Source organism: Pedococcus sp. P2_D9 (genome assembly GCF_056404275.1).
Window position 1 is genome coordinate 1 of record NZ_JBFUEI010000016.1, and the last position, 57,671, is coordinate 57,671.

The following is a 57,671-nucleotide window of genomic DNA, read 5'->3' on the forward strand; positions in this document are numbered from 1 at the left end:
GCCGAGCAGCCGAGCAGGCCAAGGACGTCGACATCGTCATCACCACCGCCCTCATCCCCGGCAAGCCGGCACCACGGCTCATCACCGAGGAGATGGTCGCGACGATGAAGCCCGGCTCGGTCGTCGTCGACATGGCGGCGTCCAACGGCGGCAACGTCGCTGGCTCCGTGGCCGACCAGATCGTCACCAGCGCCAACGGCGTCAAGCTGATCGGCTACACCGACCTGCCCGGCCGGCTGCCCACCCAGGCCAGCCAGCTGTTCGGCACCAACCTCGTCAACCTGCTCAAGCTGCTCACGCCGGGCAAGGACGGGCGCGTCGTGCTCGACCTGGACGACGTGGTCCAGCGCGGCATGACCGTATGCCGTGACGGCCAGACCCTGTGGCCCCCACCTGCCGTCCAGGTGAGCGCCGCCCCGGCTGCAGCCGCACCCGTGGCCGCGGTCCCGAAGGCAGCACCCAAGCCGCGCGACCCGCGCCGCAAGTACGTGGCGATGGCGCTCGGTGCGGTGCTCTTCGGCCTCGTCGCCGTGAGCTCTCCGGCGGTCTTCCTCAGCCACTTCACGGTGTTTGCGCTGGCGGTGATCGTCGGGTTCTACGTGATCTCCAACGTCGCCCACGCCCTGCACACCCCGCTGATGGCCGAGACCAACGCGATCAGCGGCATCATCCTCGTCGGTGGCGTGCTCCAGCTCGGCAGCTCCAACGCGCTGATCCAGGTGCTCGCCTTCGCGGCCACCCTGGTCGCCAGCATCAACATCTTCGGAGGGTTCGCCGTGACCGGCCGGATGCTCCAGATGTTCAGGAAGGACTGAACCGGTATGAGCGGCAACGTCATCACACCCAACTGGTCCCGCTCCTCGTCCTTCCGGGCCTCGCTCGTACCTCACTCGTGTCCTCCGGAGGTCGTCGCGTGACCACCAACCTCGTCCAAGCGGCATACATCATCGCCGCGGTCCTGTTCGTCCTCTCGCTCGCGGGCCTCTCGAAGCACGAGAAGGCCAAGGAGGGCAACGCTTTCGGCGTCGCCGGCATGGTCCTGGCGCTCGTGGCCACCATCTGGCTCTCGGTCGACAGGGCGGAGCACCCGGTCCTCACGTTCGCGCTCATCGCGGCGGCCATGGCGGTCGGCGCGGCGATCGGGCTGTGGCGCGCCCGGGTCGTCGAGATGACCCAGATGCCCGAGCTCGTCGCGATGCTGCACAGCTTCGTCGGCCTGGCCGCGGTGCTGGTGGGCTACAGCTCCTTCCTGGAGTCCCGGGATGCCGGGACCGACGACAAGCTGCACCTCGTCGAGGTGTTTCTCGGCGTCTTCATCGGTGCCGTGACGTTCACCGGGTCGATCGTGGCGTTCCTCAAGCTGAGCGCCCGGATCAAGTCCTCGCCGCTGATGTTGCCCGCGCGGCACTGGCTCAACCTCGCGGCCCTCGTCGTCTCGGCCGCCCTGCTCTTCTGGTTCGTCCAGTCCCACTCGGTGCTGCCGCTGCTCCTCATGACGGTCGTGTCGCTGGCGTTCGGCTGGCACCTCGTCGCCTCCATCGGCGGTGGCGACATGCCAGTCGTCGTGTCGATGCTCAACAGCTACAGCGGATGGGCGGCAGCGGCGGCCGGCTTCATGCTCGGCAACGACCTGCTCATCGTGACCGGCGCCCTCGTCGGCTCCTCCGGTGCGATCCTGTCCTACATCATGTGCAAGGCCATGAACCGGTCCTTCTTCTCAGTGATTGCAGGCGGATTCGGTCAGGAGGTGTCGGTCGGCGACGACAAGGACTACGGCGAGCACCGCGAGACCATCGCGGCCGACGTCGCCGAGCTGTTGCGTGACGCCTCGACCGTCGTCATCACACCCGGTTACGGCATGGCCGTCGCGCAGGCCCAGTACCCAGTGGCGGAGCTGACCAGCCAGCTGCGCAAGAAGGGTGTCAACGTCAGGTTCGGGATCCACCCCGTCGCCGGCCGCCTGCCCGGACACATGAACGTGCTGCTCGCCGAGGCCAAGGTCCCCTACGACATCGTGCTCGAGATGGACGAGATCAACGGCGACCTCGCCGACACCGACGTCGTCCTCGTCATCGGCGCCAACGACACGGTGAACCCGTCAGCCGCCGATGACCCCACCAGCCCGATCGCCGGGATGCCGGTGCTCGAGGTCTGGAAGGCACGCAACGTCGTCGTCTTCAAGCGGTCCATGGCCACCGGCTACGCCGGCGTGCAGAACCCGCTCTTCTTCAAGGACAACAGCCAGATGCTGTTCGGCGACGCCAAGGAACGCGTCGAGGACATCATCGAGGCGCTGTGACCTCGGGCGCAGGGTGACCACCGTCGGCGACCCACTGCCGTTGAGGTTGCTGGCGTGGGTTGGGTTGAGCACGTAGCCTTCACCAGCCGCCGGCAGCAGATAACATCCACTCCAGATCGCGTCTAAAGCGTCGAAGGAATCCCCATATGACACGAGCCACGCCGCCCACAGGGAGTGTCCGTGCAAATGTCAAGGGGCGACAGACGCGCGAGCGGCTCCTAGAGGCGGCACTTAGATCTTTCGCAACCGCGGGGTTCCACGGCACTAGCACCCGCGACCTGGCCAGTGCCGCTGGAATGAGCCCTGCAGCTGTCTATGCCTACTACGGAACCAAAGAAGAGCTCTTGTTTGAGATCTCACTCTCGGGACACACCGAGGTGCTGGAGCTAGTGTCCACCACGATTGACGCGGCCCATTCGTCTGTCGACGGCATCGCCGCGGTCGTCCGGGAATTCGTTGCTTGGCATGCGCGCTTCCGCACGCAGGCACGGGTCGTCCAGTACGAGATGGCGGCCCTCACCAACGATCACCGAGAGGCGATCACCGGCATCCGCCGAGAGACTCAGCGCCTGGTCCGAGACCTCATAGCCGAGGGTGTCGCGTCCGGCGACTTCCATGTCGACAACGCGAACCTCACCGCGCTGGCCCTGCTCTCTCTTGGCATCGATGTCGCTCGTTGGTACCGACCCGACGGGGCGTGGTCGCCGGAAGATGTTGGCGAGAACTACTCAGCGATCGCACTGCGGATGGTGGGCTGGGGGCAAGTCACACCCCAGGGCTGACGTGGTGTGAGGGCCCATGCCGCGCCGTTGCCAGGACGCGCACGTGGAGGCGATCACAAGTAAGCCTTCGGAGGAGGTTTGGGCCCGTGATGTGCCAGGGCGTTGCGGGCCCTGCGGTTGGTAGCCGAGCGTTCACAGGCTCAGCGCAGTGCCGCGGCCAGCGCCCTGGCATGACGCAGGAGGTCCGCCGCCAGGCCCTCCAAGCGGTCGGGACCCAACCACTCGGCTCGCAGCCGGCGCCGCAGCGCCAGGTCCGCACCGGCACCTGGACGAACTATCCAGCGGCCAACCCGGTCCGGACGGCGAGCTCGGTCCGGACGGCGAGCTCGGACAGCACGGCAGGCCCGACGCCCAATGCGACGCTGACCCGCACCGCCTCGTTGCTGCTGAGCTCGAGCGCGGACGGCGCCTGGCCGCTCACGAGGCCGGCCATGGACGGGGCCCGCTCCAGCGTGGTGCGGGTGCCCGACCCGGGTTCGCGAATCAGGAGCGGCATCGCTGCGAGCTCGGCGGTGGTGATCCCCTTGGTGCGCCGTGCCCACGGGCGGGGGACGCCCGTGCTGGAGAGGGTCGGACGCAAGGTCCAACTGACGCCTGCCGGAACGGTGCTGATTGAGCACGCCGCGCGTCTGTTGGAGGCTGTTGAGGCCGACGTCGCCAGTGTGGCGGACGGGCGTCTGGCTGGCACAGTGCGTGCGGCCGCATCCCAGTCGGCGCTCTTGCATCTAGTTTGCCCCCACCGTTCAGGCACTCCGGTTGACGCATCCCGATATTCGGATCGAAGCCACCGAGGTGGAGATAGAGCAATCGGTGGGCGCATTTGGCGCTTAGCGGCTTCGATCTCGTGATTGGCGACCAGTACTCGGGCACCCCGCACCCACTTCACGCAGACCTTTCCCGCCAGCGCCTAATCCTGGAACACATGAACCTCGTGTTGCCGGCCGACCACGCTGAAGCCGGCCGGCGACCGGCCCGGCTTGACCAGCTCTCGGGCATGGCTTGGGCGGTCTGTCACTCAGGAATTGGACGTTACGAAATGCACCTACGACTATGCCGTCAACACGGCGGGTTCGAACCCGACATCCGTTACACCTCGGACGACTTCGCCACCTTGGTAGAGCTCATGCGAAGGACCGGGGCGGCCACGCTTCTTCCGGACCTCCCTCTCAGACAGGGCATGCCCGGCGCCCTTGTCAGTCGCCTGGCCCAGCCCGACACTGGCCGAGAAATGTACGTCCTGACGCGACGAAACCGCACACGAGTGGTCGATGCTGTGGTCACCGCTCTGGGCGGAACGGCGCAGGGCCTCCTACTGACTGACCACCACGCGTTGGGGCGCGCGAAAGGACAGTAGGTTCAGCAACGGGGGCTCTCGTTCTGCCAGTTGGAGATCAGTCAGTCTCGCAGCAGCCGCCCCGATCACGACCCGGGTTTCGAGATGGGCCAAGCCCGCCCCGAGGCAGCGGTGGCTCCCCACGCCGAAAGCCAAGTCGCAGGTCCCGTCCGTCCCGGTGAGACGCAGCAGGACTGGCGCCCCCGCTGGGAGGCTTACCTCCCCGACTGAGGACTTCCCCGACGCCCCACGCCGCCATGTCGTCACGGAGGACTCGCGCCGGAGGATCTCGTCCACTGCTGCCCCAGCCAGGGTGCGGTCTGCCCCAATGAGTCGCCAACGAACCGGATCGCCGATCAGCCTTAGCAAGGCTGTCGCGATGAGCTGGGATGTGGTCTCATGCCCAGCGATCAGCAGGAAGTAGGCGGCGGCACAGACTTCTCGCGTCGAAAGACCCGACGCGGTCAGGCGCCCGAACAAGTCGTGGCCCCCAACGCGTCTCGCTCGAGCATCCTGTTTACGCAGCCATGAGTAGAACTCGGCGGCGCTGGCGGCCAGCTCCTGCTGCCGGTCCGGAGATGGCCACCCCCAGAACAGCTCGAGGGAGTCACGGCTCCAGCGCTTGAGAGCGCTGAGCTCCAGCCCGCGGTCGTGCAGGCCCAACATCTCCAGTAGCACCGTGGCGGGGACCACGTCGGCCAGCAGCGAGACCAGGTCGGCGGACCCGTCACGGTCCAGCCGCTCCGCGACGACGGCGAGCCGTGCCGCGGCGAGGGCCTGGATCCTCGGCTCGGCGCCGGTGACACGGGCCGGGCTGAAGAATCCGGCGACGAGGCGACGGATCGGCCGGTGACTCGGCCCGGCGTTGTTGGCCAGCGCAGGAGGCAGACTGAAGCCCACTGATGTCAGGGTCCGCATCGCCACCGGGCTGATGGGCGTGTGCGCCGACAGGGCGTTGTCCGGCGGGAACGCCACCGGGTCGAGGAGCACCGCCCGGACCTCGGCCGGGTCCTCGACGACCCACGACCCCAGCGACGGATCGTAGCGAGCGGGGCAGCTCATGCGCGCCGTCCGATGGGCGAGTCGAAGCAAGACCGCGCCACAGCGCGGAAGTCGTCAGGGGTCATGGCGCCAGCCAGGTCCGGGACCCGCCCGAACACCGGCACGCCGGTCACGGTCGGCAGATCTTCCAGGTTGCAGCGCTCGGCGAGACCGGGATCGGCGGGCCAGGCCCCGATCACCAGACCGAGGCAGCGCAGCCGCCGGCTCGCCAGCGCTTCCACCGTCAGCCTGCTGTGGTTGAGGGTGCCCAGCCCGGGGCGCACCACGACCACGAACGCGTACTCGAGGTCCAGGCTGGCGGCCAGCTCCGCGAGGCCGTCGCCGTGGTCGTCGAGTCCCACCAGCAGGCCGCCCGCGCCCTCCACGAGGACGGTGTCGTGCGAGCGGGCGAGGTCGTGGACTGTCGCCGCGTGGTCGGCCACGCTCGGGAGCGGTATGCCGGCTCGCCGGCCTGCCGTCGTGGGTGCCAGTGGGTCCTCGAGCCTGGCTCCTTCGTGCACCGACGGGATGCCCGCGAGCCTGGTGACCTCGGCGGCGTCACCGTCCTCGCCTGGCGTGATCCCGGTCTGGACCGGCTTGAGGACGGCGACCGAGCCGTGACGACCCAGGCAGGCAGCGAGGGCTGCGGTCACGACGGTCTTGCCGACGCCGGTGTCCGTCCCCGTGACGAGCAGAACCCTTGGCAGGACGGCTGGCAGGTTCATGACCGGGCCGCCTGGGCGACCACCGCGCACGCCAGCTCGACCTGCTCTTCGTCAAGTCCGGCGCTGGCGGTCAGGCGCAGCCGGCTGATGCCGTCCGGGACGGACGGGGGACGGAAGCTGCCGACCAGGACTCCCTGCTCCGCGCAGGTGGCCGCAGCGGCAACCGCCTGGCGCGGACCGGGCATCGGCACGGAGAGCACGGCCCCGGCCACCGGCGGCACGCCGCACACCTCGGAGAGCCGGCCCGCGAAGGCTTCGACGGCAGCCACTCGCCATGGCTCCGCCTCGATGACGTCCAGGGCGGCCAGCGCGGCGCCGGTCGAGGCCGGGGCCAGGCCGGTGTCGAAGATGAACGGGCGAGCGCGGTTGACGAGATGCTCCTTGAGCCGGGCGGAGCCGAGGACCGCCCCGCCCTGGCTGCCGAGGGCCTTGGAGAGCGTAACGGTCACGACGACGTGCTCGTGACCGGCCAGGCCCAGTCCCGTCACCGAGCCCCGCCCCCCACCGGTCACCCCGAGCCCGTGGGCCTCGTCGACCAGCAGCACGGCGTCGTGGGCCCGGCACACCGCTGCCAGTCGGGTCAGCGGCGCTGCGTCTCCGAGCACACTGAACACGGATTCGGTCAGGACGATGGCGCGCGGCTCGGCGCGCTCCGCCAGCAGTCGTTCCACCGCGTCGACGTCGTTGTGTGGCGCCACCACGACCCGCGACCGGGAGAGGCGGGCGGCGTCGACCAGGGACGCGTGGATGTGGGCGTCGGAGACCACCAGCGTTCCGGGGTCCGTGAGCGCTGTCACCACCCCGAGGTTGGCGAGGTAGCCGGATGAGAAGACCAGCGCGGCCTCCTGACGGCAGTGGCGCGCCAGCGCGGTCTCGAGCCGGGTGTGGAGCTCGGTGGTGCCGGTGACCAGGCGCGAGCCGGTCGCGCCGGTCCCCCACGTGCGGACGGCGTCCACCGCTGCATCGATGACCGCCGGGTGCTGAGCCAAACCCAGGTAGTCGTTGCCCGCCAGGTCGATGAGCGGCTCCCCTGCCGACCCACCCGCGGGCGGGCGGGGGCGCAGGCGGCGGGTCAGTCCGAGGGACTCCAGCGCCGCAGCCTTGCCGGACAACCACTCCTCCAGGCCCTTGGTCACGTCACCACCTCGTCGATCGCCCCGACCATCGCCGCACCGATCGCGGCGATGTCAGCCTCGGTGCAGACGTACGGCGGCATCGTGTAGACGAGGTCGAGGAACGGGCGCAGCCAGACACCGCGGCGCAGCGCGGCCTCCGTGATGGCGGGTACGTCGGCGGGGGCCTCGAGCTGCACGACCCCGACGGCTCCGAGCACCCGGACATCCTTGACCCCCGGAAGGTCCTGCGCTGGGGCGAGCCCGATGTCGAGTCCCGCCGAGATGCCGGCGACAGTCGCTGCCCAGTCCTGCGCCAAAAGCAGGTCCACGCTCGCCAGGGCCACCGCGCACGCGAGTGGGTTGGCCATGAACGTGGGCCCGTGCATGAGGGCGCGGCCGGGTCCGGACGACACGGCATACGCCACCTCGGGGGTGCACAGGACGGCGGCGAGGGACAGGTAGCCACCCGTCAGCGCCTTGCCGAGGCACATGATGTCGGGAACCACTTCGGCGTGCTCCGTGGCGAACAGGGTGCCGGTGCGCCCGAACCCCGTGGCGATCTCGTCCAGGACAAGCAGGAACCCGTGCCGGTCGGCAAGCTCGCGCAGAAAGCGAAGGCAGACGGGGCTGTAGGGGTACATGCCGCCGGCACCCTGCAGGATCGGCTCGACGACGATCGCAGCGACCTCACCCGCATGCAGCTCCGCCAGCTCCTGAGTCGCGGTCATCCACGCGACCAGCTCGGGGTCATCGGCCCGCCGGTCGAACCCGGCTGGCGGGCGCGGTGCGAACACCTGCTCGCGCATGGCACCGGCGAACAACGAGTGCATCCCGGTGACCGGGTCGCACACGCTCATCGGGGTGAACGTGTCGCCGTGGTACCCACCACGGACCGTCAGCAGCCGAGTACGCGAGCCGTGGCCGCGAGCAGCCTGGCACTGCAGCGCGAGCTTGACCGCGACCTCGATCGACACCGACCCCGAGTCGCAGAAGAACACGTGCTGGAGCGCCCCCGGGGTGATCGACACCAGCCGGTCGGCCAGCGCGATCGCGGGCTCGTGCGTCAAACCCCCGAACATCACGTGGGCCATCCGGTCCAGCTGGTCGCGGACCGCAGCGTCAAGGACCAGGTTGCGGTAGCCGTGGATCATGGCCCACCACGAGGACATCGCGTCGATGGCGCTCGATCCGTCGGCGAAGTTGAGGTGCACGCCTTCAGCGCTGTCGACCAGGCGTACCGGCGCCGGGTCCGTCATCGAGGAGTACGGGTGCCACAGCAGGCGCGCGTCGGCGTCGAGCAGCTGCGACCGGTCAGGCTGTTCCATCAGCCGGTCCCCTCAGCGCCTTGTGCTCGCCAAGTTCACCGTGCGCAGAGCACCGCGCCGACCACCCGGTCGGGATCACCTGGACCAGCATCCGGCGTCGGCACCGGCCGCAGAAGCGAGGCGGCTCGAGCTGCAGCGACCGCTCGCACTCCACGTGCGGGTCGGCACCGAGATCCTCGCCGCAGTGGCCGCAGAACCGGACCGACATCACAGGGTCTTCTGGAGTTCCCTGATCGGCATCTTCAGCTCGTCCAGCAGCTCCAGGTCCGCGTCGGGACGCCGTCCCAGCGTCGTCAGGTAGTTGCCGACGATGATCGCGTTGATACCGCCGAGCAGGCCCTCACGGGTGCCCAGGTCCCCGAGCGTGAGCTCACGCCCACCGGCATACCGAAGCACGGTCCGCGGCATCGCGAGCCGGAACGCCGCGATGGCCCGCAAGGCGTCACGACCATCCATCAGCGGCAGGTCACCGAAGGGAGTGCCCGGACGCGGGTTGAGGAAGTTGAGCGGCACCTCGTGCGGGTCCAGCACGGCGAGCTGTGCCGCCAGCTCGGCCCGCTGCTCCAAGGTCTCGCCCATGCCGACCAGTCCCCCGCAACACAGCTCCATGCCGGAGTCCTTGACCATCTCGCACGTCGCCCACCGCTCCTCGTACGAGTGCGTCGTCACCACGTCGCCAAAGTAGGAGCGGGCCGCCTCGAGGTTGTGGTTGTAACGGTGGACGCCCATGTCCCGCAACTGGTCGACCTGTTCCTGGGTGAGCATCCCGAGCGAGCAGGCGATGTTGATGTCGACCTCGGCGTTGATCGCCTCGATGCCCTTGCGCACCTGCGTCATGAGTCGCTCATCGGGGCCACGAACCGCCGCAACGATGCAGAACTCGCTCGCGCCGGTCGCGCGCGTCTCCTTGGCGGCAGCCACCAGCTCGGGGATGTTCAACCACACCGACCGGACCGGCGAGGTAAACTGGCCGGACTGCGAACAGAAATGGCAGTCCTCGGGGCAGCCACCGGTCTTCAGGGAGATTATGCCCTCGACCTCCACCGACTCCCCGCACCACTTCACGCGCACCTCGTGCGCGAGGGCGAGAAGACTCTCGAGGTCCTCGTCAGGCAGCCTCAGAACTTCAACCAGCTGCGCCTCGTCAAGGCCCTGCCCGTCACCCAGGACCTGCTGCCGGGCTCGCTGCATGATGCTATTCATAAGTACTCCTGGATTCGACGGGAGGTTTCGTGACTGGAATGCAACCGGATGTCTGGGTCATTGGACTCCTCCGCTCGACGCTGACCTGATCAGAGTCGGGCCAGCATCTGCGCAGTGACAATCCCTTTCGTCCTATCAGGGGGATAGAGGCGGTTCGATCCGCATCTCCTGAAGCTGCTTCGCCGCGCCTCCGGCCGGTGGCAGTGGTGTCGCAGGGGGCGGTCACAGCGTCGACATCGTCTGGAACGGTGCGTGCACGCGGCGCTTCATTATCGCCGCGATAGCGGCTGACGCGGCGGCTAATCCTTGACACCCCAACTGAGGGCGAGCCACTGTGTGTAAGGCGACTTCGGCCAGAGTTTATCCTGAGTGAACCTTTGGAATTCGACGCCGGAACTCGACGACGGGTGGGCCAACGCCCGCAACCCGACCAGACACTACACGCGAAATCGAGTACGAATATCGTCGCGATGGCCAGGCTTTATCACTAGGAGACCTTGATGACCAAGAACGAGTTGGGCTCACCTGCAAATTTCTGGAAGGCCGCACCGTCGCGCCGCAATTTTCTGGCACTGGCCGGTGGGGTAGCGGCAGCAGTTGGCGGGTCATCACTCATTGCCGGATGCGGATCCAGCGCGCCGCAGACGGGGGTAAAGGCCGATACCAATGGCCGCTTGCCCACCAAGACGCGCTTCGTCGTTGCCACTGGTCCAGGCGACAACTACTTGATTGACCAGGTCAATCAAGCACACAAAGACTATAGTGAATTTAACTTGGATGTTCCCAAGTTCGTCTACCCACAGAGCGGTGTCCAAGCCCTGCAGTTGCTCGTTGCCGGTGCCATCAACGGGATCATGAGCGATGCGTCCATCTCACTGATCAACTTTGCGAATGCCCAGCCCGGCTCCCGCCCCGTAATCATCGGGATGCGTATGCCGGCGACGACGTACGCGATCGTGGTCAAGTCCGGCGTCGACGCAAATGCCACCTTCGAGGACCGGGTCCGATCGCTCAAGGGTAAGCGCATCGGGGTGACTGCGATCGGCGCTGGCGCACATGTGCAGCTCAAGACTGCTCTGAAGGCAGCCGGCATGGCTCCCGGAGATGTTACGGCGGTGGCCGTCGGCCCCTACATCGCGGCGATTCCTCAGATGAAGGCGAACCGCCTGGACGGCTACATGGGTCAGACTGCGGCCTCGGCTCAGATCATTGCCGAAGAAACGGGCGGTACCGTGCTCGCGACGTTTGCGGACGAGGGAACACCGGCGATCCTTCGTGACCAGCCCGTGGGCGCCATCTTGGCCAATGAAGAATATGCCAAGGAAAACGAAGCGGCAATGAAGGCATTTCTGGCAGCCCAGTGGGCCGGCAAGGACTGGATCGTGGAAAACCAAGCGGCTGCGGCCAAGCTCTTGAATGAGACTCAGTTCGCCGGCAAGTACCAGGCTGCCTCCGAGAAGGCAATTGACTTCTTCGCGAAGACCGTGGTTCCGAGAATGAGTCCTATGTTTGCGGTCAAGCGTGAAAACGTTGATTCCCTCAATACGCTGCTTCTCCAGGCTGGCCTTCTGAAGTCCGCAGTCAACTATGAGGACATCGTGCCCTCCTTTGCTCAAGCAAAGTAGCCCGTCGACCCCGCGGTGTCGAGGGCTTTGAGAGATTCGGCTTTGAGGGATTCATTGCCCATGCGGCGTAAAACCCATTCGATTCTTCCAGCGAGTTCTGTGGCTTCTTACCGACACCCTCCGCTCGGCGAAAGCTTCACGAGTAGCATCGAGCCCTGCAGGCCTCCTTCCTAACCAGTCAATCCCCTCACCGACCATGGACCTTCTTTGTCGGAGTCCATTTGGCCGGCCGTCAGCGGCACCAGGCCCGGGCGAGGTCGACATCTATCCTCTGACCCTGGTCGCCAGCGAGGGCGCACGGACGTCAGGTGCGATGACCGCGTTCCGGCGTGGCGTCGAGCCGATTGCCACCCTGGGACTGCCCAGAGCTCAGTTTGCTACAGCGTCAGCGGCGCTGGTCTGGGTGACCGCTGGCGTCCTCGGACAGGAGGCGGAGAAGGGTTTGCACCACGGGACTGCGGATCTCGCCCGCGCGGACCACGGCGGAGAGTGTCGTCCGGGCCCAGGGCTCTTGGATGGGGACAAGCACGATCCCATCGCCGCTGGCCGTCGAAGGTGCCAGCGTGTTTCCGATCGCGATCCCGACGCCCGCCCGCACCATGCTCATGGCCGTCTCGGCCCCCCCGCCCCGAGTCGTGTAGACGACGTTCGCCTCGATTCCCTCGATCAAGTGCTCGAAGGCTCGACGCAACACGCTTCCCTTGCCATAGAACACCAGGGGTGCTCCGTTCAATTGAGCGATGTCAAACGTCTCAATTTCTGCTAGCGGATGAGTGGCAGGAACACACAGCACCAGCCGACCTGTCATGAGATCCATGTTGTAGAGACGATCGCTGTCGGCTTCATCCTCGGGTAGCTCAAGGCGCGTCAGAATGCCCATGTCAAAATGTCCAGAAATCACCCCGTTTCGCACCATGTCAGTGGAACCTTCGGTGATCTCGAAGCGAATATTCGGGTGCTCCTTGTGCAGTCGCTTGACGATGTTGGGGAGCACCACCATCGCGCCGACGGCGACGGTGGCTAATCGCACGCTGCCGATCTTGAGGCCATCGAAGGCGTCGGTCTCCTGACGAAGCATGCGCTCGGCGCGGATCGCATTCAGGACGTGCGGAAGAATCCGTTCGGCTGCGAACGTCGGCCTGACGCCCTGCGCTCCGCGTGTCACCAAGATGACGCCGAGATCCTCCTCGAGTCGCTGCACCTGATTGGTGATCGTGGGTTGCGAGACGCCCAGTTCCTTGGCGGCTTGACGGAACGAACCAGTGCGGATGGCCGCCTCTAAATAGGTCAACTGCTCGAATCTCACGAGACACCTCTCATGCCGGCCACAACCTGATTGCGCGATGCGCCCGCACCCTCGGGGGCCCGAACACCTAGCCCTTCATCCTTCCATGGCGAGCGCGCCCGGTACTGCCGGGGGTGTGTCTCGTCACCAAGGTGCGGACCCTGCACGTGGCACCGGCCGCGGGCAGGGGGCCGGTGCAGGTGATCATGCGGCCTGGTGGATGACGGAGCGGAACGTCAGTGGCGAATGAGGCCACCATCGACGACAAGGGTCTGCCCGGTGACAAAGGCGGCGCCCGCAGAGAGAAAGAACCGCACGGGCTCGACAAAGTCCTGGGTGCTGGCGGCGCGTTTGATCGATCTGCTCCCGACCCTTGCCTCCTCGCCATCAGCAATCGGCTCCGACAGGGGGGTCCGGACCATCCCGGGCGCCACGACGTTCACGGTGATTGACCGGCTCCCGAACTCGGCAGACATGCTGCGCGCAAACCCGATGATGCCAGCCTTGGATGCCGCATATGCTGCCGCCCCCGCGGGACCCAGAAACGCGGTCCCGGAGGAGAACAGCACGACCCTGGAATGTTCGGCAAGCAGGGGGCCGAAGGTCTGTACAGTCGCCAGGGTGCCGTGCAGGTTGGTGACCAAGATGCGCTCCCACTCGCGGCGGGGCATTTCCAAGAAGTCACCGAAGCCGCCAATCGCAGCGCAGTGAACCAGGCCGCCCAGACCTTGCGGAGCGAGCGATGCCACCGTTTCGGCGGCCTGCTTGGACGCCTCTGCGTCAACGAGATCTGCAGCGAGGTACGTTGCCCCGGAGACCGGCGCCGTGGGGACGGCGAGGTCGATGACGATCACCCGCCAGTCACTCGCGAGCTGCTCAACAATGGTCGCGCCGATCCCCGACGCGCCGCCGGTGATCAGCAGGATGCCTTTACTCACGTATGCACGATCCTCAGGTTGGCGTGAAAGGGATGAGTGTTGATGCGCACTCGTGATGAGACCAGGCCTCTGACATGGCCGTTAGCCCCGGCCCGGTTGTGAAGCGACTTCCGTGACGACTCAGTCTGCCGTTATTCGTCTCTCATCGAGTGCGGTTGCGGACCACGCGCTCGAGTCCCGAGATCGCATAGTCGAGGATCATCGACATCGCGCCCATGGCCAGGAGGACGCCGAAGGATGAGGCGACTTGAAAGTTGTTGGTCATGACTACCAACCGCTGCCCCAGACCGGTGTAGGCCCCGACCATCTCCGAGAGAACGGCGCCCAGGACGGAGTAGACGGCACCAAGGCGGAGGCCGCCGATGATGCCGGGCAGGGCGGTGGGCAGCTCGATCTTGAAGAATCGCTGGCGGGCGCTCATCGACAGCGAGCGGGTTAGCAGTTTGACGTCGTGGTCGACGCCACGCAGCGAGGCGGCCGTACTGGTCAGCAGGACGAAGTAGACGACGCTCGCGGCGACGAGGGCCTTGGGACCGAATCCCAGGCCGAACCAGAGGATGAAGATCGGCGCCAGCGCCGGGCGCGGCATGCTGTTGGCAAGGGTCAGGAATGGCTTGGCCGCCCTGTCGAGGACTGTCCACCGGGACAACACGACGCCGCTGAGGATGCCGGAAAGGGCACCAAACAAGAGCCCAGCCATCGCGCCGCTGAACGTGCTCCGGACGTCGATCCAGAACGATCCGTCGCCAAGCTGGGACACGAAGGCGCGGCCCACCTCGAGCGGCGTGGAGATCAGGAGGGGATCGATGATCTTTTCGGCACTGGCGAAATACCAGCAGGCGATCAAGACAGCGGTGACAACGACTCTCAGTACCCAGGTGAGCCATGTTTCGCGGCGCCGAACGTGGGCGCGCTCCGCAAGAATCTCCCGCTCCATGGCGGCCGTCGTCGGACCACGGCCACTCAATTGGGGGGCGTGGCGGTCACTCGATTCGGGGGCGTGGTTCGTGGTGAAGGTGTTCACGAGGTCCCTGACGTGTCGGGCCGGATGCGGCCGGGTGGCGTGTGCGCGGTAGAAGCAGTGGCAGTGCGGATGAGAGCGGAGTCGGCCGGAGTCGCGGTGAGCGGACCGCCCGAGACGATCACAGTCTCACCCGTCATGTAGGCCGCGCCAGCGGAGCAGAGAAACTGCACGACCGACGCTATGTCGTCTGGCTCACCCAGTCGGTTGAGGGCAACGAACTGGGCCACAGCTCGCTCGGTCTCGGCGTCCGTGAACCGTGAAGCCGGCGTCTTCACCGGGCCAGGCTCCAGGCAGTTGACGCGGATGTTGTCGGCAGCCCACTCCCAGGCAAGGGTGCGAGTCAGTGAGGCAAGCCCAGCTTTGGCGACCGCATACGCACCCCGGAGCGGGTGCGCGTAGCTGGCGGAAGCGGACCCGATATTGACTACCACCCCCCCGCCCTGTTGACGGAACACGGGCAAGCACGCCGTTGACAGGTGGAAGGCGCCCGTGAGATTCGCCTCCAGCGTGGCGTTCCATGCATTGGCGGAGAGGTCTTCGATCCTGCTCGCGAAGTTTCCACCTGCGTTGTTGATCAACATGTCTATGCGGCCGAACGTATCGGTTGCGACGTCGACGATGTTCGCAGCCGTCTCAGGAGATCGGATGTTCCCGGAGACTGTGACGGCCTTGCGGCCGTGGGCTTCAACCCGGGCCACCCCGGCAGCGAGACGCTCGGTGTTGCGCCCGTGCAGCAGCACGTCTGCCCCGCTAGCCGCGAACTGCTCCGCGACCGCGGCACCGACGCCACCCGAGGCGCCGGTGACCACGACGACTTGGTCGGTGAAGTCGAAGGTCACGCATCCCGGTTGGTAGGCGGTCACTCGGCTGTGGGTCATCACTTGATCCTCCATTGGGCAGGCTGAGCTTGGATCAGCGTCATGCACCCTGGAGCTAGTGGACAACGCCGCAACCCCTATTGGCGCGATAGGGCTCTTACGACTGTCAGTTCTTGACACGCTTGACGCGATTCACGCAACCTGTCGTGAGAGACGCGACGTCGCAGTGCGGGTCGCAGTCAGGCTCCGCACCCGCCACCATCGTGCGGGGCTTTGACAGACAGCGGCGAAAGTCGGCAGACGCTATGTCGCCCAGCGACACGGAGGCAGAGCACCATGATCGGAACCCCCGGAGACAGGCGCGGAGTCGCCGTCGAGTTCAAGGGTGTAAGCCATTGCTTTCTCCACGGTGATCGTGCCGTCCCGGTCCTTGAGGACTTCGACTTGAGCATCGCACCTTCGGAGTTCGTCAGCTTGGTCGGCCCCTCGGGCTGCGGCAAGACGACTGCCCTGTCGATGGCTGGGGGTCTGGTTCGCCAACTTGCGGGGTCCGTGGAACTCGACGGGGTCCCGGTTACGTCGCCCTCCTCGGACGTTGCGTTTCTGTTCGCCCGTGACGCCTTGCTTCCTTGGCGCCGGGTGCGCAGCAATGTGGAGCTGGGGCTCGAAGTACGCGGTGTGCCCAAGTCGGAACGTCGTGAACGGGCGGAGGCGTGGCTTCGGCGCGTGCGCCTCCAGGAGTTCTCGGACTCGGATGTCCTGCACCTGTCTCAGGGTATGCGTCAGCGAGTGGCGATCGCCCGGACGCTGGTGCAGAGCCCCCGCGTCGTGCTGATGGACGAGCCATTCGCTGCTCTGGATGCGCAGACTCGCGCCACTCAGCAAGAAGAGTTCATCCGACTGTGGGAGGCGGAGCGGCCCACCGTGATCTTTGTCACCCACGACCTAGGTGAAGCGATCCTCCTGAGCGATCGTGTCATCTTGATGGCGAGCAGGCCTGGTCGGATCATCGCCGATATCCGAATAGATCTTCCTCGGCCGCGGACGCAGGAGATGCGGACGTCCTCGCCGGAGTTCAGCCGATACCACGGCGCACTTGCCGGGCAACTTCGCGAAGAGGTGCGGGCCGCCGAGGAGCGGCAGATCGCGGAAGAGAGCAAGCGCTAGCTCGGAACTTTTTGCTATCCGGCCAACCACTTCTGGACACGTCTCTCGGGAGTGCGTCATTAATACTTGCGGAGTTGCTCATGAATCAAACTGACTCGACCGAACTCACTCCGGAGTCGCTGCGCGCTCACCTAGGGGCAGCCAAGAGCCCGGCCCTCCTGATGCTGGTGGCGCACCTCACCGGCGACGCGCAGGTGCTGCGGGAGGATTGGCGACCGAAACCGGAGGCCATGCCGTCCAGCGGGCTTGCGCGATCGGTTGAGGAAGAGATTCTCGAATGGTGCTGCGAGCGCCTGGATCCGTACCTCGCCTCGGCGTACCAGTGGCCGACGCACCCACAGCCGGGAGTGATTGAGGCCATCGGAGAATGGTGCATAGGCGCAGCGGCGGCGGATGCCTCCCAATTGCTTGACGCGGCCTTCGTGCCCGACGGCACCGATCCGAAGGCACCAGGATGGACAGCCGCCGGTATCGCCCCGGAACGCGACATCCGCGTCGGCATTATCGGGGCGGGAATCAGTGGGTTGCTTGCGGGCTATCGGATGAAGCAGGCCGGAGTTCCGTTCACCATCTTCGAGAAGGCACAGAGGGTCGGCGGCACGTGGTCCGAGAACACCTACCCTGATTGCCGAACCGACGTGAACAGCCATATCTACACGTACTCGTTCTTTCCGCACGACTGGCCTTCCCACTACGGTCGGCAGGAGGTGATCCTGGACTATCTCAACAGGTTCGCCAAGGAGAACGAGATCCTCGAGCATGTCCAGCTGGGTACCGAGGTCAGCGGTGCAGTGTGGGACGACCAGAAGGCGGTCTGGCGCCTCGAAGTCGTCGGACCCGACGGCGTCGAAGAGGTCAGCACCGAACTGCTGATCAGTGCCGTAGGTCAGCTCAACCGGCCGATGGTGCCCCCCATCGACGGACTGGAAACCTTTGCGGGTCCGGCGTTCCATTCTGCCGAGTGGGACCACGCGTATGACTTCACGGGCAAGCGGGTCGCGGTCATCGGGACAGGCGCAAGCGCGCTGCAGTTCGCTCCCGCGCTGTCTCGGGTCGCCGACTCTGTGACGATCTTCCAACGCAGCGCACCATGGCTGCTCTCCACCCCCGAATTGCGGGATGATCTCTGTGACGATGCTCGCTGGCTGCTCCGGCACCTGCCGCATTACCGCGCTTACTACCGGTTTTCGATGTTCCTGCCGCGGGTTGTCGGGCAGCTCGCCGCCGGAATCGTCGATCCGGACTATCCGCCCACCGAGCGAGCAGTCTCGGCCATGAATGAGCAACTCAGGGTCGAGATGACCGAGTATTTGGTTGCCGAAGCGGGGGATCGGGAGGATCTGGCCGCCAAGATCATCCCGGACTACCCACCTGGTGCCAAACGGATGATCCGCGATGATGGGACCTGGGTCGCCACGATGAAGCGGGAAAACGTCGAACTTCTCACGGACCCGGTCGACCGCATCGACGAATCTGGTGTTTGGACACGTTCTGGCCGCCACGTAGATGTGGACGCGATCGTCTTCGGTACCGGCTTTCAGGCTGCCGATTACCTCACGCCCATGCGGATTGTCGGGAGCGGGGGCCGCGACCTGCATGGCGTCTGGGGTATTGATGCCTGTGCCTTCATGGGCATGACCGTGCCGGATTTCCCGAACCTGTTCTGCATGTACGGTCCGAACACGAATACGTTGCTGCATGGAAATCTGGTGTTCTACATGGAATGTCAGGCAGGCTACATCACCAGCGCGCTGCGGTTGCTCCTCGAGAGCGGGAGCGCCTCGATGTCCCTGCGCTCCGACGTCTTCGCGGACTACAAGCAGGAAGTCACCGAAGCCAGCGCGATGCGCGTATGGGGGTGGTCGAAGACCCACAGCTGGTACCAGAACGCCGAGGGGCGATCCACGATCATGTGGCCACTACCGGCGGATCGCTACCTGGACGGAACCAAAGAAGCACGAGCCGAAGACTATGAGCTCCGGTGAACGTCGCCGACTCGAACAGAGCTGGCCACGCCGGCATACCTTTGGGGAGGTCTTTGATCCGCGAGAGCACCGTTATCGTCAATGACCTGGAGACCCGTCTGCTGGCCGGCGGTCCAACGGAGGGAACACCCGACGCTCCGACCCTGGTGTTCCTCCACGACGGCGCCTGGGGCGCCAGCGCGGATGTCACCTGGGGCGAACTCCTGCCACTCGCAGCCGAGAGGTGTCGAGTCATCGCCCCCGACCTGCTCGGTTTCGGAGGCTCGGCCAAGGCGATCAGGCTCGATCAGGCACCGCACGCGTTCCGGCTCCGACATGTCTGGGCACTCCTGGACGCGCTGGGAGTCAGTGGCCCGGTGCACCTGATCGGTAACTCGTTCGGTGGTTCGGCTGCCCTGAGAGCCTTGACCGACGCTACTTTGCGTCCTCGAATAGCTTCGGTGGTCTCGATTAGCGGTACCGGGGGCCCATGGCGTTCAGCGAGGAGCGCCGAACTCGGTCCCTTCGACGGAACCGAGAAGGACCTGCTGCGAATCGTCGGCCTGCTTTGTGGTGACTACGCAGGCGCAGCCGCGCAGGCTGCTGCCCGGCTCAAGTGGGCGAGCGTGCCGGGCCACTACGCGAGCGTGATGGCGATTCACCAGCACCCTCCTGAAGGGCTGCAGCAACCGCGCCAGGCCGACCCGTTTCCAGCATCCCTGGCCGGCGTCGAAGTCCCTGTGCTACTCGTCGCTGGCGCGGCGGACCCGCTTCTGGAGCCGTCGTGGACCAGCCACCTGAAGAGCGCCTTGCTGCAGGCGGAGATTGTCGAGCTGCCCTACTGTCACGAGCCGAACATCACTCATCCGAAAGAGACCTGGCGGGTGCTTGAGAACTTCCTCGCCCGTATCCGTGAGGTGGACTCCCGTGCTGCGGACTGACCCCCGGCACCCGCTGGCTGCCACTGAGGTGGATCACACCATGCTGTTTCGGCTGCACGATGATGAGATCGCAGTCATTGGGGCCGGAGCGGGCATTGGTGAACACGTCGCATCCACCCTCACGGGGTTGGGCGCTCGAGTCCTCTGTGTGGACATTGACGAGGAGTCGGTCCGCGCCGTCGCGACGCGTCTCAAGGCTCCGTACTGCGTCGCCGACGCGACCACGGAGAAGGGCGTCGACGATATCGCCCGCGTGGCCGAGTCCGAGTTCGACGGTCTGCGCGGTTACGTCGACGTGATCGGACGAATCCAGCGCAAGGCCCTTGACGAGTTCACCCTCGCGGAGTGGGACGAAGACTTCCGGATGAACCTGAGGCACGCATTCCTCCTCGCTCAGCATCTGGTGCCGCTGGTGGCGCGGTCCGGAGGTGGATCGATCGTGCATCTGTCGAGTGTCATGAGCCGTCACGCTGGCCGGCTGAGTCCGGGCTATGGCCCGGCCAAGGCCGCGCTCGAGACATGGGTGCAGTCCATGGCAGCGCAGCATGGACACCACGGTGTCAGGGTCAATGCGGTCTCCCCGGGGCTCTTTGTTTCCCCACGGTTGCTCGATCGAGCCGGCGGTGCGCTCGAGGTCCTCTCTGCGCGGACGATGCTGGGGCGGCTTGGGCAGCCCTACGAAATAGCCGGGGTGGTGGCCTTCTTGCTCACGCCAGCGGCGGGTTACATCACGGGTACGTCGATCCTCGTCGACGGTGGGGCGTCCCGGGGCGACTCGACAGGGCTTGACGACTTACCGCTTGCCCTCTGAGATCCGCCCGGGGCCACACCTCGTGGGGGCGGGAACGCCGTGGCCGCGACAGGCCTTCGACATCGTGTGGTTGTGGCCCAGTGCATCCTGCCGCAGGAGCAGCGACCAAGTGCGCGGGTACTCCCGCCGCAACGTCCGCAGCGCTGCCCTCACGGAAGCTCGCGGGGCGGCGACCCGGCCGTGGTGTCAGGCTGATTCGGGCCCGTGTCGGCAGCCGGTCGAGCAAGGGTGGCGCACTCGTACCGTCACGAGGTCGAGCGCAAGGCGGCCTGTCGTCGGAGCTCGACCTTGGCCAGCGAATTCTTGTGCACCTCGTCGGGACCGTCGGCGAAGCGCAGCGCGCGGACGCCCGCATACGCCGACGCCAGCATGAAGTCCTGGGACAGGCCGCCCGCGCCGTGGGTCTGGATGGCCTTGTCAAGGACCCATTGCACGGTTGAGGGGGTCGCGATCTTGATTGCCTGGATCTCGCTCTGAGCGGCTTGGTTTCCCACCGTGTCCATCAGCCAGGCGGCCTTGAACACCAGAAGGCGCAACTGGTCGATACGGACCCGCGACTCGGCGATCCAGTCCCGCACCACACCCTGTTCAGCCAGTTGTCGTCCGAAGGCAACGCGTTCTTCTGCTCGTGCGCACATCAACTCCAGGGCCCGCTCAGCGACTCCGATCAAGCGCATGCAGTGGTGAATCCTGCCCGGACCGAGGCGGGCCTGGGCGATGGCGAACCCGTCCCCCTCGCCGGCAATGAGGTTGGCGATGGGCACTCGCACATCGGTGAAGGTCATTTCGGCGTGGCCACCGTGGTCGTGATCGTCATATCCGTAGACCTCCATCGGGCGGATGATGTCGACGCCAGGTGTGTCACGCGGCACCAAGATCATCGACTGCTGCCGGTGCCTGTCCGCTGACGGGTTGGTCTTGCCCATCACGATGAAGACCCGCGAGTTCGGGTTCATCGCTCCGGTGATCCACCACTTACGTCCGTTGATGACGTACTCGTCGCCGGCGCGTTCGATGCCGAGTTCGATGTTGGTCGCATCAGACGAGGCGACCTGAGGCTCGGTCATAGCGAACGAAGATCGGATGCGTCCGTCCAGCAGGGGATCGAGCCACTCCTTCCGCTGGTCTGCGTTCCCGAACTGCTCGAGGACCTCCATATTGCCGGTGTCAGGTGCGGAGCAATTGAGCGCGGCTGACGCGAGTTGCCGGCTCCGGCCAGTGATCTCCGCAAGCGGGGCGTACTGAAGATTCGTCAGTCCCCCACCATGAACCCCGGGCAGAAACAGGTTCCACAGTCCCCGCCTACGTGCCTCTGCGCGCAGGTCGGCCAGGACAGGGACAGAGTCCCACGCCCACCGGTTATCGAGTTGCTCGAGCTGGTCGGCGAAGGTCCTTTCCGCCGGGTAGACCGAGCTGGCCATGAAGTCGAGCAGGCTGTCGCGAAGTTCCGCGGTCCGGGCATCGAAACCGAAATCCATCAGGTGTACTCCTTCATTAGGGTGTGTCCGGACTCCAGGACGGGGACTACGCAGTCGCCGAGGCTCTCGAAACCGGGGCCGACGGTCTGGCCGTTGCGGAATCGGAAGTGGATGCCCTCAGCGATCGCGGCCACTTTGTAGCACGCGAGGCCCAGATGGAGTCCGAAGCCGGCCAGGTTGCTACCGCTCTGGGATGCGTATCGCTCGATGAGCTCACGCTCACTGAGGTAGCCAGGAGCCGACGCAGCATCGATTATCGCCGGTCCGGTGCGCAGTGAGTCGAAGCGACCGTAAACGATCAGAAGAGCCAGGTCGCAGAGCGGTTCCCCACGACTTGCCAGCTCCCAGTCGATGAGTGCGGCCGGCTGGTCGAGGTCATCGATGAGTAGGTTGTCGAGTCGATAGTCCCCGTGCACGAGCCTGCCAGGCGAGGCTGTTCCCCCTCTCTCCGACGCTTCACCGACGCGCGTCGCGAGCGCTGCATACAGGCTCTCCGCCGCCGGGAGCGCGCGGCTCCGGGAGGCCTCCAGCTGTGTTCGCCATCGCTCGAGCTGCCGAGTCAGGAAGCCCTCGGGACGGCCGAAATCGGCCAGACCTACGACCACCGGGTCAACGTCGTGGAGTCTGGCCAGCGTGTCTACCAAGGCACACGAGATGACCCGAACCCGATTCGGGCCGAGCTCAACCAGCTCACGTGCGTATCGGTACGGCGTGCCAACGACCCGCTCCATCAGGTAGAAGGGCCCTCCCAGGATGGACGTGTCGGTGCACAGGGCGATCGTCTGGGGCACAGGAACAGGCGTGTCTCGCAACGAACTCATCACCCGATACTCACGAGCCATGTCATGGGCGGTCGCCAGAAGTCGACCGACCGGAGGTCGTCGCAAGATCCAGCAAGACCGCCCATCGGTAAGCTCGAAGGTGAGGTTCGACTTGCCTCCGGCGATCAGGCTGGCCGACAGCGGACCGTCCAGCTGCTCTGCGAACTCCGGCTGCGCGTGCTGCAACCAGCTGCTGAGGCGAGGTACATCGAGGCCCAACTGCGCTGGCGGCGTCATGGTCGTACCGGGATCGACAGCGCCGCCGTGCACATGGAGAGATGCCTCTCTCGTGTCCTTTGGCGATGGGCCAACTGGTCACCGGGGTACATGTTGATCCACCAGGATTTCCCCTCGGAACGGATTGCGTCTCGGCGCGCTGACTTAGGCAGGCCCTCCGACTTCCTCACGTCGCGCCCGCGTTGACGTCGTCTGATATCGCGCCAGCGCCGGCTCGTAGGGCAGCCGCGTGGGACAACCCCTCATCGAGCAACTGAGCCAGCTCCATCTCGGTGGCTGGGGCCGACCGATGGAGCACTCCGATCATCCCCGCCTTCTCGGCGCCACGGATGTTCAATGGCAGGTCATCGACCATGACCGTCTCGTTCAACGACGTTCCCAAGCGGTCACAGACCCGCGCGAAGGCACGTCGAGAGGGTTTCCGAACTCCGACCTCCCCCGACTTCACGACCGCGTCGAACAGCCCATCAAGGTCGTAGCCGCGGTAGCAGTCGTCACCCAGCGAGTTCGACAACAGGGCGACTGGGACGCCGACGTCACGAAGCCGAGCCACCAGATCGATCATCTGGTGGTCAGGTTCCAACCGCGCCAGTAGTCGCGAAATCCATCCGGCTGCGGGAACGTCGGCGCCACACTCTGACAGTCGGGCGCCCAAGCCTTCCTCGAAGGCCTTCTGGGAAAGCCGTCCTTCTTCGTGTCCACTCAGGAGTCGGGCAACGTCGGGCTCGGCAAAGAGGCGCAACGGCAGGGTCGGATCACCGCACTCGTCTTCCCCGAAGGCCGCGAAGGCCGCGGTCACGCTGCTGGTGAGGACTCCGCCGAAGTCGAAGACCACGGCATGCGCCATCGCTGAACCGCGGGTGTTGCGCTGTAACGAATCGTGTGTGCCCATGGACTCTCTCCGCCTTCGGATGGTCGACAGTGCCGCAGCCCGGGAACCGCAGTCAAGGCAAACTGACGGGTCTTCTATCGCGGCGATAGAGCAGCATCTGTTGCGGGAGGAGCGGATATCCGCCCACGCTGGCAACCACAAAGGCTGCGCCCGGACGAGGTCTGCAGATCTCCCACGACCAACCTGTCGTCGAGACTGCGCCGACAAAGTGCGTCTCGAGGGCGAGACGATGACGGCGAGAGGATGTCGACAAGGTGAGGGTGCTGGTCGCGAACAGGGGAGAGGTCGCCGTCCGCGTTATCCGGGCCGTCCGCGCATCCCGCCACGAATGCGTTGCAGTGCACACGCCTTCGGAGCGGAACAGCCGACACGCTCGGCTCGCCTCGGACCGTTACGAGCTGGCGGACGAGGGTGCGGGTGCATATCTGGACATTGACGCACTGATCTCAGCCGCACGGACCACTGGCTGCACTCATGTGCATCCTGGCTGGGGATTTCTCAGCGAGAGCGCGGCCTTCGCTCAAGCCTGCGCTGACGCCGGCTTGATCTTTGTCGGCCCGGAAGCCGGGATTCTCGAGTTCTTCGGCAACAAGGACAAGGCTCGCGCTCATGCACGGGAGCGTGGGGTTCCGGTGCTCGACGCCACAGACGCGAACGTCGATGTCGACACTGCCCGCGCCTTCTTCGTGGACCATCCAGGTGGTGTGATGGTCAAGGCGGTCACAGGGGGTGGTGGGCGTGGCATGCGTGCAGTGCGCGACATCGACACTCTGGAGGATGCCTTTGCTCGGTGCCACGCTGAGGCCCTGCGCTCCTTCGGGTGCGGAGACTTGTACGTCGAGGAACTGATGTCGTCGGCTCGACACATCGAGGTCCAGGTCATCGCCGATGCCGAGCGAGTCCTCTGTCTCGGTGAGCGCGACTGCACCATCCAGCGCCGGCACCAGAAGCTCATCGAGATCGCTCCCTCACCGGCGCTGCATGACGAGCACAGGCACGTCCTCGCGGCATACGCCGACGACGTCATCCGTGACCTGGGATATCGCGGACTCGCGACCGTCGAGTTTCTGGTGGACGCGCCAGCCCTCGCGCACGGCGACCTCAAGGTCGCATTCATCGAGGTCAATCCCCGACTCCAGGTCGAGCACACTGTGACCGAGGCGGTCCTGGGACTGGACCTTGTCGGAATGCAGCTCGCGCTGGCCGACGGCGCGACCCTGGAATCGATCGGTCTGGCCGGCCCGACCCCGATCCCGCGAGGGTTCGCCATCCAGTGTCGAGTCAACGCCGAGAGCGTGGGACCAGACGGAGCCGTGCGACCAAGCCTGGGCACGCTCGAATCGTTGACGATTCCCTCCGGCCCTGGTGTGCGCGTCGACACTCATGCCGAGACCGGCATGAGTGTCGATGGCCAGTTCGACTCGCTCCTGGCGAAGGTCATCGTGCACCGGCCCGCGGGTGACTTCGAAGAGACCGCTGAGCAAGCCCGCATCGTCCTCGACGAGTGGGAATCGCCGGGCATAGTGAGCAATGCCGATCTGCTCTGCCATGTGCTTGAGCACCCCGTGTTCCGCTCGGGCGACTTCACCACCTCCTTCATGGAGGAGATCATCGCGGCGTTGCCCCCGGCTCGGCAGCAGGTGAGCGCACATCCGGACACGACGGCTGTGGCCAGCGTCGGCGGGACCGTGGTGGAGATCGCAGTCGCTGTGGGAGACGCGGTGAAGACAGGAGCCCCGCTGGTCGTGGTGGAAGCGATGAAGATGCAGCATGTCGTCCTCGCCCCACGGCCGGGCGTCGTGCACGTGCTGCAGACTCAGGTGGGCGACCTGGTCTACGAGGGGACACCGCTGGTCGTCCTTCTTCCCTCCGAAGAGCACGAAGCCGCTGCCGAGGCAGAAGAGCGACCAGAGCTGAGCGCAATCCGCACGGATCTTGCGGAGGTCATCAGCCGGCACACCCAGACATTGGACGGGTCCCGCCCCGCCGCGGTGGCCAAGCGCCACGACACCGGACATCGCACGACTCGGGAGAACCTGGACGACCTCCTTGCCGAGGGCTCGTTCCACGAGTATGGCGGGCTGGCCGTGGCCGCTCAACGAGGCCGCCGCCCGCTCGCGGAGCTGATCGAGGCCACGCCCGCGGACGGGCTGGTTGGCGGTACGGGAAGGGTCCGGGATCAGCAGAGGTCGACGGAGGTGGTCGTAGCCGGATACGACTACACCGTGATGGCTGGGACACAGGGGCACTTCGGCCATCTCAAGCTCGACCGTCTCCTCGAGCTGGCACGCAGGCGACGTCTCCCGTTCGTGCTCTTCGCCGAGGGTGGTGGGGGTCGCCCCGGCGAGGTCGATCTCGAAGACGTTCGCTCGTCGTGGTTGGATACCCAGACATTCCAGGCGATGGGCCACCTGAGCGGCTTGGTCCCGACTGTCGGCGTCCTCACCGGCCGCTGCTTTGCCGGGAACGCTGCCCTTCTGGGGAGCTGTGACGTCATCATCGCGACAGAGGACGCAACGGTCGGTATGGGCGGTCCAGCCATGATAGAAGCCGGTGGGCTCGGTTCCGTCTCGCCAGAAGAGGTCGGGCCCATGTCGGTCCAGGAGCCGAACGGTGTCGTCGATCTGGTCGTGCCCGACGACGCAGCCGCAGTGGACGCAGCTCGCCGGTACCTGAGCTACTTTGGAGGTGCCAACACTGAATGGCGGGCCGCCGATCAGTTGCTGCTACGGCACGCGCTCCCCGAGAACCGGAAGCGGGCGTACGAAGTGCGGTCCGTCATCGAGGTGTTGGCCGACGAGGATTCGGTGCTCGAGCTCCGTCCTGGCTTCGGGCGCAGTGGTGTGACGGCCCTCATCCGTGTCGAGGGCCGCGCCTACGGGTTGATCGCCAACGACCCGAGGCGCCTCGGGGGTGCCATCGACTCCAGCGCAGCCGACAAGTTCGCCCGGTTCCTTCAATTGTGTGACGCACATGGCCTTCCGATCATCTCGTTGTGCGACACGCCAGGCTTCATGGTCGGGCCCGATGCAGAGCGCGCCGCAACGGTGCGGCATGTCAGCCGCCTCTTCGTGATCGGTGCACACTTGCAGGTGCCTCTGACGGCGATCATCCTCCGCAAGGCCTACGGCTTGGGAGCCCAGGCCATGGCAGCAGGGAGTTTTCGCCACCCGCAAGCGACCGTCGCCTGGCCGACGGGCGAGGTCGGTGCCATGGGCCTTGAAGGCGGGGTTCGTCTGGGCTTCGCACGCGAACTCGAACGCATCGTCGAACCCGCGGAGCGGGAGCGACGCTTCGACGAATTCGTGACCGCAGCCTATGAAAAGGGCAAGGCGTTGAACGCGGCGATGATGTTCGAACTCGACAGCGTCATCGATCCAGCAGAGACAAGGAGCTGGATCACCGCGACTTTGGGCAGGTGGAGTCCGTCGAATCGGGTGTCGCGTTACATCGACACCTGGTGAGCCAGGTATTGACGCTCGTGGCAACCGACTCGACCGCATGCCGGCAAACCGATCACAGCCGCCGTCGCCCAGATCCAGTGGACCGATAGAGGCTCGCCATCGCACCTCCAAGGGTAGGAACCTTCCCTGCGCGCAAACCTTCTCGCAGACTCAGCACAAGAAGTGGCCCAAACCGGGTCCATGAGACCGCACCGATGGGAAATCGATGAGAGCCGTGACCTCCAAGTCAGCTCCCGCGTTTCACGAGTCCGCGCAGGCTGTGGCACTGCCGTCTGCCGCCGTGAGCGCCATGGTTCTCGCCGAGGGAGACGCCAAGGAAATCCTGCGCTGCAACGGAATTCGGGTGCCCAGAGGCCACACCGTTGATGACCTCACTCTGGTACCGACTGATCTGGTCGGGCCGTTGGTCCTCAAGGCGGTGTCCCCGACGCTGGTGCACAAGTCCGAAGCCGGCGGGGTCAGGGTGGGCCTGAGCCACTCCGACCTGGTGCAGGCCGGAGAAGAGATGCGGGCAAGCCTCCTGAGCGCTGGCCACGACCTCACCGGCTATTTGGTCGAGGAACAGGTCACCAGTGGCCAGGAACTGGTCCTCGGAGCGGTGCGGACGTCGGGCGTCGGTTGGGTCGTGATGATCGGTCTCGGCGGAATCTTCGTGGAGACCTTCGCAGACGTCTCCTTCGGCGTCGCTCCCCTAGGGCGGGTCGATATCCGCGACATGCTCATCAGGCTCCGCGGGTATTCCCTCCTCGCTGGTCAACGGGGACAGCAGTCCGTCGATGTCGACGCTTTCATCCAACTTGTCCTGCGGATCGCCGGGCCCGACGGTCTCCTGGCATCCCTGCCTGAAAGCATCACCGAAATCGACCTCAATCCGGTGATCGTGAGCACGGACGCGGCTGTGGCAGTTGATGCTCGCTTCGTCTCGGGTGACGTCGTGCCAGGTCCCCGCCCCCCACGGGTGCGACAGGCCGATTTCACCTCGCTGTTCGAGCCGCGAACGATTGCAGTTCTTGGTGCCAAGAGCTCGGGTACAAACGGTGCGAACATCTTCATCCGCAACCTGGTCGACGGCGGCTTCGCCGGTCGGATCGTCCCGGTCCATCCGGAAGCGACCAGCATCGAAGGGTTGCCTGCGGTCGCCTCGCTAGCACAGGTGGACGGCGAGATCGACTACGCCTACGTCGTGCTTCCGAGCGCTCGCGTCGCTGATGCCCTTGCCCTCGGCGAGGGCAGGGTGCGCTTCGCCCAAGTCGTGGCCAGTGGATTCTCCGAGACCGAGGACGGAGTTGAGCTCGAGAGCGAGTTGGTCGCTCGGATGGCCAGGCTTGGAACGCGCGTCATCGGTCCGAACTGTTTGGGCACCCACTCGCCCAAGGCCCGGCTCAGCTTCATCCCCAACGCGCCGTTCGAGGTTGGCAATGTCGCGATCGTCTCGCAGAGTGGCGGCCTGAGCGTCGACATCCTGCGGGCCGGTGCGTCAAGAGGTGTGAACTTCCACAACCTGGTTAGCATCGGCAACGGCGCGGACGTCACCGCTGCTGAGCTTCTCGCGGACCATCTGGCCAACCCCGACGTCAAGGTCGTCGGTCTCTACCTGGAGTCCCTGAGCGAAGCGGCAGCAGTGCTCGACGTGCTACGCGCTGCCGACGGCACCACCCCGATCATCCTGCTAGCCGGTGGTCGGTCACGCGACGGGTCACGAGCGGCGATGAGCCACACGGGGGCACTCTCGGCCAACCACCGGCTGTGGCCGGCGATCGCCCACCAAGGTGGAGCCATCTTGGTGGACTCCGTGCAGGAGCTCATCGATGTACTCCTGGCCTTCGACGCTGCTGACCCCGACGTCGCGACATCGGGGTCAGACGTGGTGCTATTCGGCAACGGCGGCGGTGCGAGCGTGCTCGCGGCCGACGCGCTGGAACGCCGCGGTTTGTTTACCCCGCGGCTCTCCTCGGAGACGGTCGGGCGACTCGAGGCGCTCGGGCTTCCGCCTGGCAATGGTCTGCTCAATCCAATCGATGTTCCCGCGCCCAGCCTGGTGGTCAATGACGGCGCGACCGCAGAACACATTCTGGGCACAGTGCTCGAGGTTAGCACCGCGGCGGTGGTGATTTCGCACCTGAACGTCGGCATCATCCAACGCAACTACCGCGCTAGCCACGGCGATGTGACCGGTCGCATCATCGAGGCTATCGGTCGGGCCCGCGATGGTGCCCGCCACCGATGCAATCACCTCCTCGTTGTGAAGGGGGACGGTAGCCCTGAGATCGAGGAGCAGGCCCGCGCCTATGCAAAGCAGGCCCGGGCCATCGGGCTCGCTGCCTATCCGTCTGTCGACTCCGCCGCGGTCGCTGCAAGTGCGCTGGTGCGTCACCAGCTATGGCGCGCCGGTCGTGGTGCCGAAGAAGGTTCCGCGAGCGACAACCGAACGGAGAGTGCTCGATGACCGCGTCCAATGAAGTGGCGATCCCGCGCGGTGCAGCGGTTGAGCAGAATTCGGCGACGCCACAGACCCCGGAACTGCAGGAGGACAGGCAGGCAGATCACGCTGTTCGTCGCGCTGCTGCTCTGGCCATGGGTGGGCCAACCAAACTCGCTCGGAGGGCATCGACCGGGCAGCTCAATGCCCGCGAACGCGTTGCTCTGCTCTTCGACGAGGGAACCTTTGCCGAGTGGGGTCTCTTCGCGACTTCGCCCCTCGACGCGGACAAGGACGTCACGCCGGCTGACGGAAAGGTGACCGGCACCGGAGACATCGACGGGAGACGCGCCGCAGTCATTGCCTACGACTTCACTGTCAAGGGCGCATCGAGCAGCGCTACCAGCAACAAGAAGATGCATCATCTGAAGGAGTTGTCGTCAAGCCGCGGGGTGCCTCTGGTTTACCTGGCGGAGTCAACGGGTGTACGGATGCCCGACATCATGGGCGGCACCGGAATGGGGAACTCGAACGACCGAACCCGTTTCCTGCGGCGGCGCGATAGCCCCTGGGCATCGGCCGTCTTCGGTTATGCCTTCGGATCGGCGGCTTGGCACACCGTTTCTAGTGACTTCGCGGTGTTCCGCAAGGGTGCGGTCATGGCGGTCTCCAGCCCTGGGTTGGTGAGCCGCGCGACAGGGCAAGAGGTCGATCGAGAGGAGCTCGGCGGCTGGCGCGTGCACAGCCAGGTCACGGGCTTCGCGGATGCTGTCGCGGACACCGACGAAGAGGCCGTTGCGCTGGTCCGGCAGTTCCTCGGGTACCTGCCGGCCCACAACGGGGTGGCGCCGCCTGAGGCGTCGGTGCCTGAGGGCTCCGGGGCCCGTGCTGAAGACCTACGCACGATCGTGCCGAAATCGCGCTCCCAAGTTTATGACGTACGAAAGGTCATCGAGGTCATTGCGGACGTCGGATCCATGTTTCTGATCAAGGATGCCTTCGGTAAGAGTCTGGTCACCTGCTTGGCTCGGGTCGGAGGGCGCAGTGTCGGCGTGATAGCGAACAATCCGAAGTTCAAGGGCGGCGCGATCGACGCGGCAGCGTGCGACAAGGCCACGAGCTTCTTGGTTCTGTGTGACTCCTACAACATCCCGATAATCTTCCTGGTGGATCAGCCAGGCTTCTTGATCGGTCTGGAAGCCGAGCGGAACAAGGTGGCCGGCAAGGTCATCAATTGGATGAATGCGCTCTCGCTGGTGACGGTGCCGAAATTGACGGTGATCCTGCGCAAGGACTACGGGCAGGCTTTCGTCAACATGGGCGGTGGATTCATCGCCGATGCCGCGGCCGCGTGGTGGTCGGCAGAGGTGAGCTTCATGGATCCACGGTCGGCGGTCAGCGTGGTGCACGGAATAGAGCCTGCGGAGGATCCCGAACTATTCGAGGAGAAGCTGACGGAGATGACGCGTGATGCCACTGCCTACGACGTTGCCCGGGTGTACGGCGTGCAGGACGTGATCGACCCGGTGGACACCCGCGCATATCTCATCCGGGCTCTTGCGGATCACCACCTGAACCGAACAGCTGGGGTTGGTGAGCACTTGCTCAGCAACTGGCCTACGAGTTACTGAAACAACCGGCGAGGAGAAACGAATGCCTGCCTTTCCGAAGCGTGTGTTGGTGGCCAATCGTGGGGAGATCGCCAGGCGTGTGATTGCCACGGCCCGCCGGCTAGGAGTGGAAACCGTCGCGGTCCACCACCCCATCGATGCAGATCTGCCGTTTGTCGCCGAGGCGGACCGTGCAGTCGCGATCGAGGCAGAGGTTCCGGTCCGTGCATACCTGGACCGAGACCGGATAGTCGACGTGGCGCTGGAGACCGGCGCGACCGCCATACACCCCGGCTACGGCTTCTTGTCCGAGAATGCCGGATTCGCGCGCCAGGTCGAGGAATCGGGCCTCACGTGGATCGGGCCGCAGCCCGAAGTGATCGCGCTCATGGGGGACAAGATCGCGGCACGAGCTGCTGTCGCGGCTGCTGGGGTTCCCGTCGGCGTGGGAGGGGAGGAAGCGCTCGGCTCGGCCGAGGAGGCTGCAGCGGAAGCCGAGCGGATCGGCTACCCGGTCATGGTGAAGGCTGCCGAGGGCGGGGGCGGCATCGGCATGACGGTGGTAGACAACGCAGGCGAGCTGAGCAAGGCCTTGGACAGCACCCGGTCCATGGCGATGCGCAGCTTCGGCTCGGGACGGGTGTTCCTGGAGCGTTTCGTGTCCAGTGCTCGTCACGTCGAGGTTCAGGTCTTGGGCCTGGCTGACGGCACGGTACTGGCCTTGGGGGAACGTGACTGCTCCGTCCAGCGGCGTCATCAGAAGCTGCTTGAAGAGAGCCCTGCCCCGCATCTGGATCCAGCTATCCGGAACGGGTTGCGCGAGGCGGCCATCCGCGCGGCGGAGTCGGTCGGCTACCGCAACGCCGGAACCGTGGAGTTCTTGGTCGACACCCGCACGGGCGAGTACGTCTTCCTTGAGATGAACACCCGGATCCAGGTGGAGCATCCTGTGACCGAAATGACGTATGGGATCGATCTGGTCGAGCAGCAGTTCAGCATAGCCGCGACGGGCAGCACCTCCGCCAACTTCGCGCCACGGCTGTCAGGCCATGCCGTCGAGCTGAGGGTGTGTGCTGAAGACCCGAAGCGATTCTTGCCGACCCCGGGGCACATCATGACTTGGGTCGAGCCCCAAGGTCCCGGCATCCGGGTCGACTCGGGGTATCGCTCCGGTGACGACGTGACAATGCACTTCGATTCCTTGGTGGCCAAGTTGTGTGTCTTCGGCGACACCCGCGATCAGGCGCTTGCCCGGGCCCGTGAGGCAGCGAAGGCCTTCGAGGTGACAGGGCTGATCACCAACTTGCCATTCCTCCAGAAGCTTCTGGATCTGCCCGAGTTCGTGAGCGGCCGGTATGACACCAATGTCGTTTCCAAGCTTGCCACTCGGTAGTTGCCGCGATACCCAAGAGAAGGAGTAACCGTGCCGGAAACAATGCAGGCCGATATGAGCGCCAACGTGTGGAAGGTCCTCGTTGCCCCAGGCGATGCCGTGGAGGAGGACGCCACTGTGATGATTCTCGAGTCGATGAAGATGGAGATCCCGGTCACCGTCGAATGCGCAGGAGTCGTGACTGCTGTGCATGTCGTCGAAGGGGATACGGTTGGTCCCGGCCAGCCCCTGCTCGATCTGTCGACGGACTGAGTCGGCTGCCTTGGCTACGATGAAGGCATGGCAGGCAAGCGCCCTTGGTGAGCCGGCCGACGTCCTCGAACTGCATGACATTGATCGCCCGACCCCCGGTCCTCACCAAGTCCTGGTGCGGGTGCTGGCGAGTGCGGCCAACTTCCCCGACGTGCTCCTGTGTCGTGGGCTATATCAGGTCCGGCCGCAACTGCCGTTCACGCCGGGATCAGAACTCTGTGGACTAATCATTGCCGTGGGCGAAAAGGTTACACGGGTAGGCCTAGGGGAGCGTGTCATCGGAGTCTGTGCACTACCGCACGGCGGATTTGCCGAATATGCCTTGATGGATGAACAGACCACGTATTCTGCACCTCCTTCTCTCGACCATGCGCAGGCCGCTTCGCTGTTCATCGGCTACCAGACCGGATGGTTCGGCTTGCACCGACTCGCCCGGATCCAACCCGGGGAGACGCTGCTCGTGCATGCCGCGGCCGGCGGAGTCGGCAGCGCCGCGATTCAGCTTGGCAAGGCCGCTGGCGCCAGGGTCATCGGTGTGGTCGGCGGCCCGGAAAAGGCCTCATACGCGCGCACCCTTGGTGCGGACGTCGTCGTCGATCGGCGTGACCAGGATTTCGTCGAAGTGGTGAAGGTCGAGACAGACGGACGCGGTGCCGACGTCATCTACGACCCGGTCGGTGGCGAGGTCTACCAACGTTCCACCAAGTGCATCGCCTTCGAGGGGCGGATCCTCGTAATCGGCTTCGCGGGAGGCGTGATTCAGGAGGTATCTCTGAATCACGCACTGGTCAAGAACTACTCGATCATCGGCGTGCACTGGGGCCTCTACAACAAACAAGACCCGGATGCGGTCGCGAGGTGCCACGCCGAGCTCACGCGCTTGGCAGAGGCCGGCGATATCGCCCCCTTTGTGAGTGAGCGAGTTCCGCTCGGGGAGGTCAGCTCCGCATTGCAGCGACTCGCCGACGGCGATTCAGTCGGCCGGCTGGTGCTTGTGACGGATCCACCGGCCGCGAGCTGAACTGGCCAGCACCTGCGCCGAGCATGGTGAACCCCTTGACGCGCGACTCCGCAGGAGGGAGAACTTGGCCACATGGCTAAGTTCTGCGGCCAGGGCTCGCAGGATGGGCGCACGAGCGGCCCACTCAGGCACTGCCAGGACTGCTACGAGGCTTGACAAGCGCGTCGGAGTTGACGTGCTGAAGGGGAGAGATGAACGTCACCATCGAAAGCGCCGAGTGTTGCGGCGCGGGGCAGTGCGTGATGCTGGCCCCCAGCGTTTTCGACTAGGACGACGAGGGCATCGCGTTTGTGCTGATGGATACTTCGAGTGAGAAGCACTTCGTCGCTGTGCGGGAAGCTGTGGCAACCTGCCCGACGAGCGCGATTATCGTCGCTCCGCCTGTCTAGGACGAGCTGTTCGAGAACCCTTCAGGTCACCTGTTGATGACAGCGGAGCTGGTATGCCGCGTCCAGCGACGTACCTGACTCGTTTCCGGGCGAGGACCTACGCGACCCATCGGTGTAGGTCCTCGCCGGACTCTCGAGACTGCTACTGCAGCACGGCGACGGCGTCAATCTCGACCAAGCACTCAGGGAGGGAGAACCCCGGCACCAGCACACCCGTCGACACGACGAAGACGCCAGCCAACCTGCGACCGAGAACTTCGTATATCGCGGTCCGGTGACTCAGGTCCTGGACATAAACGGTCAGCTTGCAGAGGTCGTCGAGGCTCCCACCTGCTTCAGTGAGCAGCGTCTCGATATTCGACATCGCCTGTTCGGCCTGGGCTCCGGGATCGCCGACGTTCAAGAACTCGAACGTGTCGAGGTCTTGGCTTCCTTGGCCCCGCAAATACACGGTGTTGCCTGCTACGACCGCCTGGCAAAAGTCATTGCTGCGGGTGGGGTCGTGATAGACCTCGCCGGTGTTGAACGGCCGTATCCGCCGGTTTCCCAATTGATGTCGCCCCTCTGAGGAATCGTGATTGGTGGGGGGGGGAAGATCGTTGCTAGATGTCGCTCTGCCCTAGATCGCGCGCATAGAAGTGGGTCATTCGATCGTTGAACCACTCCACGTCTTGCAGTTGCTTGCGGCCCGGGGCCTCCTTGGCAATCTCGAACGCCCTCGACGACAGAGCGGAGAGGCTCGCCAGTTCGTGAATCACCAAGTGACTCCACGCCCGTTCGAAACCGCCAAGGCTGGCAATCCTGAGCCGACGAGTGCGGAGCAGAGCCGGCTCCTGCAGAATCAGCGGGGCGTGCTCGAGCGTGAACCAGTTCTCGAATTGGATCTGAGCGTCATGTGGAATTTCGTACCAGATGGCGACCAGATTTCGCTCGACATCGTCGGCGATCTGCTCTTGGGAGTCGCTGCCGACAACCATGGCTATCGCATGCTGCCTCGGCAGATGATCGGTCACCATCGAGACCTTGTGGTCGCCGATCTCTGCAACCCCGCTAGCGCGGGCATCAGCGAGTCCGATCCAGTGATCGTTGTCCGGCACCCCCGTGAGGGACACGGATCTGAACACGTCCCAGACCCCACCTGTGCGGACTGACTTAGCTTGGTCGTGGGCTTCGTCGCCGACGGCCACGGCCAGCAAGGACCTCATCATGTTCCGCCTTAGCTGGGTAGGGCCCGCGAGACATAGCCAGCATCGCTGCGATGCGGGTCCTGCGGTGCATGTGTAGAGGAGAGTATTGCCTCGGAGAACGGGGTCGCAGGATGGAACGTCTATCACTCCTATAGTCCCCCAGAAATTGGCTGCTTGGGCCCAAGAGGGGCATGCTCAGCGGCAAGGACCACCGACTCGGCACACTCTCCAGAAGCATCACGGAAAGGGCACAATCATGAAACCCAAGGACCCGACGCGCGAGGAGCTCGTGGGCTTGTTGACCCAGCGCAACAACTGGGGTCGCTGGGGTGCTGATGACCAGCGGGGCGTGGCGAATCTAATTGATCCGCAGTCTCGCTTGCGGGCCCTCTCGACTGTGCGGACCGGCGAGGTGCTCTCGTTGAGCCGTCCATTCCCCAAAGCCCCTGGGCCGGACAACTTCTTCCCGGCGCAGCACTACGTGCAGGTAGCCGAGCGAAACGGTGAAGCCTGCGGGATGGTCGACTACTACGGCGTGAACTACCACGGCTTGACCACCACCCACATCGATGCGCTCTGCCACACCTGGGGAGGCAGCAACATCTGGGAGGACGGAAAGGATGGCAAGTCAGGACCGAGGATGTGGAACGGGCGCGACCCTTCCGTCGAGGTGGGCACCGGTGGCTCGCGCTGGGCGGACATCGACGAATGGGGCAACGATGGGTTCCTCGTTCGTGGCGTGCTCCTCGATGTTCCCAGGTTCCGTGGCACGGACTACGTGACCATTGAAGAGCCGGTCACGGGTGCTGAGTTGGCTCAGGTAGCCGACAGCGAAGGACTTGAGATTGCGCCCGGGGACGCGATCGTCGTCTACAGCGGCAGGGATGCTTGGAACCGGGAGAACCGTCTATGGGGAACCGACCCGTCCGGCGCCGGAGGTATCCCCACCGGCAAGGAACCACGACCGGGCCTACACACCTCGTGTCTCGAGTTCATCCGTGACGTCGACTGTTCCCTCATCGTGTGGGACATGATGGACGCAACGCCGAACGAATACGAGTTGTCGTGGTCGGTCCACGCGGCCCTGTGGGCTTTCGGGGTGGCGTTGTTGGACAATGCGCTGCTCGAACCGCTCGCCGAAAAGTGTCGGTCGGATAACCGATCGGACTTCTTCTTGATGGTCGCACCGCTCAGGGTCCCTGGTGGGACCGGGTCTCCGGTCAACCCGCTGGTGATGCTGTAGTTGGCTAACCTCGACCTCGCGGACAATGGAATTTGCCCGAGGTGCCGACTCCTCGGACCCAGACCAGCAGGAAACTGGTCAGGCCGGCCGTGAGCTCAGTCGAGGCGGTCGTGTTCGACTACGGCGGGGTGTTGACCCTACCGGTGCGCCACTCGATCGGGGCCTGGATCGAGGCCGACGGCATCGATCCACGATCATTCTTTGGACGCTGAAGGGCTGGCTTTCGCGCGACGCCGCGAGTATGGGCCGCCGATCCACCGGCTGGAGACCGGCGAGTTCCCGGTGGCCGAGTTCGAGGGGCTGCTCGCGCGGGAACTCAGCACCCTAAACGGTAAGCCTGTCGAGCCGGTCGGCTGCTGTCCAGACTGTTCTCAGGGATGACTCCGAATCCGGACATGTTCGCACTGGTGGCAGACCTGCGTTCGGCCGGTGTCAAGGTCGCCCTACTGTCCAATAGCTGGGGAAACACCTACCCCCGTCCCCGCATCAACGCGCTGTTTGATCCGGTCGTCATCTCCGGCGAGGTGGGCCTGCGCAAGCCGATCGCTGCCATCTACATGCTCACCCTGCAACGGTTGCACGTGGCCGCCGGGCAGGCGGTTTTCGTCGATGACGCCGAAGCCAATCTGAACGGAGCCCGAGCGGTAGGGCTCAGCGCCTGGCAGCACCTGGACGCCACCTCCACCCGAGCCGCACTCGCCGAGCTCATCCCATCGATCACCGTCACACCCACAGGAGTCACCACGTGAACACCACTTCCGACCTGACCACACGCACCGCCATCGTGACCGGCGCCGCCCGCGGGATCGGCGCCGGCGTCGCGAAGCGGATTGCCGCCGACGGGTTCGCCGTCGCCGTTCTTGACCTCGACGAGGCCGCCTGCAAGTGCGTCGTGGACGAAATCGCCACTGCAGGCGGTCGCGCGCTCGCCGTTGGCGTCGACGTCTCCGATGAGGTGGCCGTCAACACCGCGGTAGAGCGGATTGCCGCGGAGCTGGGTGAGCCGACCGTGCTGGTCAACAACGCCGGGATCATCCGCGACAACCTGCTGTTCAAGATGACTGTCGGCGACTGGGACGCCGTGATGAGCGTCCACCTGCGTGGGGCGTTCCTGATGACGCGTGCCGTCCAGGGATACATGATCAGGGCCGGTTGGGGTCGAATCGTGAACTTGTCAAGCACGTCGGCGCTCGGCAACCGTGGCCAGGCGAACTACTCCGCGGCCAAGGCTGGCGTGCAGGGCTTCACCAAGACCCTTGCAATCGAACTGGGCCGGTTCGGCATCACCGCGAACGCGATCGCCCCGGGTTTCATCGAGACCGAGATGACGATGTCTACGGCAGAGCGGATGGGCTACCCGTTCGAGGACTTCAAGGCCGCAATCGTGAAAGAGATCCCAGTGGGACGTAGCGGCCTTCCTGACGACATTGCGCACGCGGTCTCGTTCTTCTCCAGCGAGGGTGCTGGCTTCGTGTCCGGTCAGGTGCTTTATGTCGCAGGAGGGCCGAGGTCGTGAAAACCTTCCACGGCATCGCGGAGCTTGAGCAGGCGGTTGGCAGCCACCTCGGCCATTCCGACTGGCACACGTTAACCCAAGAGCAGATCGACACCTTCGCCGCGGCCACCGGCGATCACCAGTGGATCCACGTCGATCCCGCGAAGGCCGCTGGTGGCCCGTTCGGTAGCACCATTGCACACGGTTACCTGACCCTGAGCCTTGTCCCGATGTTGGTCTGGCAGATCTACAGGGTCGAGCAGATCAAGATGGGCGTCAATTACGGTGCGAACAAGCTCAGGTTCCCCGCGCCCGTGACGGTCGGATCGCGTGTGCGCGCCGGCGCCGACCTGGTTTCAGTGACCCCTACAAGTGCCGGCTACCAGGTGGTCGGGCAGGTGACCGTCGAGATCGAGGGCAGTGACAAGCCTGCCTGCGTGGTCGAGACCGTCAGCGTGCTCGTGCCGTGACGAGTACTCAACAGCAGAGTCCACCGGGACTGGACCTGCAGCGGCTCGGATTCTGGCTGCCGAGGCCGGTGCCCGGCGCAGGAAGCGCGATGTCGGCAACGCTGATTGCCGGCGGCAAGTCCAACCTCACCTACGAGGTCAACGACGGCGACGGCACCTCGATCGTTTGGCGCCCCCCGCCTGGGCACGTGCGCGCCAGCGCGCACGACATGGCCAAGGAGTATCGGGTCATGGCCGCCCTTCAGGCGACCGGCGTGCCGGGGCCGCGCAAGTTGGGGTTCTGCGAGGGTACCCAGGCGCGCTGGGTGCGCCCTTCTATGTGATGGAGGGGTGGAAGGCCGGACGTACTGGCACGTCGCTGACATCGCCCCACTCGGTCCGGAGCGTACGCGCTCTCAGCGACTCTGGTGGACACGCTGGCACAGTTGCACCAGGTCGACGCCGTTGCCGTGGGGCCGTCCGATTTTGGCCGTCCCGATCAGTTCCTGACCCATCAGGTGTGGCGCCGGAAGAAGCAGCTGGACGCGTCGTACACCCGGCACCTGCCCGCCGCTGACGAGCTTCACCGCGGGCTCGCGGACGTCCCGACCCAGTCTGCCCAGGGGGGTCCTGCACGGGGACTACCGGCTCGACAACGCGCTGGTCGACGATTCGGACCGCCTCACCGCGGTGATCGGATACCGGTGCTCGAGGTGTGGAAGGCACGCAATGTCGTCGTCTTCAAGCGATCCATGGCGACCGGCTATGCGGGAGTGCAGAACCCGCTGTCTTCAAGGAGAACAGCCAGATGCTGTTCGGCGACGCTAAGGAACGCGTCGAGGACATCATCAAAGCCCTATGACACCGCCCGCCCCCGGCGGTCGGCCAGGTTAGGCACGCATCGCGACGACAGGTTCTTCCAGACGCCGGCGTTTGTCGCAACTCCGCTCCGTTGCTGGCGCCCGATACTCGCACTCCGACTCTTGTCCGTTGAGCCACATGGCGGTCGAGCAGAGTCGAAACCATCGTCGGGCTCAGAGAACCAACCCCCTGGCTCGCCGCTGACCGTAGAAATCGAGGACAATATCGGAATCGCCGCACCTAGAGAAGGCGGGCGGTGCGATCACCACGCGCACTGGATCAAACGACGGCAGCCGCGGGGCCAGTGTGATCACAGAGATTCTTTCAACGATCGTGATGGTGTGCGGGTTGTCTGGAAGTTACACGGCCGGGGGCCACTCGAAATACTATGCGGCGGTCGACCCTGAAACAGAAATATTGATGCCCAAATACGCGGTTCATCGCAATGATGCAAATCGGCTCCGTGGAATTGGGTGACCTAGGAGACCTGGGCATCTCAATTGCGGCGTCGCCTTAACGAACATGTTTCAATTCTCTGGACATTGACCGACGATCGGCCGTCATGATGTTCCAGGGTCACGGCTATCGCAGTGATACCTATTCGCCGGGGCCATCCTGTGGCTACCGTTAGAGGGGTGAAAGTCGAAGTCACGAGGAAAGAGGCCGTCGCCGACGGTGTGGTCCGCCTACGTCTGGCGGACCAGTCGGGTGGACGCCTACCTGACTGGAATCCCGGTGCCCACATCGACGTCTCCGTTCCCGTGGGCGCCGGGGGATCACTCGTGCGTCAGTACTCACTGTGCGGTGATCGCTGGTCCGCCGGGACCTACGAGATTGCGGTCCTCAGGGAGCCGTCGTCGCGCGGGGGGTCGCACTTCGTCCATGATTCCCTCAAGGAAGGTGATCTCGTTGAAATCGGGACCCCGCGGAACAACTTCGCCCTAGCTCCCGCGAGGAGCTATTCGTTCATCGCCGGGGGCATCGGCATTACACCGATCGTGACCATGATCGCAGCTGCAGAGCAGCTCGGCATCGACTGGCACCTGCTGTACGGCGGGAGGACGCGCCAGTCGATGGCCTTCGTCGAGGAGCTGTCCGAATACGGCGACAAGGTGATGATCTGGCCTCAGGATGAGCAAGGACTCTTGGATCTCGAATTCCTCTCGGAGCCGGTTGAGCGCGCCAAGATCTACTGCTGTGGGCCTGAGCCGCTCTTGGAAGCGGTGAGCACCGCGGCGGGATGCTGGCCCGCCCAAGACGTACGATTCGAGCGCTTCGTCTCCACCGTCCGGGCCCCCCCAATCCGCTCGGAACCCTTCACCATCGTGCTCGCGCGCTCGAGACTGACGTTGACCGTGCGGCCGGACGAATCCATCCTCGATGTTCTCGGCCGAGCCAAGGTGCCCCTCGTCTCTTCATGCCAGGAAGGGGTCTGCGGCACCTGTGAGGTCCGGGTTCTGGAGGGAATCCCCGATCACCGGGACTCGTTGCTTACCGACTTCGAACGTTCGCAGAATGACCGGATGTTCGCGTGCGTGTCGCGATCCGCGGGCGAACAACTCGTGCTCGACCTTTAGGAGAATGCGTGCCCACATCCGTCGCTCCAGCTGTACCAGTCCTCGATGACGATCCTTTCGACTCGGAGTCACTCGCCAACCCGCATGTCTTCCAAGAACGCCTTCGCGAGGCCGGCCCCGTTGCCTACCTTTCGCGGTACGACGTGTACGCGGTCGGGCGGTACGACCAGGTCCGGGAGGCCCTCTGCAACTGGCAGGATTTGATCTCGGGCTCAGGCGTCGGACTGGTCGAGGCCGAGCATATCCGTGGCGGGATCCTGCAACTCGACCCGCCGTATCACGACGCCCCACGAGAGGTGCTCCAGAGCATAATGTCGGCTCGGGTGCTGAAGGCCATGACGGACGACTGCCGCGAGTTGGCGGAGTCGCTGGTGGCCGCCCTCAGCGAGAGGCGCAACAGTGCTGGCGAGGTTGAGGTCGACGGCTACGACGACATTGCCAGAATCTTCCCGGTCAACTTCTTTCCCAACGCGGCAGGGATAGACGACGAGGGCAGGGAGAACCTGCTGCCATACGCCGATCACATCTTCAACTCGGTCGGGCCGCGCAACGAACTGACGAGAAAGGGCGAGGACGGAGCCGCGGCACGTTTCGACTGGGCGGCGAGCAAGTGCCAACGAGATTCACTCAAGCCGCGGGGTTTTGGTGCGGACATCTGGGCAGCGGTGGACCGCGGCGATCTGCTGCCCGAGCAGGCTCCAGGGCTGGTCCTCACCCAATTGAACGCCGGCGTCGACACCACTGTGTACGGAATGGCCGGACTGCTTTTCGGGTTGGCGACGAACCCCGATCAGTGGGCTGCGCTACGGGCGAACCCCGGTCTGGCACGGGTGGCCTTCGAGGAGGCACTGCGCTGGGAGTCGCCAGTCCAGATGCTCTTTCGAAAGGCGACCAAGGATCTCGATTTCGCTGGAACCGCCATTCCAGCGGGCTCTCGTCTGCTGATCGCTTTCGGAGCCGCAAACCGAGACCCGCGCCGGTGGAAGAATGCGGACAAGTTCGACCTGAGCCGAGACCCGTCAGGTCACCTGGCATTCGGGATGGGCATCCACCAGTGCGTCGGCCAGCACGCTGCACGTCTGCAGGCTGAGGTGTTGCTGCGGGTGCTCACCGAGCGAGTGGAGTCCCTCGAAGTGACCGCACCGTTAGGTCAGCATCACAACAATGCTTTACGGGGATGGGGTTCGATCCCGCTCAAGCTACGCCTAGCTGATGCGGGCGCCTAGGAATGCAGCCGGCCTTGGGCTTCTGCGCGACCCCCAGGTTGCCTTCAGCACATCACCTGTCCGTTCGCTTGATGTTGAGCTATGACACAGGCTCGATGCTCCGCGCGCACAAGGCAGTACTCGCTGTGCGGTGACACCCGCAACCGGCGAACCTGGCGTCTTGGCGTTCTCAGTGACCCGGGGAGCCGAGGCACGTCCAGTTACCTGCACCACGCGCTTGTCGCCGGCGACGAGGTGGTGGTGCGTGTCCCGAGGAACCATCTTCGCTTCGTGGAATCGCCACGCGACATATTCGTTGCGGGCGGCATCGGCATCACGCCTCTCCTCCCCATGATCCGGGAAGCAAATGCGCGCGGTGCACCGTGGCAGCTCCCTACGGCGGCCGTCGCCCGGAGTCCATGGCGTTCCTGGACGAGCTCGCCTAGAACGGCGACCAGGCCCACATCCGACGAGAGGACAGGGACGGCCTGCTGGATCTCGATGTCTACTTGGCAAAGCCGCAACCCGAGACAGCATGGTCCAAGGCCGTCGTGCTTCGGCTCCCTTCGTGAGTTCTATCGCTAGGTTTCACTGACCGTTGCGCGATGGCCGCTCACGTCCCAGGCAAGGACACGAACAACTTCGGCCGGAACTACACCACTCGAGTCAGTGTCAGGATCGGTGGTAGCTCCACCGGCTCGCTCTACCGCTTTGTGCCTTCATGGCTTGGTCCCCTTGTGTGGCTGGCGGGGTCGTACGGACCGACCTGCGTGGCTTGATAGGAGCGTGGCTGCGTCCCCAACCGAGGTGTGCCCGCCGGCCGGTCAATCACCCGATAGGAAGGGAGGCGAGCGGACCACAGGCACCACGAGCGAGGATCATCTGGGTCTGTTGCGGCTGGCCGAGAACTTCGGGCCCGAGCGGACCTGGGCCATCGAGGACTGCCGACACATGTCCCGGCGTTTGGAACGGGACCTGCTCGGCGCGGGTGAGCGGATCGTGCGGGGTGCCGCCCAAGATGATGGCGCACATCCGAGGCAGCGTCCGTACCTACGTTAAGTCCGACCCGATCGACGCCGTAGCGGTCGCGCGGGCGGCGCTGCGCGAACGCGACCTGCCGGCCGCTCAGCTGGATGGCCTGCGCGGGAGGTGCGACGCCTGGCGGACCACCGGGATGCGTTGGGAACAGAGCGAACCCGGGCCATCAACCGGTTGCGTTGGCATCTGCACGAACTGGCCCCAGCGTGGGCGCCCGCGCGTGGGCTGTGGCGTCCCAAGCGTCTGAGCGAGATCCTGGACCATCTGGCCAAACGAAACCGGAATCGTCGCCAGGCGCGCTCGTGGCTGGTCGAGCGCTGCCGCCTGCTCTCGGTGGAGATCCTCGAGCTCGATGCCGAACTCGAGCAGCTCGTGGCCGGGCTCGCGCCTTCACTGCTGTCGGTCTGTGGGTGCGCCACCCTCACCGCCGCCAAGACTCTCGGCGAGACTGCTGACGTCCGCCGGTTCCTGTCCCGGCATGCGTACGCCCGACACAACGGCACCGCAACGTTGCCGGTCTGGTCGAGAAACAACGAGCCGCATCGCCTCGCCAGGACCGGCAACAGGCGGCTCAACGCCGCCATACGCCGCATCGCCATCACCCAGGCCACTACTACCCCGACGCCAAGACCTTCCTCGAACGACGACGAGCTGCCGGCGACACCAAGGCCGAATCCATCCGAGTCCGCAAGCGCGCCTGTCCGACGTCGTCCTCAAGGCACTCATGAGCGATGCCCAAGAGTCATCCCAGACCACGCCTTCGCCGCTTGACATAGGCGCAAGGGGACGTCACCCGACAGGGTCGGCCTTCCGTCGGCTCGACCCTCGAGCCAGTCTGAAGCGGTCGCGCGCCGTCGAACACCTCTGGCCTATCGCCCCGATAACCGCTGGGGCGCTGACTCTGGCGGCCCAGTGGGCAACCATGGCGCATTGCCCCTGAGCGTCGGAGCCTGAGGCTGCCGAAGTCTCCAGCCCCCTCGACCCAAGCAAAGGACGTGACGTAGTGCAGCTTGTTGAAAAGGTCAGTCCCTCCCGGACCGCGCTCCTGATCGTGGACATGCAAAATGATTTCTGCAGTCCCGGCGGGTTCATTGACCGCGCCACCAGCTTCACGCCGTCTACGGCCGCCGTGAGTGCGCGCATTGCGACACTGCGCCAAGCGGCCGAGCACTTGGGAATGCTCGTTATTCATATTGTTTCCCACTTTGACGACGAATACCTCAACGAGCCCATGCGCGAACGCCTGGTTCGTATCGGGGCAGAGCCCTACTGCGTTTCAGGGACGTGGGGTGCCGAAATCATTGATGAACTAGCGATTCGCCCTGGTGAGCTACAGGTGGCGAAGCACACGTATGACGGCTTCTACGGGACGGAGCTACAGAACATCCTTGAAGACCACCAGATTCGCACGACTCTGGTCACCGGACTTGCCACCGACAACTGTGTCGCGGCCACGGCCAAGGGTGCGTACTTCCGCGGCTTCTATGTCGTGATACCGGCGGATGCCTGCACGTCAGGAAGCGTTGCTCAACACGAGGCTGGCTTGCTCATTGCCCAGCACGCATACGCCGAGCTCAGTACCAGTGACGAGCTGTTGACGACCTGGGGGCTGACCAACGGCTCGGACAGAAGAGAGACAGCTGACGACGCGTCGGAAGGGGCGGTCGAAAGTGTCGGACCTTAGCGCGGATATCCATATCGCAGGTGTCACCCACTACTTCGCGCGGGTGGGCACCGCGCAGTACACGAGAGTCCTTGAAGACGTCTCCCTAGACGTGCCTGCTGGGCAATTCGTAGCGATGGTTGGTCCATCGGGCTGCGGCAAGACCACATTGCTCAACATGGTTGCTGGCCTGGTCGAGCCCACACAGGGATCGGTTCGTCGCGGAAAGGTGCCCGTGGACGGGCCGGACCGCGCGGTCGCCTACATGTTGGCGCGGCCGGCCCTACTTCCATGGCGCACCGCCAAGGAGAACGTCGAGTTCGGTCTCGAGTTGCGAGGCGTCCGACGGTCGGCCAGAAGTGCTACGGCCGATCGTTTGCTAGAGAGCACCGGGCTATCAGATTTTGCGAGCAGCTACCCAGGGCAACTGTCACAAGGAATGCGCCAGCGAGTCGCTATCGCCCGAACCTTTGCTATCGAGCCAAAGTACATCCTGATGGATGAGCCTTTTGCCGCTCTTGACGCGCAGACAAAGCTTATTCAACAAGAGGATTTCGTCCACGTCTGGGAACAGAGCGGCTCGACCGTCATGTTCGTCACGCACGATCTGGGTGAGGCAATCTTGATGGCAGATCGCGTGGTTGTCTTCTCGGGCCGCCCGGGCCACATCAAGGCCGACATTGAGATTCCGTTCCGCAGGCCCCGGGACATAGAAAACCTTCGCTTTAGCGAAGAGTACCGCGGTCTGTTCGAATCAATGTGGGCGGAGCTCCGCGACGAAGTGAGGCGGGCGTGACATGAGGGCTGAGCTGTCAGCAAACAATGCGCCGTTGGTGCCCGTCCCCGAGGCGGGCACCTTGGGCGTCAATCGGAACGGGGAGATTCCGCCGCCGCCTCCGCCGACACGTATGCACAAGAAGCTCGGGGGCAACCTTCAGATCCAGTGTCTGAGAATCATTGTGTTGGCCTTGTTCTGCGGCACTTGGCAGGTCGCTAGCGACCGCGGATACATCGATCCCTTCATGGTGAGTTCGCCTTCCGAAGTCGCAAGTTTCCTTGGCGAAGCGATGAGGACCGGCGAGCTGTGGCCCCACGTCATCGCGACCGTCACAGCGACATTGCTGGCCTTCGCAATAGGATCCGCGACCGGCGTGGTCACAGGACTGATCCTGTCGGTGTCACCGCGACTCAATGCAGTACTTGACCCGTTCCTGACGGTCGCCAATGCCATGCCGCGGGTGGCCTTGGCGCCTTTGTTCCTACTGTGGTTCGGCTTGGGGCAGACATCGAAGGTGATGATGGGGATCAGCACCGTCTACTTCATCTTGGTGCTGAATACCTATGCCGGCGTCAAGTCAATCGACCCTGACTTGCGCACGATAGGGGTGGTGATGGGGGCGAACCGAGTCCAGACCTTCAGCAAGCTCATCGTTCCGGCCACGATTCCGGCTGTCTTCGCGGGCCTACGGCTCGCCGTGGTCTACGCACTGTTGGGAGTTGTTCTCGCCGAGATGCTTGCGTCGCAAAGGGGCGTCGGACAGTTGCTCCAGTACTACGCGGGGCTCTTCCAAGTTCAAGGCGTTTTCGGCGTCTTGATCGTGTTGTCGTTGCTCGCAGTTGCCGGCTCGGCCGTAGTCGCGGCCGTCGAAAAACGAATTCTCCGATGGCAGCGCACGTAATGGCCTACGCCGTAATGGCATTCCCTTCTCGGACCCAGGAAGATTCTTCTAAGAAGCTATGAAAGGTGACCAAATGCGTCGACTAACTGCGGTAATCTTGGCGGCGACACTCAGCGTCGCTGGGCTCGCTGCCTGCGGCAATGGGGGCGATATCGCTAAAGGATCAGGTTCGAAGTCTGAACTGAAGATCGCAATGTACCCGGGCGCGTTCCAAACCCTGCCCGTCGTTCTGGCGGAGAAGTTGGGCTTCTTCAAGAAGCATGGGTTGGAGGTCCAGCTCCTAAATGTGCAGGGTGGTCCCGCGGCCACATCTGCTGTGCTATCGAAATCGGCAGACGTGATGTTGAACGCCCTGGACAACGTCACCCTTGCGCGTGCAGCGGCCAACGGTCCGGACTTCGTCATTGTCAGCGGTAACACGAACAAGCAGATCAACAGTTTGCTGGTCCGTGACGGCATGCCAACGCCATCTCTGAGCCAGGGATACCCCCAGCTGATGCGTGACTTCAAGGGCAAGAAGATTGGGGTTCCTGCCCGCGGGAGCGCCCTTGAGAACATTGTGCGAATCATGCTCAAGGCTGGCGGCGTCGACCCTGACAAGGACGTGACTTGGGTCGCGCTCGGAACGGCGCCTGCGATGGCCGCTGGAGTCGCCAGCGGACAGATTGACGCAATCTTGATGCCCGAGCCATTCATTACCCAACTTGTCGACGTCCAGAAGAAGGCGCGAATCGTTCTGGACACGCGGAATGGGCAGCCCGCTTCGCTGCAGTGGCCGTTCAATATGTGGTGGGCTTTGGCACCGGTGATCTCGCAGAAGAAGGCATCGTTTACCGCATTCCAGGCCGCGATGAAGGACACCTATGACTACATGGCCAAGCCCGAGAATCTCGATTCGCTCATCCCTTACGTCCAGAACTTCCTCGCGACTGACGAGCAGACAGCGCGGGCATTGATGAACCCCTTGAATATCTCGACATTCGGTTACCATGTTGACCGCTCTGGAGTCGAGCGCCTTTGGGACGTCATGAACTCGCTCGGACTGCTCAAGAACGCTCCGTCGTACGACGAGGTGACCGATCCGGGCGTCCGTTAGTTGGTCCGGCAACCTTCATCGGCGGATCAGCGTCGCCGAGGAGGTTGCCGCCATTCGGCCTCTTCCCGCTCATCGAACCTCGGGCGGGAAGATTTAGAGAGGGTGAGCATGATCCGAGTTGGTGTGCGCGTTCCAGCTTGTCGGTCGTTGACAGAGTTTGCTGAGGCAGTTGCGGATACAGAGCGCCGCGGTTTCGACACTGTGTGGGTTCCCGATTCGCAACTGCTCTGGAGGGACACATTCGCGGCGCTTGCATTCGCAGCAGCCGCCACTACAACAATCCGGTTGGGGACGGGGGTTACCAACCTCCGTACCAGGCACCCTTCGCTGCTGGCCTCGTCGGCAAACACCGTTGGGGAGCTCGCGGAAGGCAGGTTTCGCCTGACAATCGGCACGGGGGATAGTGCGGTCAAGCTCATCGGGGACCGACCGACGAGGCTGGCAGAAACCCGACAGGGCGTGGCCATGATTCGAACGCTGCTGAACGGGGACGCCTGGGACTTCAACGGCCAGTCGTTGCACCTGCGTGATGCTGCAGGTGGAGTGCCCATCTTCTTGGCCGCGAGCGGTCCGAAAAACGTGGAACTTGCCGGTGAGATTGCCGACGGTGCGCTACTCCTGGGTGGTGCTGCTCCCGAGCTCGTCGAGCGGAACCTTTTCGGCCTCCAGGAAGGGGCGCAGCGCTCGGGGCGCAGCTTGGCGACCTTTGAGCGGGCTGTCGCGCTCTTCTGCCACGTCACCGACGATCCAGAGCGTGACGCACGCATGCTAAAGCCGCTGGTCGCCACGGTAATACAGACTGGTGGTGGCGCTGCGCTGCTGAAGGCAGGCATCGACATCGATGCTGCGAGAATCCCACCCGCTCCATATCCCGACTTCTCCCACGCCGAGGATTTGGACGCCGCGATCGCCGTTTTAGATGATCTCATCCCGAACGACGCTGCGCTCCGCTTTGCTGAGCGATTTTGCTTGTTCGGGCCGGCGTCCACGGTCGTCGAACAGCTTCGCCGGTTGGAGCAGGCGGGAATCACCGAGGCGTATCTGCGTCATCTGGGCAGCTACGAGATACCGCACGAACTCATCGATACGGTATCGAGCCAAGTCTTACCAGCGTTGAAGGCGCGGGAGGGTGCGGCAGCGCGTGGGTGACGCCTGTATGTCAATCAAGAAATTCGCGGGGCGCCACTTATGGCCGGCCGGCCGGCCGGCCAGCCCAGCGCCAGCGCCAGCGATACCCCTGGTTGTCGAGTGCCCCTGCTGCCGGAAACGGGACGAACGCCAGCGCGTCATCATTGCGCCCGCGTACAGTGCCGAGTCATGCTCGAGCCCTGTTTCAACTGGTCCCATGCTCGCCGCAACAAGGTGGCCGCGTCCCAAGGGGTCGTGGCATCGCTTGGTTGCGCGCCCAAAGCCGATGGGCCACCCTGAAGGACCGCTCCGTGCACGTGGACCCTGGCCGATCAATCCCGAGGTGGGACTATTTGACGATCGCTGGAGGCACAGAATGTACGCCCTGCGGGCGACCTTGTATGACCCACCACAGGAGGCGGTCGCCTGAGGCCGATCCCATGGCGGTGCGAGCCTCAGGGGCCGCCCAGTGGTCTAAGCAAGGCTTAAACAGGCCCGCGCAATTAAACCAAGCTTCAGTACCCGGCAAGCAGATCGTCCGACCATGTTGCTACACGTGGACGCACTGCGGAAAGGTCCCCCGTTGAAGGTCAACGCCTCACACTATCTATGGCTCGTACAACTGGATATCCCGGAGAATCTTGACGACGAGTTCAACAGAATTTACGATGCGGAACACGCGCCGGCTATCTCGAAGGTGCCGGGCGTTCTCGATGTGCAACGCTATGTGTTGCACATCGCGAATGAGGGTGTGCAAAAGTATCTGACTATCTACCGTGTGCTTTCTCCGGACGTTCCGCAAAGCCCCGAGTGGGCAGCAGCGTCCGCAGAGGGCGAGTGGCAATCGAAGATTTCGCCTTTTGTTCTTAACGGCCGACTGTCGTTGTTCCGAGCCATCCCTTGAATCGGATCGACGCGTGCGACATAAGGCAAACCTGGCTACGAGCGCAAACGGTATCCAATCACCGGCCTGGCGAGCCACGGGGCCGGCTGCCCGACCGTGGCGAGGTCCGCCGCTTGGGATGACCGGTCCGCAAACACCGATGGGTTTCCGCCTAGCCTGGCGGGTCAGGTCTGGGACCGGGCGGCGCTCATCTAGGGCGTGTCTCCGATGTTGAGCGCGCCCCAGGGCTGATGCTTCGGATATGACCCGTTCTGCGGTGCTGACGGACGAGATGTGGTGGCGGATCGAGCCGGTCTTGCCGCCTGAAAGGGCCGTTTGGGCAGGCCGAAGCGCGACCACCGGGCGCTGGTGGAGGGAGCGATCTACCGGTTCGGTTCGGGTGTTGCTTGGCGCGACCTGCCCAAGGGGTTCGGGCCGTGGCAGACCGCCTGGAAGCGGTACCACCGCTTCTCCACCGACGGCACCTGGGACAAGGTCCTTGCCGCGTTGCACTCCGAGGCTGACGCCGCCGGCCAGATCGACTGGCGGGTCTCGGTCAACTCCACGATCGCGCGGGTTCACCAGCACAGAGCGACAGCTGCGAGGTCTTCGGTGAAGCCGACCTCTCACACGGGGGGCTTGGTCGAATGACAAGGATCGAGCCTGGCGGCGGTACGAACCGGACGATCACGCCATCGGGCGCTCTCTCGGCAGCCTGACAACCAAGACCCACGCACTGGCCGACGGCCGCGGGCTGCCGCTGGTCGCTCGGCGTCCGGCTGCTTGCTCGGCGCGAGGCACTCTGGCAGTTCCTCCTGGCGCGCAGCGCGCCCGAGCTCGAAGACGCCTTGGCCAAGCTCATCGGCATCGAACTTGCGGTGAGCACGGCACGCGACGGTGTCCAGGCCTTCGGAGGACTCGGCTTCACCCTCGACCCCGGCACGACGGCGTCGAAGGGGTCGAAGGGGTCGATGGGATCTACCGGGACGCCAAGTGGGAGAGGTCTACGAAGGCGCCAATGAGGTCCAGCAGTGAGAATCGCCCGCCGGACCTTTGGATGCGCCGTGACCGGCTGACACCATGGCGCAACGCGAGTGCGCCGGCCGCGTCCTGCCAATCGACGTGTCCGCAGCGCCAACCCTGGCCTTCTACGCGTTCCGAGCATAAGCGTGGCCGTTGGCCACACGACCGCAGGTCACCCCCGCCTGTCTCTGCTGTCTTGGCGCCGCACCAAGAGTCAGCACAATCGAAATGCGACGACGCCGAGACGCTTGCCGCGGACCTAGACCCCGACGCTTTGGCGCTCGCCGACGTCCCCCGGCACTTCTCCGGGGCACACCCGAAGGCCGACTCGCGTCGCCCCCGACGTCGGAACAGCCAGGACTACTTCAGCCGCCTCGGCTGGCCACACGGACCCAGTTGGATCGTCCGCGCCCATTCCTCGGGCAAGGCGGTCTGCAGCTCTTCAGCCCTGCCCGCCTCGCCAATGGGATCGAGAACCATATGGCCAGGGCGCCCGAAGGGGCGCAGGTTGATCGGTCAGCGCGCGGCTGGGGTCAGCCCGCGTAGCCCGGGGAGCACCTGCTCCGCGAAGGTGGCGAGGAACCGCTCCTGGTCGTGTCCGGGACCGTGGATGACGAGGTGAGCGAACCCAAGATCGGTGTAGATCCTCACGGCTGCAACGACATCCTCGGGCTTGGAGGCCACAATCCAACGCTTCGCGATCTGCTCGATAGGCAGCTCGTCGGCTGCCTTCTCCATTTCGGCGGGGCTGTGTATTGAGTGCTTCTGGTCCGCGCTCAGGGATAGCGGTGCCCAAAACCGGGTGTTTTCCAGCGCCTGCTCCGGGTCAGGATCCCAGGACACCTTCATCTCGATCATCCGATCAATCGAGCCTGACGCCCGCCCTGCCTTCTCGAGACCCTCGTCTACCGCCGGAACCAGCTTGTCGGCGTACAGCTCTCGACCTTTGCCAGAAGTGCAGATGAAGCCGTCGGCCACACGCCCCGCATACCGCGCCACCATTGGACCACCCGCCGCGACATAAACAGGCACAGGCTGGTCGGGCCGGTCGTAGACGGCCGCGTCGTCCGTACGGTAGTACTCGCCGTCAAAGTTCACGCGGTCCTGCGTCCACAGCTCTCGCATGAGCTGGACGGACTCACGCAAACGTCCGAAGCGCTCCTTGAACTCCGGCCACTCGCCCTGGCCAACCGAGCCGACGGCTACCTCGTTGAGCGCCTCCCCGGTTCCGACGCCCAGCATCACTCGCCCGGGAGCCAAGCACGCCATCGTCGCGAAGGTCTGCGCCAGGACGGCCGGGTTGTAACGAAAGGTCGGCGTCAACACCGATGTGCCCACGAGCACCCGCTCGGTGCGAGCCAATACCCACGGCATCCACGCGAGTGCACTGGGGGCGTGGCCGCCCTTGAGTCGCCAAGGCTGGAAATGGTCGGAAATCGTCACTGAGTCAAAGCCCAGCTCCTCGGCCCGGACGGCGTACGCCGCGAGCTCCTGGGGAGTGAACTGCTCCGCCGACGCCTTGTACCCGACTCTCAGCACTACAGGCTCCTCAACGACGGGTTTGGACCACCGCCAGTCTCGCACCGCGCCACTTCCCGCCTCGGGTGGTGCGATGCAAATCACATGTAGGAGTAGGTCGCCCGGCACGCCCCTAGCCTGACATCGTGAACGAACAGCCGACCCCACAACAGGTTCGGCGGGCGCTGGCTCGCGCCGAACGCGGTGCTGCGCTCGACGTTGCGGAGGCGGCGGCCCTGCTAGGCGCTGCCGGCGAGGATCTTGACCGGTTAGCCAAGGCGGCTGCCCGGGTTCGCGATGCTGGCTTGGTTGCCGCGGGGCGGCCCGGGGTGGTGACGTACTCGCCGAAGGTCTTCATTCCAATCACCCGGTTGTGCCGCGACCGCTGCCACTACTGCACTTTCGTGACGACGCCGGGCGCGCTGCGAGCCAAGGGGCAGGAGCCTTTCCTGTCTCCCGACGAGATCCTGACTATCGCACGCGACGGAGCCGCCCTAGGTTGCCTTGAGGCGCTGTTCACCCTGGGTGACCGGCCGGAGGATCGCTGGCCCGAGGCGGCGGAGTGGCTGCACGAGCGCGGCTACGACACCACCCTCGCGTACGTCCGCGCCATGGCGGTACGGGTCCTGGAGGAGACAGGTCTCCTGCCACACCTCAACCCGGGAGTCATGAGCTGGGAGGAGCTAAACCGACTCAAGGCCGTGGCTCCGTCCATGGGGATGATGCTCGAGACCACCTCGCGCCGTCTGTTCGAGACACGCGGAGAAGCACACCACGGCTCTCCGGACAAAGACCCGGCCGTGCGGCTGCGGGTGCTCGACGACGCCGGACGGTTGTCGATCCCATTCACCACCGGCCTGCTGGTCGGCATCGGGGAGACGCTGACCGAGCGAGCAGAGACTATCTTCGCGATCCGCGCGACCGCGCGGCGGTACGGGGCGGTGCAGGAGGTGATCGTCCAGAACTTCCGGGCCAAGCCCGACACCGCAATGCGGCACGTCGACGACCTCGACCTCGACACCTACCGCGCTGCCATTGCTGTGACCCGGCTGGTGCTCGGCCCCAAGATGCGCGTGCAGGCCCCGCCCAACCTCGTCGACCTCGCCGAGTGCCGTGCCCTGCTCGAGGCCGGCATAGACGACTGGGGCGGAGTATCGCCGCTCACCCCCGACCACGTGAACCCCGAGCGGCCGTGGCCCTCTCTCGAGCAGCTGACGACAGTGACCGCAGCGTGCGACTTCACGCTGCGACCCAGGCTCACCATCCACCCCGAGTACGTCGCATCCGGGCTACGTGGCGATGGAGGCTGGCTAGACCCACGGATCGCCGCTCACGTCGCCGCCCTCGCAGACGAACACGGCCTGGCCATGCCCGGCGTCCGCGCCGTCGGGCTGCCCTGGCAGGAACCGGACGGCGGGTTCGCCAGCATCGGCCGTACCGACCTGCACACCGCCATCGACAGTGAGGGTCGCACCAACGATCGCCGGGCAGACTTCGACCGGGTCTACGGGGACTGGGATTCGGTGCGCGCTGACGCCAAAGCTGTGCGGCTTGACGACCCTGTCGTGGATGGGTCGGGCACACTCCGAAGAGCTCCTGTGGGAACCCCGGGGATGTCCAGGATCGTCGGTCACGAGGCCCTGGCTGCAGCCGAGCGCAGCCCAGGCAGTCTCTCCGCGGAGCACGCGCTGACACTGATGACAGCGGATGGAGCGCTGCTGGAGCAGGTCTGCCAACTCGCCGACCACCTGCGCAAGGAGACCGTGGGCGACGACGTCACCTACGTCGTGAACCGGAACATCAACTTCACCAATGTCTGCTACGTCGGCTGCCGCTTCTGCGCGTTCGCCCAGCGCCGCACGGACGCTGACGCCTACTCCCTGTCGCTCGACGAGGTCGCTGACCGCGCCGAAGAGGCATGGCAACTGGGCGCGACCGAGGTATGCATGCAGGGCGGGATCGACCCGGAGCTGCCCGCCACTGCATACTTCGACCTCGCCAACGCCGTGAAACAGCGAGTGCCCGACATGCACGTGCACGCGTTCTCCCCCATGGAGGTCATCAACGGCACCGCGCGCACCGGGCTGTCCATCGCCGACTTCCTGACCCAGGCACGCGAGGCCGGGCTCGGCTCCCTGCCAGGCACCGCCGCCGAGATCCTCGACGACGAGGTCAGGTGGGTGCTCACCAAAGGCAAGCTCCCCACGCGCACCTGGATCGAAGTCGTGACCACGGCACACCACCTCGGCATCCCCACGACATCGACAATGATGTACGGCCACGTCGACCACCCCCGCCATTGGGTCCAGCACCTGCGGGTCCTCAGCCAGATCCAGGACGAGACCGGCGGCTTCACCGAGTTCGTGCCACTGCCCTTCGTCCACACCAGCTCGCCGATCTACCTCGCCGGCGTGGCCCGCCCCGGCCCGACCATGCGCGACAACCTCGCCGTCCACGCGCTGGCCCGAATCATGCTCCACGGCAGGATCCGCAACATCCAAACTTCGTGGGTCAAGCTCGGAGTCGACGGCACCCGTGCCATGCTGTGCGCTGGAGCCAACGACGTCGGCGGCACACTGATGGAGGAGACCATCTCGCGCATGGCAGGTTCCGAGCACGGGTCGGCCAAGACGGTAGCGGAGCTCACCGAGATCGCCGCCGGCATCGGGCGCCCAGCCCGCGAGCGCACCACCCTTTACGGCGGGCGCTAGTCGAGCTCGCGGAGCCCTGGTCAAACGCCACGAGAATGTGTGAAGGAAGCCTGCCCAGAATGTCGCCGGACCCAGCGGGCGTCGAACTTCGCGGTGAATTCGCGGCGAACTTCCTCGATGACGCGCCATCGTGCTGGCAAATCTCCCGGATGCCGTTGACAAGTCCCGAGATGCAGGTGTCGTGGAGGCGGAGACCTCGGCGGAGGTGCCGCTGCCCTGCCTCCCAAGCGGGCTCGATCAACTGTGGTCCCGGGGTCGTGGCCAAGACGGTTTCTCCGGCCCACCTTCCGATCTTCAGGCAGAGACGCCTGCGAGAGCCAGGGGACCTTCGGCAGCCCCGGTACCACAACTCGTGCGTAAACTCCGACAGCACGTTTAGCTACCGGCTTGTGCCCCCATTTGCCCTTGGGCCGCGGCACCCCCGCACTGCATGCACCCGCAAGTCACGGGTTGAGCACGTCGCCACTCCTTGGTGGTCGCGTCGCCGAGCGGGACTGCGCCGGTCAAGCGGGCCTCATTTGGTATACAGAATTGCGGGATCGCCGGACATGGAAGAATGGCCATCGTGGCGCAGCCGAATCAGCAGTCAAGAAAGCTTGAGCCGGACGAAACCGAGTCCGAGTTCGTGCGCGCAACCCGCCGGATCCGGGACGACATCCTCGACGGAACACGGGCGCCGGGCAGCAAGCTCATCGAGCGCGAGCTCGCTGCCGAGCTAGGTGTGAGCCGAGTGCCTGTACGCGAGGCCTTGAAGACGCTCATCGCAGAGGGCCTGGTGACACCCCGGCCGCGTACCTGGGCCACCGTGCGCGAGTTCACGCCGGCCGACGTTGCTGACCTCAACGAGGTGCGCTCGGCGCTCGAGGTGCTGACGTTCCGGCTGGCGGCGAACCGGCACTCGCGGGAGGGGTTGCACCGCCTGCGCGAGGCCCTGGACGAAGAGCAGGCTGCCGCCCGGTCCGGCGACAGCCAGCGTGCGCGCCGTGCCGCAGCGGACTTCCACGAGGTCGTGACGACCCTGGCCGGTAATGAGCTGCTCCTCGAGCTCGATGGCACATTGCGTAGCCGCATTCGCTGGCTGCTCGTCCAGCACGAGGATGTCGACCAAGTGGTCGCCGAGCACCAGGCCCTGTACGACGCCATCGCGGTCCGAGACGTCGGCCGGGTGAGCACGCTGATCCTCGCCCACATGGGCAACATCCGATTCCTGGACGACCCCACCTGGCGCGACGACGACCCTGCCCTGCGCGCCTCCTTGTCGCGCTAACCGATCGGGCGATGGCGCGCCGCCTAGGAGATCACTCCCGGCTCAGGCGAACACAATGCCTCCATCGACCACGGGCCGGATCTCCGTACCGACGGTGCGGGCGAGCAAGTCGTCAAGACGGTCGAGCGGTCCGATGAGGGCGCGGCCGCCAGCACGGGCCACGCGGATCGCTGCATTCACCTTGGGTTGCATGGAGCCCTCCTCGAACGCCAGCTCCGAGATGGCGTCCGCCGAAGCGGTGAGGATGTCACGCTGCTCCGGGGTGCCCCAGTTCTCGCTGACGTAGTCGCCGTCGGTCAGCATGATGAGGGTGTCGGCCTTGAGCTCGGCGGCGAGAGCGGCGCTGGCGAGGTCCTTGTCGACAACCGCCTGCATACCCGTCTGCCGACGGCCCTTGGAATCGATCTTGATTGGCACGCCACCGCCGCCAACGCACACCACGAGGTGACCGGCCGAGAGCAGCTCGGCCACGAGCGGCGCCTGCATGATTCGCAGCGGGTTCGGGGAGGGCACGACGCGGCGAAAAGCGTTGCCGTCGCGCGCGATGGTCCAGCGGTACTCGGCGGCGGCCTCAGCGGCGTCCTGGGCGGAGTATTGCGGGCCGATGAGCTTGGTCGGGCGCTCGAAGGCCGGGTCGTGCTCGTCGACGACGGTGGTGGTGATGATGGCGGCGACCTCGCGCTCCCCCTGGAGAGCGTTCGAGAGTTCCTGCTGCACGACGTAGCCGATCATCCCCTGCGTCTCCGCGCCGAGGATGTCGAGCGGGTAGGCGGCCACGTCTTGGTAGGCCAGGTTCTGGAGAGCGAGCAGCCCGACCTGCGGTCCATTGCCGTGCGTGATGACGAGCTCGTGCTCGCTTGCCAGTACCGCCAGCGCCTGGCACGTGGAGCGCACGTTCGCTCGCAGCCGGTCCGCGGTCATGGGCTCTCCGCGTCGGGCGAGGGCATTCCCGCCCAGGGCGACAACAACTCGCATGCTCGTTCTCCTCCAGTTTGTGGTGACGGCCTCGCCACGCTCGACAAAATGGTATACCATTTTGTCTCCTGCGCATCCCGTGTTCTGGCGGGTCGAGACTGCGGGTAGCGATCGGGAGAGGCAATGGTCACAGCGATGGTGCGTCCGTCGACGCGCGCGCTGTCTGTCGACGTCGCGCTCATGCGATTCCTCGCTGAGGGTGCCGTCGAGGCGAGGGTTCACTCCGTATTCCGACGCGTCGTGAATGTGATGACGCCGGCTGGACAGCTGATCTCCATCTGCGGGCGTGGGCACGACGACG

Annotated in this window: 52 protein-coding genes and 1 pseudogene (1 of these 53 running past the window's edge); 35 read left to right on the forward strand and 18 right to left on the reverse strand. The window is 65.0% G+C overall.

The genetic code is table 11. The features are described from left to right. The 3 genes from AC1DXJ_RS19060 to AC1DXJ_RS19070 form a co-directional block, all read left to right on the forward strand. Window positions 1-815, forward strand: an 815-nt coding sequence (locus AC1DXJ_RS19060) for a Re/Si-specific NAD(P)(+) transhydrogenase subunit alpha (protein ID WP_477637690.1), incomplete at its 5' end; no start/stop codon positions are given. A 98-nt stretch (window positions 816-913) separates the two neighbouring features. Continuing rightward, a complete protein-coding gene (gene pntB / locus AC1DXJ_RS19065) occupies window positions 914-2,299 on the forward strand; it encodes a Re/Si-specific NAD(P)(+) transhydrogenase subunit beta (RefSeq protein ID WP_477637691.1) in 1,386 nt (461 codons plus the stop codon). Window positions 2,300-2,445: 146 nt separating this feature from the next. Continuing rightward, window positions 2,446-3,081, forward strand: coding sequence for a TetR/AcrR family transcriptional regulator (locus AC1DXJ_RS19070; RefSeq protein WP_477637692.1), 636 nt, complete (start codon window positions 2,446-2,448; stop codon window positions 3,079-3,081). 274 nt (window positions 3,082-3,355) lie between these two features. On the opposite strand, the gene AC1DXJ_RS19075 is transcribed toward AC1DXJ_RS19070, so the two are convergent. Then, window positions 3,356-3,661, reverse strand: a complete 306-nt coding sequence (locus AC1DXJ_RS19075; RefSeq protein WP_477637693.1) for a LysR substrate-binding domain-containing protein — start codon at window positions 3,659-3,661, stop codon at window positions 3,356-3,358. A 240-nt stretch (window positions 3,662-3,901) separates the two neighbouring features. On the opposite strand from AC1DXJ_RS19075, the gene AC1DXJ_RS19080 reads away from it, so the two are divergent. After that, window positions 3,902-4,435, forward strand: a complete 534-nt coding sequence (locus tag AC1DXJ_RS19080; RefSeq protein ID WP_477637694.1) for a LysR substrate-binding domain-containing protein — start codon at window positions 3,902-3,904, stop codon at window positions 4,433-4,435. Here the strand turns inward: AC1DXJ_RS19080 and AC1DXJ_RS19085 are convergent. From AC1DXJ_RS19085 to bioB, 6 genes are read right to left on the reverse strand one after another with little or no spacing between them, the layout of a single operon-like run. Next, window positions 4,391-5,476 carry a cytochrome P450 family protein gene (locus AC1DXJ_RS19085; RefSeq protein WP_477637695.1) on the reverse strand — a complete coding sequence of 362 codons (1,086 nt, stop codon included), beginning with the start codon at window positions 5,474-5,476 and terminating at the stop codon, window positions 4,391-4,393. The two genes, AC1DXJ_RS19080 and AC1DXJ_RS19085, sit on opposite strands and share 45 nt — an antisense overlap. Further along, on the reverse strand, window positions 5,473-6,180 hold the full coding sequence (gene bioD / locus AC1DXJ_RS19090; protein WP_477637696.1) for a dethiobiotin synthase: 708 nt from the start codon (window positions 6,178-6,180) through the stop codon (window positions 5,473-5,475). The genes AC1DXJ_RS19085 and bioD overlap by 4 nt, the downstream gene beginning before the upstream one ends. Then, complete coding sequence (locus tag AC1DXJ_RS19095) at window positions 6,177-7,316, reverse strand: 8-amino-7-oxononanoate synthase (protein WP_477637697.1); 1,140 nt, start codon at window positions 7,314-7,316, stop codon at window positions 6,177-6,179. The genes bioD and AC1DXJ_RS19095 overlap by 4 nt, the downstream gene beginning before the upstream one ends. Next, the gene (locus AC1DXJ_RS19100) at window positions 7,313-8,620 is read right to left on the reverse strand and encodes an adenosylmethionine--8-amino-7-oxononanoate transaminase (protein WP_477637698.1); all 1,308 of its coding nucleotides are present in this window, start codon (window positions 8,618-8,620) and stop codon (window positions 7,313-7,315) included. Before AC1DXJ_RS19100 ends, AC1DXJ_RS19095 begins: the two co-directional genes overlap by 4 nt. Continuing rightward, window positions 8,607-8,828, reverse strand: a complete 222-nt coding sequence (bsaP, locus tag AC1DXJ_RS19105; protein WP_477637699.1) for a biotin synthase auxiliary protein BsaP — start codon at window positions 8,826-8,828, stop codon at window positions 8,607-8,609. Before bsaP ends, AC1DXJ_RS19100 begins: the two co-directional genes overlap by 14 nt. Beyond that, a complete protein-coding gene (bioB, locus tag AC1DXJ_RS19110) occupies window positions 8,828-9,823 on the reverse strand; it encodes a biotin synthase BioB (RefSeq protein ID WP_477637700.1) in 996 nt (331 codons plus the stop codon). Before bioB ends, bsaP begins: the two co-directional genes overlap by 1 nt. A 500-nt stretch (window positions 9,824-10,323) precedes the next feature. On the opposite strand from bioB, the gene AC1DXJ_RS19115 reads away from it, so the two are divergent. Further along, complete coding sequence (locus AC1DXJ_RS19115) at window positions 10,324-11,448, forward strand: ABC transporter substrate-binding protein (RefSeq protein WP_477637701.1); 1,125 nt, start codon at window positions 10,324-10,326, stop codon at window positions 11,446-11,448. A 385-nt stretch (window positions 11,449-11,833) separates the two neighbouring features. On the opposite strand, the gene AC1DXJ_RS19120 is transcribed toward AC1DXJ_RS19115, so the two are convergent. The 4 genes from AC1DXJ_RS19120 to AC1DXJ_RS19135 form a co-directional block, all read right to left on the reverse strand. Next, window positions 11,834-12,754, reverse strand: a complete 921-nt coding sequence (locus tag AC1DXJ_RS19120) for a LysR family transcriptional regulator (protein WP_477637702.1) — start codon at window positions 12,752-12,754, stop codon at window positions 11,834-11,836. Window positions 12,755-12,969: 215 nt separating this feature from the next. Then, complete coding sequence (locus tag AC1DXJ_RS19125; protein WP_477637703.1) at window positions 12,970-13,671, reverse strand: SDR family NAD(P)-dependent oxidoreductase; 702 nt, start codon at window positions 13,669-13,671, stop codon at window positions 12,970-12,972. 142 nt (window positions 13,672-13,813) lie between these two features. Continuing rightward, window positions 13,814-14,695 carry an ABC transporter permease gene (locus AC1DXJ_RS19130; protein WP_477637704.1) on the reverse strand — a complete coding sequence of 294 codons (882 nt, stop codon included), beginning with the start codon at window positions 14,693-14,695 and terminating at the stop codon, window positions 13,814-13,816. Beyond that, the gene (locus tag AC1DXJ_RS19135; protein WP_477637705.1) at window positions 14,692-15,534 is read right to left on the reverse strand and encodes an SDR family NAD(P)-dependent oxidoreductase; all 843 of its coding nucleotides are present in this window, start codon (window positions 15,532-15,534) and stop codon (window positions 14,692-14,694) included. The genes AC1DXJ_RS19130 and AC1DXJ_RS19135 overlap by 4 nt, the downstream gene beginning before the upstream one ends. A gap of 315 nt (window positions 15,535-15,849) precedes the next feature. Between AC1DXJ_RS19135 and AC1DXJ_RS19140 the strand changes: the two genes are divergently transcribed. From AC1DXJ_RS19140 to AC1DXJ_RS19155, 4 genes are all read left to right on the forward strand, one after another. After that, a complete protein-coding gene (locus AC1DXJ_RS19140) occupies window positions 15,850-16,680 on the forward strand; it encodes an ABC transporter ATP-binding protein (protein WP_477637706.1) in 831 nt (276 codons plus the stop codon). Between the two features lie 80 nt (window positions 16,681-16,760). After that, window positions 16,761-18,665 (forward strand): flavin-containing monooxygenase, encoded by a 1,905-nt coding sequence (locus AC1DXJ_RS19145; protein ID WP_477637707.1) that lies wholly within the window; start codon window positions 16,761-16,763, stop codon window positions 18,663-18,665. Then, entirely contained in the window at window positions 18,662-19,585 is a 924-nt protein-coding gene (locus tag AC1DXJ_RS19150; protein ID WP_477637708.1) for an alpha/beta fold hydrolase, read from the forward strand. Before AC1DXJ_RS19145 ends, AC1DXJ_RS19150 begins: the two co-directional genes overlap by 4 nt. Before the next feature lie 40 nt (window positions 19,586-19,625). Then, window positions 19,626-20,396, forward strand: coding sequence for an SDR family NAD(P)-dependent oxidoreductase (locus AC1DXJ_RS19155; protein WP_477637709.1), 771 nt, complete (start codon window positions 19,626-19,628; stop codon window positions 20,394-20,396). Window positions 20,397-20,641: 245 nt separating this feature from the next. On the opposite strand, the gene AC1DXJ_RS19160 is transcribed toward AC1DXJ_RS19155, so the two are convergent. From AC1DXJ_RS19160 to AC1DXJ_RS19170, 3 genes are all read right to left on the reverse strand, one after another. Further along, window positions 20,642-21,874: an acyl-CoA dehydrogenase family protein gene (locus tag AC1DXJ_RS19160; protein WP_477637710.1), complete on the reverse strand. Its 1,233-nt coding sequence runs from the start codon at window positions 21,872-21,874 to the stop codon at window positions 20,642-20,644. Continuing rightward, entirely contained in the window at window positions 21,874-22,932 is a 1,059-nt protein-coding gene (locus AC1DXJ_RS19165; protein ID WP_477637711.1) for a phosphotransferase family protein, read from the reverse strand. The genes AC1DXJ_RS19160 and AC1DXJ_RS19165 overlap by 1 nt, the downstream gene beginning before the upstream one ends. A gap of 166 nt (window positions 22,933-23,098) precedes the next feature. After that, on the reverse strand, window positions 23,099-23,824 hold the full coding sequence (locus AC1DXJ_RS19170) for an HAD family hydrolase (RefSeq protein ID WP_477637712.1): 726 nt from the start codon (window positions 23,822-23,824) through the stop codon (window positions 23,099-23,101). A 254-nt stretch (window positions 23,825-24,078) separates the two neighbouring features. Between AC1DXJ_RS19170 and AC1DXJ_RS19175 the strand changes: the two genes are divergently transcribed. The 6 genes from AC1DXJ_RS19175 (at window position 24,079) to AC1DXJ_RS19200 (ending at window position 33,983) form a co-directional block, all read left to right on the forward strand. Beyond that, entirely contained in the window at window positions 24,079-27,288 is a 3,210-nt protein-coding gene (locus AC1DXJ_RS19175) for an acetyl-CoA carboxylase family protein (protein WP_477637713.1), read from the forward strand. Between the two features lie 214 nt (window positions 27,289-27,502). Next, window positions 27,503-29,734: an acetate--CoA ligase family protein gene (locus AC1DXJ_RS19180; RefSeq protein WP_477637714.1), complete on the forward strand. Its 2,232-nt coding sequence runs from the start codon at window positions 27,503-27,505 to the stop codon at window positions 29,732-29,734. Then, entirely contained in the window at window positions 29,731-31,338 is a 1,608-nt protein-coding gene (locus AC1DXJ_RS19185; protein WP_477637715.1) for an acyl-CoA carboxylase subunit beta, read from the forward strand. The genes AC1DXJ_RS19180 and AC1DXJ_RS19185 overlap by 4 nt, the downstream gene beginning before the upstream one ends. 22 nt (window positions 31,339-31,360) lie before the next feature. Then, a complete protein-coding gene (locus AC1DXJ_RS19190; protein WP_477637716.1) occupies window positions 31,361-32,710 on the forward strand; it encodes an acetyl-CoA carboxylase biotin carboxylase subunit in 1,350 nt (449 codons plus the stop codon). 30 nt (window positions 32,711-32,740) lie between these two features. Then, window positions 32,741-32,962, forward strand: coding sequence for a biotin/lipoyl-binding carrier protein (locus AC1DXJ_RS19195; RefSeq protein WP_477637717.1), 222 nt, complete (start codon window positions 32,741-32,743; stop codon window positions 32,960-32,962). A gap of 19 nt (window positions 32,963-32,981) precedes the next feature. After that, complete coding sequence (locus AC1DXJ_RS19200) at window positions 32,982-33,983, forward strand: NADPH:quinone oxidoreductase family protein (protein ID WP_477637718.1); 1,002 nt, start codon at window positions 32,982-32,984, stop codon at window positions 33,981-33,983. A 531-nt stretch (window positions 33,984-34,514) separates the two neighbouring features. Here AC1DXJ_RS19200 and AC1DXJ_RS19205 read toward each other — a convergent pair. Both AC1DXJ_RS19205 and AC1DXJ_RS19210 read right to left on the reverse strand, forming a co-directional pair. Further along, a complete protein-coding gene (locus AC1DXJ_RS19205) occupies window positions 34,515-34,922 on the reverse strand; it encodes a RidA family protein (protein ID WP_477637719.1) in 408 nt (135 codons plus the stop codon). A gap of 52 nt (window positions 34,923-34,974) precedes the next feature. Beyond that, window positions 34,975-35,568, reverse strand: coding sequence for a hypothetical protein (locus tag AC1DXJ_RS19210; RefSeq protein WP_477637720.1), 594 nt, complete (start codon window positions 35,566-35,568; stop codon window positions 34,975-34,977). A 247-nt stretch (window positions 35,569-35,815) separates the two neighbouring features. On the opposite strand from AC1DXJ_RS19210, the gene AC1DXJ_RS19215 reads away from it, so the two are divergent. The 17 genes and pseudogenes from AC1DXJ_RS19215 to AC1DXJ_RS19295 all read left to right on the forward strand — a co-directional run bounded on the left by AC1DXJ_RS19215 (window position 35,816) and on the right by AC1DXJ_RS19295 (window position 50,527). Further along, window positions 35,816-36,802 carry a cyclase family protein gene (locus AC1DXJ_RS19215; protein WP_477637721.1) on the forward strand — a complete coding sequence of 329 codons (987 nt, stop codon included), beginning with the start codon at window positions 35,816-35,818 and terminating at the stop codon, window positions 36,800-36,802. An 89-nt stretch (window positions 36,803-36,891) separates the two neighbouring features. Beyond that, a complete protein-coding gene (locus AC1DXJ_RS19220) occupies window positions 36,892-37,014 on the forward strand; it encodes a hypothetical protein (RefSeq protein ID WP_477637722.1) in 123 nt (40 codons plus the stop codon). 165 nt (window positions 37,015-37,179) lie between these two features. Next, on the forward strand, window positions 37,180-37,551 hold the full coding sequence (locus AC1DXJ_RS19225; protein WP_477637723.1) for an HAD family hydrolase: 372 nt from the start codon (window positions 37,180-37,182) through the stop codon (window positions 37,549-37,551). After that, window positions 37,548-38,318, forward strand: a complete 771-nt coding sequence (gene fabG / locus AC1DXJ_RS19230; protein ID WP_477637724.1) for a 3-oxoacyl-ACP reductase FabG — start codon at window positions 37,548-37,550, stop codon at window positions 38,316-38,318. The genes AC1DXJ_RS19225 and fabG overlap by 4 nt, the downstream gene beginning before the upstream one ends. Beyond that, window positions 38,315-38,767, forward strand: coding sequence for a MaoC family dehydratase (locus AC1DXJ_RS19235; RefSeq protein WP_477637725.1), 453 nt, complete (start codon window positions 38,315-38,317; stop codon window positions 38,765-38,767). Before fabG ends, AC1DXJ_RS19235 begins: the two co-directional genes overlap by 4 nt. An 89-nt stretch (window positions 38,768-38,856) precedes the next feature. Then, window positions 38,857-39,090: a phosphotransferase gene (locus AC1DXJ_RS19240; RefSeq protein ID WP_477637726.1), complete on the forward strand. Its 234-nt coding sequence runs from the start codon at window positions 38,857-38,859 to the stop codon at window positions 39,088-39,090. A gap of 354 nt (window positions 39,091-39,444) precedes the next feature. Further along, window positions 39,445-39,608 (forward strand): annotated as a pseudogene (locus AC1DXJ_RS19245) (NAD(P)(+) transhydrogenase (Re/Si-specific) subunit beta); the annotation flags it as partial. Between the two features lie 634 nt (window positions 39,609-40,242). Further along, window positions 40,243-41,184, forward strand: a complete 942-nt coding sequence (locus AC1DXJ_RS19250) for a PDR/VanB family oxidoreductase (RefSeq protein ID WP_477637727.1) — start codon at window positions 40,243-40,245, stop codon at window positions 41,182-41,184. Between the two features lie 8 nt (window positions 41,185-41,192). Next, a complete protein-coding gene (locus AC1DXJ_RS19255; protein WP_477637728.1) occupies window positions 41,193-42,410 on the forward strand; it encodes a cytochrome P450 in 1,218 nt (405 codons plus the stop codon). A 1,128-nt stretch (window positions 42,411-43,538) separates the two neighbouring features. Beyond that, entirely contained in the window at window positions 43,539-44,198 is a 660-nt protein-coding gene (locus AC1DXJ_RS19260; protein ID WP_477637729.1) for a transposase, read from the forward strand. 232 nt (window positions 44,199-44,430) lie between these two features. Beyond that, entirely contained in the window at window positions 44,431-45,111 is a 681-nt protein-coding gene (locus AC1DXJ_RS19265; RefSeq protein ID WP_477637730.1) for a cysteine hydrolase family protein, read from the forward strand. Next, window positions 45,098-45,886: an ABC transporter ATP-binding protein gene (locus AC1DXJ_RS19270; protein WP_477637731.1), complete on the forward strand. Its 789-nt coding sequence runs from the start codon at window positions 45,098-45,100 to the stop codon at window positions 45,884-45,886. Before AC1DXJ_RS19265 ends, AC1DXJ_RS19270 begins: the two co-directional genes overlap by 14 nt. Window position 45,887: 1 nt before the next feature. Then, the gene (locus AC1DXJ_RS19275; RefSeq protein WP_477637732.1) at window positions 45,888-46,769 is read left to right on the forward strand and encodes an ABC transporter permease; all 882 of its coding nucleotides are present in this window, start codon (window positions 45,888-45,890) and stop codon (window positions 46,767-46,769) included. A gap of 73 nt (window positions 46,770-46,842) precedes the next feature. After that, window positions 46,843-47,865 (forward strand): ABC transporter substrate-binding protein, encoded by a 1,023-nt coding sequence (locus tag AC1DXJ_RS19280; RefSeq protein ID WP_477637733.1) that lies wholly within the window; start codon window positions 46,843-46,845, stop codon window positions 47,863-47,865. A 108-nt stretch (window positions 47,866-47,973) separates the two neighbouring features. Further along, window positions 47,974-49,014, forward strand: a complete 1,041-nt coding sequence (locus AC1DXJ_RS19285; RefSeq protein ID WP_477637747.1) for an LLM class flavin-dependent oxidoreductase — start codon at window positions 47,974-47,976, stop codon at window positions 49,012-49,014. A 562-nt stretch (window positions 49,015-49,576) separates the two neighbouring features. Continuing rightward, window positions 49,577-49,897, forward strand: a complete 321-nt coding sequence (locus tag AC1DXJ_RS19290) for a hypothetical protein (protein WP_477637734.1) — start codon at window positions 49,577-49,579, stop codon at window positions 49,895-49,897. Window positions 49,898-50,212: 315 nt separating this feature from the next. After that, the gene (locus AC1DXJ_RS19295) at window positions 50,213-50,527 is read left to right on the forward strand and encodes a transposase (RefSeq protein WP_477637735.1); all 315 of its coding nucleotides are present in this window, start codon (window positions 50,213-50,215) and stop codon (window positions 50,525-50,527) included. Window positions 50,528-51,415: 888 nt separating this feature from the next. On the opposite strand, the gene fgd is transcribed toward AC1DXJ_RS19295, so the two are convergent. Beyond that, complete coding sequence (gene fgd / locus AC1DXJ_RS19300) at window positions 51,416-52,438, reverse strand: glucose-6-phosphate dehydrogenase (coenzyme-F420) (RefSeq protein ID WP_477637736.1); 1,023 nt, start codon at window positions 52,436-52,438, stop codon at window positions 51,416-51,418. Between the two features lie 125 nt (window positions 52,439-52,563). Here fgd and AC1DXJ_RS19305 point away from each other — a divergent pair, with 125 nt between their 5' ends. Then, window positions 52,564-55,128: a bifunctional FO biosynthesis protein CofGH gene (locus AC1DXJ_RS19305; RefSeq protein ID WP_477637737.1), complete on the forward strand. Its 2,565-nt coding sequence runs from the start codon at window positions 52,564-52,566 to the stop codon at window positions 55,126-55,128. Window positions 55,129-55,693: 565 nt separating this feature from the next. Further along, window positions 55,694-56,395, forward strand: coding sequence for a GntR family transcriptional regulator (locus AC1DXJ_RS19310; RefSeq protein ID WP_477637738.1), 702 nt, complete (start codon window positions 55,694-55,696; stop codon window positions 56,393-56,395). A gap of 42 nt (window positions 56,396-56,437) precedes the next feature. On the opposite strand, the gene AC1DXJ_RS19315 is transcribed toward AC1DXJ_RS19310, so the two are convergent. Beyond that, complete coding sequence (locus AC1DXJ_RS19315) at window positions 56,438-57,370, reverse strand: carbamate kinase (RefSeq protein WP_477637739.1); 933 nt, start codon at window positions 57,368-57,370, stop codon at window positions 56,438-56,440. A 249-nt stretch (window positions 57,371-57,619) separates the two neighbouring features. Between AC1DXJ_RS19315 and AC1DXJ_RS19320 the strand changes: the two genes are divergently transcribed. Next, window positions 57,620-57,671, forward strand: partial view of an oxamate carbamoyltransferase subunit AllH family protein gene (locus AC1DXJ_RS19320; RefSeq protein WP_477637740.1) — the 5' end (the start) only. 752 nt of this gene lie beyond the right edge of the window; 52 of the gene's 804 nt are visible here — the first part of the coding sequence; it begins with the start codon at window positions 57,620-57,622; its stop codon lies beyond the right edge, outside the window.

Excerpts from the sequence above, each read along its gene's own strand:
- AC1DXJ_RS19190 (WP_477637716.1), top strand. The coding sequence starts at position 31,361 with ATGCCTGCCTTTCCGAAGCGTGTGTTGGTGGCCAATCGTGGGGAGATC.
- AC1DXJ_RS19070 (WP_477637692.1), top strand. The coding sequence starts at position 2,446 with ATGACACGAGCCACGCCGCCCACAGGGAGTGTCCGTGCAAATGTCAAG.
- AC1DXJ_RS19145 (WP_477637707.1), top strand. The coding sequence starts at position 16,761 with ATGAATCAAACTGACTCGACCGAACTCACTCCGGAGTCGCTGCGCGCT.
- AC1DXJ_RS19160 (WP_477637710.1), bottom strand. The coding sequence starts at position 21,874 with ATGGATTTCGGTTTCGATGCCCGGACCGCGGAACTTCGCGACAGCCTG.
- AC1DXJ_RS19165 (WP_477637711.1), bottom strand. The coding sequence starts at position 22,932 with ATGACGCCGCCAGCGCAGTTGGGCCTCGATGTACCTCGCCTCAGCAGC.
- AC1DXJ_RS19240 (WP_477637726.1), top strand. The coding sequence starts at position 38,857 with ATGTCGGCAACGCTGATTGCCGGCGGCAAGTCCAACCTCACCTACGAG.
- AC1DXJ_RS19200 (WP_477637718.1), top strand. The coding sequence starts at position 32,982 with ATGAAGGCATGGCAGGCAAGCGCCCTTGGTGAGCCGGCCGACGTCCTC.
- AC1DXJ_RS19280 (WP_477637733.1), top strand. The coding sequence starts at position 46,843 with ATGCGTCGACTAACTGCGGTAATCTTGGCGGCGACACTCAGCGTCGCT.
- AC1DXJ_RS19170 (WP_477637712.1), bottom strand. The coding sequence starts at position 23,824 with ATGGGCACACACGATTCGTTACAGCGCAACACCCGCGGTTCAGCGATG.
- AC1DXJ_RS19275 (WP_477637732.1), top strand. The coding sequence starts at position 45,888 with ATGAGGGCTGAGCTGTCAGCAAACAATGCGCCGTTGGTGCCCGTCCCC.
- bioD (WP_477637696.1), bottom strand. The coding sequence starts at position 6,180 with ATGAACCTGCCAGCCGTCCTGCCAAGGGTTCTGCTCGTCACGGGGACG.
- AC1DXJ_RS19215 (WP_477637721.1), top strand. The coding sequence starts at position 35,816 with ATGAAACCCAAGGACCCGACGCGCGAGGAGCTCGTGGGCTTGTTGACC.
- AC1DXJ_RS19140 (WP_477637706.1), top strand. The coding sequence starts at position 15,850 with ATGATCGGAACCCCCGGAGACAGGCGCGGAGTCGCCGTCGAGTTCAAG.
- AC1DXJ_RS19315 (WP_477637739.1), bottom strand. The coding sequence starts at position 57,370 with ATGCGAGTTGTTGTCGCCCTGGGCGGGAATGCCCTCGCCCGACGCGGA.
- AC1DXJ_RS19225 (WP_477637723.1), top strand. The coding sequence starts at position 37,180 with ATGACTCCGAATCCGGACATGTTCGCACTGGTGGCAGACCTGCGTTCG.
- AC1DXJ_RS19185 (WP_477637715.1), top strand. The coding sequence starts at position 29,731 with ATGACCGCGTCCAATGAAGTGGCGATCCCGCGCGGTGCAGCGGTTGAG.
- AC1DXJ_RS19100 (WP_477637698.1), bottom strand. The coding sequence starts at position 8,620 with ATGGAACAGCCTGACCGGTCGCAGCTGCTCGACGCCGACGCGCGCCTG.
- AC1DXJ_RS19115 (WP_477637701.1), top strand. The coding sequence starts at position 10,324 with ATGACCAAGAACGAGTTGGGCTCACCTGCAAATTTCTGGAAGGCCGCA.
- AC1DXJ_RS19155 (WP_477637709.1), top strand. The coding sequence starts at position 19,626 with ATGCTGTTTCGGCTGCACGATGATGAGATCGCAGTCATTGGGGCCGGA.
- bioB (WP_477637700.1), bottom strand. The coding sequence starts at position 9,823 with ATGAATAGCATCATGCAGCGAGCCCGGCAGCAGGTCCTGGGTGACGGG.
- bsaP (WP_477637699.1), bottom strand. The coding sequence starts at position 8,828 with ATGTCGGTCCGGTTCTGCGGCCACTGCGGCGAGGATCTCGGTGCCGAC.
- AC1DXJ_RS19085 (WP_477637695.1), bottom strand. The coding sequence starts at position 5,476 with ATGAGCTGCCCCGCTCGCTACGATCCGTCGCTGGGGTCGTGGGTCGTC.
- AC1DXJ_RS19285 (WP_477637747.1), top strand. The coding sequence starts at position 47,974 with ATGATCCGAGTTGGTGTGCGCGTTCCAGCTTGTCGGTCGTTGACAGAG.